A 56821-nucleotide genomic window follows, 5' to 3' on the forward strand; every position below is an offset into this window, starting at 1 on the left:
CCAGGATGACCAGGGTGTCGCCCTCTTGCACGACGTCCCCCTCCTTGGCCACGACCTGATAGACGACCGACACCAGCTCCGCCAGCACTTCCTCAGCCATGACACCCCATTCACTCGGTTGGTTCGGACAGCTCGCTCGCCGGAACGAACGGCCCTGCCGCGCGGCCTGCATCCGCTGGAACTACAGCCAACCACACATGAAACAATGGCCTTCAATCAGAAGGGAGACTACCTATGGGTAAGCGCGGACGTAAGAAGCGTAGTCGCAAGGGCAACGCGGCCAACCACGGCAAGCGGCCCAACGCCTGAGCGTTGTGCTCAACCGAAAACTTAGAGCGGCACGCACTTCCGCAAGGAAGGCGTGCCGCTCTAGTTGTTCCGGCTGTGGTTGTTCGCTAGGAGTCGGCGGCGTCGATCGAGGACTCCACCTTGGTCACCGTGACCGAACGGCGGATCTCGATGGTCAGCCGGTCCCGCAGGCCCTCGGGGGCGCGGTCACCGCCGCATTTGCGGCTCAGCAGACCCTTGATCTTCTCCTCGATGCCGTAGGCCTCGATGCAGGGCGAGCAGTGGTCCATGTGGTGCTGTAACCGGGCACGGGTCTCGTCGTTGCACTCGCCGTCCAGCATCAGCCAGATGTCGGTGAGAACGGCGGTGCAGTCGAGGTCCATGTCGGGGTCCCGCTCAGTCACTGCTTAACCTCCTGGCGTTCCCCCGAACGGTTGAATCCACGCTCGCGCGCCACGTCGGCGAGCAAACCCTTGAGCTGCTTGCGGCCGCGGTGCAGCCGGGACATCACGGTACCGATGGGGGTGCCCATGATGTCGGCGATTTCCTTATATGGGAAGCCCTCGACATCGGCGTAGTACACGGCCATCCGGAATTCCTCCGGCAGCTCCTGCAGCGCGGCCTTGATGTCGTCGTCCGGCAACGCGTCCAGCGCCTCGACCTCGGCCGAACGCAGACCCTGCGACGTGTGCTCGGCGGTCGCCGCCAGCTGCCAGTCGGTGATCTCGTCGGTCGGGTACTGCGCGGGCTGGCGCTGCTTCTTGCGGTAGGAGTTGATGTAGGTGTTGGTCAGGATCCGATACAGCCAAGCACGGAGGTTGGTGCCCTCTTTGAAGGACTTGAACCCCTGGAACGCCTTGACGTAGGTCTCCTGCACCAGGTCCTCGGCATCGGCCGGGTTCCTGGTCATCCGCAGCGCGGCACCGTAGAGCTGGTCGAGCAGCGGGAGCGCGTCGCGCTCGAACCGCTGGGCCAGCTCCGTATCGTCGACCGCGGCGGCACCGACACCGTCGGTCACCACGTCATCGTCGCTCGTCACACCTGTCCCTTCGATCGCCGTACCTGCCAAATCTACCGGCAACGGCAAGGCGACCGGGAATCCGGCATCCATCGGCGACGTCGTCGTCCGCACCGGACGTTCGTCGAGCAGCAGTGGCACCGGCATCTCCTTCACGTCGTTCACGGGGCCTCATCGGCGGACGGTGGGCGCTTCGTCCCAGCCGGGCGCTGTGTATTCGCTTGCAACATGCGCGACACGTCCTCTGTTCCCACCGCGGCCGCCGCGCGCCGGAAAACCGGTGCCGCACGGCCGGGACGCGCCGTTAAGGTGTGCGCCATGGCAGGAGCCTCTACACCGGCGGTGCGTGTGCTGACCAAGGCGCGGGTCGAGCACCGTGTGCACGCCTACACCCACGATCCGCGGGCCGACTCGTTCGGGACCGAGGCGGTGGACGCGCTCGCGGACAGCATCAGGGTGGTCGCGGCGCAGATCTTCAAGACCTTGGTGCTCGAGCTGTCCACGGGAACGCTCGCGGTCGCCGTGCTGCCGGTGCCGAACACGTTGTCGCTCAAGGCCGCGGCGGCTGCGCTGGGGGCGCCGAAGGCGAGCATGGCGGACAAGGTGAAGGCCGAGCGGAGCACCGGCTACGTGCTCGGCGGGATCTCCCCGCTCGGACAGCGCAAGCTGTTGCCGACGGTGATCGACGACTCCGCCCTGTCCTGGGACCGGATCCTGTGCAGCGCCGGACGGCGCGGGCTGGAGATCGAGGTGGCCCCGGCCGAGCTGATCCGGCTGGCCGCGGCGGTGACCGCCACGATACGGACGGTGTAAAACCGGGAATTCGCGACAACCTGTGCGTCAATGGACGAGCCAGATTCGTCCGACTCGAGGATGTGATGCGAAATGTCCGCGCCACTGCGTGTGCGCTCCATGATCGTCGCCCTGCTCGGAACCTTCGCCTTGGCCTGCGGCGTGGCGGCGCCGGGCAGCGCCGTGGCCCAGCCGGCCCCGCCCGCCGCGACCCAGATCGATGACGGCGCCACCCAGAGCCCGGACAAGCAGGCCGACAAGGCCGAGAAACTCGGCGGCACCGTGACCACCAAGGTGATCGACCTGGTCACCGGCATCGTGAAATGCGGGTTGAACATCGCAAGCCCGTCGGTGAAGTGCTCGATCTGACCGAGTCCTTCGGGTGACGAGTCGCAGAGCCGAGCGGATCAGAGCAAGCTGATCTGCTCGGCTTCTTCCTTTTCCGACACCGGCGCGAGCAGTTCGGGCCCGTTGTTCTTCACGCTGTTCACCAGCGACGGGACCGGTCGCGCCACGATGCCCGCGATGACGTCCTCGCTGGGCGTCGCCAGCAGGCTCGCGGGCGCGGGGTGGTCCGGGTCGAGCCAGGCGTCCCAGTGTTGCTGCGGCATCGGCAGCGGCATCCGATCGTGGATGCGGGTCAGGTCGCCGATCGCGTCGGTGGTCAGGATGGCGCACGACAGCAGCGGCTCGCTGTCGGGCAGCGTGCGATCGCGCCAGACCGACCACAGCCCCGCCATGTACAACCGGGAGCCGTCGGCCTGCGCCATGAAGAACGGATGCTTGGCCACCTTGCCCTTGGCGCCCGCCTCGGGTTCGACCACCCATTCGTACCAACCGTCCATCGGCACCAGGCAGCGCCGGTACTTCACGGCGTCGCGGAACGAATTGGTGGTCGCGGCCTTGTCGGCCCGCGCGTTGAACAGCGGCTTGCCCTTCACCGGCACGCCCGGCTCGGCGGCCTTGGTCCACACCGGGATCAGGCCCCAGCGCATCCGGCGCAGGCGCAGTTTCGGCTCGTCGTCCTTGTGACCGTGCTCGTGCCGCTCGACCACGGTGAGGATCTGGGTCGTCGGCGCGACGTTGTAATTGGTGTAGTTGCCCGCGCCCGCGGTGTCGGTCTCATCGATCGCATCCAGCTCGACCGCGAGCCGGCCGGGATCTGTCGTGGTCGCATATCGTCCGCACATATCTCGATACTCCCACCCCGCACCGACAACCTCATGGACAATTGGTCCATAGCTGGTGACCTGTTGAGAGTTTTGACCTAACATTCTCTCAGAGGATGGGGGTTCATCGTGCCCGTCCGCTGACGCATGCGCACCGACCGGCCACCGCCTGGACACCGCGGGCCCCGTCGCCCGAGCATCCACCGGCAAGAGGAGAAGACTCACCGTGACATCCACCGACATCAAACCGGCCGACCACGACACGGCACTCACGTCGGTCAATCCCGCCACGGGCGAGGTCATCGGCACGTACCCGATCGCCGACGAGGCGGCGGTGCAGGCGGCTGTGGCGAAGGCCAGGACCGCCGCCGCCACCTGGGGCGCGCTGAGCTTCGACGAGCGGCGCACCCACCTGCTGCGCTGGTCGAGCCGGCTGGTCGCGGATTCGGACGAGTTCTGCAAGCTGATCCACGCCGAGAACGGCAAGCCGCTCGACGACGCCTTCCTCGAGCTGATGCTCGCGCTCGAGCACATCGCCTGGGCGGCCAAGAACGCCAAGAAGCTGCTCTCGCCGAAGAAGGTCGCACCCGGCGCGTTCATGTCGAACTTCGCCGCCCGGGTCGAGCAGCGCCCGCTCGGGGTCGTCGGCGTGATCGGCCCGTGGAACTATCCCGTCTACACCCCGAACGGATCGATCGGCTACGCGCTGGCCGCGGGCAACACCGTGGTGTTCAAGCCGAGCGAATACTCCACCGGCATCGGCAATTTCCTGGCCGAGGCGTTCGCCAAGGCCAATCCGGAACTGCCCGAAGGCGTGTTCATCACCATCAACGGTTACGGCGCGACCGGGGCGGCGCTGGTCAAGGCCGATATCGACAAGATCGCGTTCACCGGCTCCACCGCGACCGGTAAGCGGATCATGGCGGCGGCCGCCGAGAACCTGACCCCGGTGCTGCTCGAATGCGGCGGCAAGGACGCGGTGATCGTCGCGGGTGACGCCGACGTGAAGGCCGCCGCCGACGCGGTCGCCTGGGGCGCCACCGCCAACAGCGGCCAGACCTGCGCAGGCGTGGAGCGGGTGTACGTCGACCGATCGGTGCGCGAGGAATTCGTCGCCGAGCTCAAGAAGATCCTGGAGAAGGTCGGCCCCGGCGAAGGCGAGGGCGCGGCGTACGGCCCGATGACCATGCCGAGCCAGATCGACATCGTGCGCAAGCACATCGACGACGCGCTGAAGAACGGCGGCACCGCCGTGCTCGGCGGCCCGGAATCGGTGAAGGCGCCGTTCATCGAACCGGTCGTGCTGCTCGACGTGGACGAGAACTCGCAGGCCGTGCAGGAGGAGACCTTCGGCCCGACGGTCACCATCCGCACCGTGAACGGCGTGGACGAGGCGGTCGAGCTGGCGAACAACAACCGGTACGGGCTGTCCTCGGCGGTCTACTCGAAGAAGAACGGGCTCGACATCGCGCGCAGGCTGCACGTCGGGGCCACCTCGGTGAACTCGGTGCTCGCCTTCGCGGCCATCCCCGGCCTGCCGTTCGGTGGCGTCCGCGACTCCGGCATCGGCCGCATCCACGGCGAACCGGGCCTGCGCGAGTTCTCCCGCCCGCACGCGATCGCGGTGCAGCGCTTCGCGATTCCCGGCATGGCGCTGCTCAGCTACTCGCGCACGCAGTCCACCATGAAGCTGCTGCGCAAGCTGGTCCCCTTCATCCACGGACGGCACAAGTAGCGAACACCGCCCGCGTGTCCGTCGGGGCGAGCTGAGAAGATGGAACACGTGAGTTTCTGGCCAGCGCCCCATGTCGATGTCCCTGTGCACGCGACCGTGACCCTGCCCGGGTCGAAATCGATCACGAACCGGGCATTGATCCTGGCTGCCCTGGCGGACGGGCCCTCGACCCTGTCCGGAGCGCTGCGCAGCCGCGACACCAATCTGATGATCGCGGCGCTCAGCGCGCTGGGCGCGGTCGTCGAGGGTGACGGGGACACGCTCACCGTCACCCCGGCCACGCTGCGCGGCGGCACCGTGGACTGCGGGCTCGCGGGCACCGTGATGCGGTTCCTGCCGCCGGTGGCCGCCCTGGCCGCGGGCGAGGTGGCCTTCGACGGCGACGCGCAGGCCCGGGTCCGCCCGCTCAGCACGATCCTGGCCGCGCTGCGCCACCTCGGCGCCGAAATCGACGGGGACGCACTGCCTTTCACGGTGCACGGCAAGGGCGGGCTGCGCGGCGGCACCGTCACCATCGACGCGTCCGGGTCCTCCCAGTTCGTCTCGGGTCTGCTGCTGTCCGCAGCCCGGTTCGACGAGGGCCTGACCGTGCACCACGACGGCAAGGCACTGCCCTCGATGCCGCACATCGAGATGACCGTCGAGATGCTGCGCCGCGCGGACGTGCAGGTGCAGACGCCCGCGGACAGCCGCCAGGCCCAGACCTGGGTCGTCACGCCGGGCCCGATCCGCGCGGTGGAATGGGATGTCGAACCCGACCTGTCCAATGCGACACCGTTTCTCGCGGCCGCCGCGGTCACCGGCGGCGAGGTGCGCATCCCGCATTGGCCGCGGCTGACCACGCAGCCGGGCGACGTGATCCGGGAGATCCTGGTGCGGATGGGCGCCGAGGCGCGCATCTTCGACGGCGTGCTCACCGTGCAGGGACCGGACAGGCTGGCCGGCATCGACATCGACCTGCACGACGTCGGCGAGCTCACGCCCACCGTCGCCGCGCTGGCCGCCCTGGCCGACTCCCCCTCCGTGCTGCGCGGCATCGCACACCTGCGCGGCCACGAAACCGACCGGCTCGCCGCGCTGTCCACCGAGATCAACCGGCTCGGCGGCAAGGTCACCGAGACCGAGGACGGCCTCGAGATCGTGCCCGCCACGCTGCACGGCGGGCGCTGGCACTCCTACGCCGATCACCGGATGGCAACGGCCGGAGCCATTCTCGGCCTGCGCGTGCCCGGCATCGAGATCGAGGACATCGGCACCACCGCCAAGACGCTGCCGAATTTCGTCGCGCTGTGGCAGCAGATGCTCGACTCCACGTCCGCCGATCAGGAGGCGGCGCACTGAGAAAGCGCGAGTACGACGAATCCGACGTCCGGGTGCGCCCGGGCAAGAGTTCGCGACCGCGCACGAAAACCCGTCCGCAGCACAATGATGCCGAACCGGCCATGGTGGTGTCGGTGGACCGGGGCCGCTGGGGCTGTGTGCTCGGCGGAGATCCGGGCAAGCAGATCGTCGCCATGCGGGCCAGGGAACTCGGCCGCACCCCCATCGTGGTCGGCGATCAGGTGGACGTGGTCGGCGACCTGTCCGGCAAACCCGACACGCTGGCCCGCATCGTGCGGGTCACCGATCGCCGAACAGTGTTGCGGCGCACCGCCGATGACACCGATCCGTTCGAACGCATCGTGGTCGGCAACGCCGAACAGCTGTTCATCGTCGTCGCCCTCGCCGACCCGCCGCCGCGCACCGGTTTCGTCGAGCGCTGCATGGTCGCGGCGTTCGCCGGTGGGCTGCGGCCGGTGTTGTGCCTGACCAAGCACGATCTGGACGCCGCATCCGAATTCGCTTCCGCCTTCGAGGATCTCGATCTCACCATCGTCTACGGCGGGATCGAGGATCCGCTGGAACCGGTGCTCGAACTGCTGCACGACCGGCTCACCGCGTTCATCGGGCACTCCGGCGTCGGCAAGTCGACGCTGGTGAATCGTCTTGTGCCGGACGCATATCGGGCCGTCGGCGCGGTGTCCGGGGTCGGCAAGGGCAAGCACACCTCCACCCAGTCGGTGGCGCTGCCGCTGCCCGCGGGCGGCTGGGTGATCGACACCCCCGGCGTGCGTTCCTTCGGCCTGGCCCACATCACCCCCGACGACGTGGTCGCCGCCTTCAGCGACCTCGCCGCCGCCATCGAGGACTGTCCCCGCGGCTGCACCCACCTCGGCCCACCCGCCGACCCGGAGTGCGCCCTGGACCAACTCCCCGGCAAAGAGCGCCGCGTCGCCGCCATCCGCGTCCTGCTCAACGCCCTGAACAGCAACGAAAACTATTAGCCGCCAGGCACTCCCGGCTCTACACTGCCGTCCATGCGTTACGTCGATCTGAATGCGACGGTCGGCGAGCTCACCGGGGTGCTCAGCCCCGCGCCCTACCTCCGGCGGCTGCCCGAGCTGGCCGTCGAGTTACCCACTGGCGCAAGGGTTTTCGCCACCGATCCGGAGCACTACGACTTTTACGGCAAGCGCTGCGTGAAAGACCTGAAGTTCCTGGACGTCCGGGACACCGACACCGGGGTCGAGCTCCGGCTCCGGCACAACTGCTGGAAACACGACGAAGACCTGACCATCCGCTACACCGCGCCGACGGACCGCGTCGTCACGCTCGGCGATCCGGGACGAACCGGATTCCACGAATTGATCCTCGACGAAATCCTGCCGCATCCGGACGGCTGCACCCACGAACTCGTCTTCCACACCGGCACCGTCATGGTCACCTGCGCGGATCTCGCCGCCGACTGGACCGCGGCGGACTGTGCCGACCTGCCGCAGCGCCGGGACCATTGATCAGCTGGGGACCTTCCCCAGTGATCATCTTTCAGCCGGACAACGCGTTCAGCCGGACAACGCGACGCGCGATTGGTCCTGACCGTCGGGCTGGCCGGGCGCGAACGGCCACTCCTCGAACCAGGTGCAGCGGCCCTGGTCGTCGAAGCGCAGTATCCACAGGTCACGCCAGCGGGCCGGTTGATCGGGATAGTCGACCTCGGCCCGGACCACCGCGGTGACACCGTCGACGGCGACCACTTCGGGCTCGATCGTGAACGACTCGTCCGGACCGTCGCGACCGGCCTCCCAGAACTTCGCGAGCTCGGGTAGCCCCGTGAGCGGTTCGGCCCACGGGGAAACGAGATATCCGATGTCAGGGGCGAAGAGGTCGCCGAGGTGCTCGGTACCCGGCTCCCGCCAAGCCCGTTCGTACGCGCCGACCCATGCCTGCACTGTGCTCCGGTCCACGCCGGGCCAAGTTACGCCGCTTCCCGCTCCCGCGTGCGCATTCCGCCGCAAATCCCCCACCCCAACGCACCGACCCGCGGGGCCGCGGTCAGCTTCGGCGCCTGATGCAGGCTGAGCCGGTTGCCGTCCGGGTCGAACCGGCAGAGCTTCGGCTCCGTACCGAGCCACTGACCGAAATCACCGACTGGGCAACGGGTTTGCTCGTGCCGGAGAAATAGAAAACGCCCCGGAGCCGAAGTCCCAGGGCGCTTTTCGTGTTCGAGTGATCTCAGTGCCGGCGGCGCGGCTTGGGGGCGCGCTTGGGCTTGGACTGGGCGCGGGCGGCCTCCCGGCGTTCGCGCCGGGTGGTGTTGCCGGTGTCCTCGTCGCCGTACTCCTCGGCGTCGCTGTGCACCGCGCGGCCGCCGCCCTCGGTGGGGCCGGAGTAGCTGAAGCCCCGGCGGTTGGGGTCGTCGATGCCCTTGGCGCGCAAGGCCGCCGGGGCGGCGCTGCCGTTGCCGGCCGGGGCCTCCTCGGTGGGCAGCGGACGCGGCGCGGACATCGCGCCGACCGGCGAGCGCAGGCCCGCGTCGATCGAGACGCCCTCGGGCTGCGGCTGCTGCACCTCGACCTGCAGGTTGAACAGGAAGCCGACCGACTCCTCCTTCAGGCCCTCGAGCATCGCCGAGAACATGTCGAAGCCCTCACGCTGGTACTCCACCAGGGGGTCGCGCTGCGCCATCGCGCGCAGGCCGATGCCCTCCTTGAGGTAGTCCATCTCGTAGAGGTGCTCGCGCCACTTGCGGTCCAGCACCGAAAGCAGCACCTGCCGTTCGAGATTGCGCATGCTGCCCTGACCGGCCAGCCCGTCGATCTCGGCCTCGCGCCGCTCGTAGGCGTCGTGCGCGTCGTCGAGCAGCGCGTCCAGCAGTTCCTCGCGGGTCAGGTCACCGGCGTCGCCGACGGCGGTCTCCCCGGCCAGATCCTGGTGCCGGATACGCACCGGGTACAGCGTCTTGAGCGCGGTCCACAGCTTGTCCAGATCCCAGTCCTCGACGTACCCCTCGGCGGTGGCGCCGTCGACGTAGGCGGTGATCACGTCGGTGATCATCTCCTGGACCTGGCCCTCCATGTCCTCACCGCGCAGGATCCGGTTGCGCTCGCCGTAGATGACGGTGCGCTGCTGGTTCATCACCTCGTCGTACTTGAGCACGTTCTTGCGGATCTCGAAGTTCTGCTGCTCGACCTGGGTCTGCGCGCTCTTGATCGCCTTGGAGACCATCTTGGCCTCGATCGGCACATCGTCGGGCAGGTTGAGCCGGGTCATGATCGCTTCCAGCGCGGCGCCGTTGAAGCGGCGCATCAGCTCGTCACCCAGCGACAGGTAGAACCGCGACTCGCCCGGGTCACCCTGACGGCCGGAACGACCGCGCAGCTGATTGTCGATACGACGCGACTCGTGCCGCTCGGTGCCGAGCACGTAGAGCCCGCCCGCCTCGCGCACCCGGTCGGCGTCGGCCTTGGTCTGCGACTTGACCTGCTCCAGCGTCGGCAACCAGGCCTGTTGGTAGGCGTCCGGCGTCTCCACCGGGTCCAGGCCCTCCTTGCGCAGGATGAGGTCGGCGATGATGTCCGGGTTGCCGCCGAGCACGACGTCGGTACCGCGGCCGGCCATGTTCGTCGCGACGGTCACCGCGCCCGGACGACCGGCCTCGGCGATGATCGCGGCCTCGTTCTCGTGGAACTTGGCGTTCAGCACGGTGTGCGCGATGCCGCGCTTGGTGAACTGCTTGGACAGGTACTCCGAGCGCTCGACGCTGGTGGTACCGATCAGTACCGGCTGGTCGCGTTCGTGCCGCTCGGTGACGTCGTCGACCACGGCCGCGAACTTGGCCTCTTCGGTCTTGTAGATCAGGTCGGACTGGTCCTGGCGGATCATCGGCTTGTTCGTCGGGATCGGGACCACGCCGAGGTTGTAGATCTGGTGCAGCTCGGCGGCCTCGGTCTCGGCGGTACCGGTCATGCCGGACAGCTTGTCGTAGAGGCGGAAGTAGTTCTGCAGCGTGATCGTCGCGAGGGTCTGGTTCTCCGGCTGGATCTCGACCGCTTCCTTGGCCTCGATCGCCTGGTGCATGCCCTCGTTGTAGCGACGGCCGACCAGGATGCGCCCGGTGAACTCGTCGACGATGATCACTTCGCCGTCGCGGACGATGTAGTCCTTGTCGCGGGTGTAGAGCTCCTTGGCCTTGATGGCGTTGTTCAGGTAGCTCACCAGCGGCGAGTTGGCCGCTTCGTACAGGTTGTCGATGCCGAGCTGATCCTCGACGAACTCGACGCCCGCCTCGTGCACGCCGATGGTGCGCTTCTTGATGTCGACCTCGTAGTGCAGGTCCTTCTTCAACAGCGGTGCGATGCGCGCGAATTCGGCGTACCACTTGCTGGAGGCGTCGGCCGGGCCGGAGATGATCAACGGGGTGCGCGCCTCGTCGATCAGGATGGAGTCGACCTCGTCGACCACGGCGAAGTTGTGCCCGCGCTGCACCAGATCGTCGAGCGAGTGCGTCATGTTGTCGCGCAGGTAGTCGAAGCCGAACTCGTTGTTCGTGCCGTAGGTGATGTCGGCGCCGTAGGACACCCGCCGCTGCGCGGGCGTCATGCCGGACAGGATCACGCCGACCTCGAGCCCGAGGAAGCGGTGCACGCGGCCCATCCACTCGGAGTCGCGCTTGGCGAGATAGTCGTTGGTGGTGACGATGTGTACGCCGTCGCCGCTGATCGCGTTGAGGTAGGCGGGCAGCACCGAGGTGAGCGTCTTGCCCTCACCGGTCTTCATCTCGGCGATGTTGCCGGTGTGCAGCGCCGCGCCGCCCATGATCTGCACCTTGTAGTGCTTCTGGTTCAGCACCCGCCACGAGGCCTCCCGGCCCACCGCGAAGGCCTCGGCCATCAGCGCGCCGAGCGGATCCGAGTGCCCCTCTTCGACCATGTCGGAGTAGCGCTCACGGAACTCGTCGGTCTTGCCGCGCAGCTCGGCGTCGGTGAGCTGTTCGTACTCCGACTCGAGTTCGAGAACCTGGTCGGCGAAGTTGGCGAGCCGCTTGACCATGCGGCCCTCACCAATCCGTAGCAACCTCGTCAGTGTCAGCGCAGGCACGGGTCTCGTCAGTCCTCTGGTCGGTGTGTCAGTCGTGTCGATCGGCGCCGGGCCGAGGGTGGACACCCGGCCGGCGTGCGGGCTCGCGCGCCGGGCGCGGATTCCGCTGCACGGTTCATGGTAATGCGGTGCCGATCGTAGGCGTCGACAAGCAGCGGTGTTCGGTCACACCGCAGGAACGAGCCTGCGTAGTCACCCGGCACCGGGGCACCTGCCGTGTCGTCCGCCCTGGTACTCACAGTACGCGGAACGCGGTCAGCTGCCAGCCCGCCCGATGCAACGCGACCCGCGCGGCGACCGCGAAGACCCGGTGGCCACGTTGGTAGGTGCCGTACACCTCGGCGGTTTTCGGCCCGGCGGGTTCGACGCCGATCTTGGTCAGGTGCGCGGGCCCGAGGGCGGCGGCGCGCGGTGCGGTCCGGGCCAGCGTCTCCAGCGCGGCGAACACCGACGCGGAGGTCAGCGGCCGCACCTGCGCCACCGGCCGCCTGCCGTCGAGCACCTCGAGCACCAGCCGCAGCGAATTCTCCGCGAATCGATGTGCCGCCGAACCTGTTTCGGTCTCGGTCCCGTACGATGTAAGGCGTCCGTCGTGCCGGGCGCGTCGACCCGCGTCCCGTGCGGAAGACCCGCTGTGTGACGGCATGCGACTGTGTGACGGCATGCGACGGCAGGGCAACGCGGCTCGTGGTGACGAAGCAGCAGACCGTGGCTGATCCCCGGCCGCGCGATCACGATCCAGCGGCGGTTCGATGTGTGGCGCGGGCGAAAGCGACGGTCGCCGACTGTGCATCCCATGTCCCCCTGTGATCGAATCGAGTCCCCGAGCTCGAATCAGACAGCCTGCCACGGAAGCCAGGACGGGTAAAGGGGAATGTCGATATCGCCGGATACGCCACAGCGGACGAGCTGAATCGCTGGGGCGACAGCACAATGGGCGTGAGACGGCATCGGAAAAGGAGCACCGGGCAGCGTGATCACGAGACTGACCCCGCAGGACGCGTCCTTCTACCGGCTCGAGTCGAGCAGTAATCCGATCCATATCGGCTCCCTCGCGATCCTGCGACATACCGATGCCGATTCGGCTGCCCCCGCGCTGGACTACGACCGGCTCGTCGATCTGGTCGAGGCCCGCCTCTCGCTGGTGCCCCGCTATCGCCGCAAGGTGCGCGAGATCCCGCTCGCGCTCGGGCGCCCGGTCTGGGTGGAGGACAGCGCCTTCGACATCACCTATCACATCCGCCGCTCCGCGCTGCCCGCGCCGGGCACCGACGCGCAACTACACGAGCTGGTCGCCCGGCTGTCCTCGCGCCCGCTCGACCAGACCCGGCCGCTGTGGGAGATGTACCTGATCGAGGGCCTGTCCGACGGCCGCTGCGCGCTGTTCACCAAGACGCACTCCGCGCTGGTCGACGGCGATACCGCGCTGGAGATCGGGCACGTCGTGCTCGACGCGGGCCCCTCGCCGCGCGAACTCGCCGACGACGCGTGGCGCGCCCCGCGCGAGCCCGACGATATGGAACTGCTGCTCGGCGCGCTGACCCATCTGGCCGCGCAGCCGCGCGAAGCACTCGAGGTGGCCCGGCACGCGGGCGGTCAGGCGTTCGCGGTGATCGGCGCCGCCGGGCGGGCGGTGGACTCGGTGGTCAGCGCGGTGCGCGCGGCGGCGAGCGGCACCCCGGACAGCCCGCTCAACGCGCGCATCTCGCGCAACCGCCGCTTCGATGTGGTGCGAACCGAGCTGGAGGACTACCGCAAGATCCGCAAGCGCTTCGACTGCTCGATCAACGACGTCATCCTCGCGGTGGTCACCGGCGCGTTGCGCAACTGGCTGCTGTCGCGGGGCGAGACGCTCACCGAGCCGACCACGCTGCGGGCCGTGGTGCCGATGTCGGTGTACGTCGACGGGGTGGACGGCGCCCGGCTGAATCCGGCGAGCGAGGTGTCCTCGTTCCTGATCGATCTACCGGTCGGCGAACCCAATCCGGTGATGCGGCTCTCGCACATCGCGCACGCCACCGAGGCCAACGGCAAGCAGCGGCGCGGGGTGCGGGCCCGGACCCTGGTCCATCTCGCCGGGTTCGCTCCGGCGAGCCTGCATGCGATGAGTGTGCGCGCGGCGAGTACGTTCGCAGAGCACACGTTCAATCTGGTGATCACCAACGCGCCGGGTCCGCAGACGCCGATGTACATCGGCGGCGCGCGGATGCTGGAGATGTATCCGGTGTCGCCGCTGCTGCGCAATCAGGCCTCGAGCATCGGGATCACGTCCTACGACGGACGGGTCTTCTACGGACTCAACGCCGACCGCGACGCGATGGCCGACATCGGCGTGCTGGCCGCGTCGGTGCGCGATTCCATGGAGGAGATGCTCGGTGCCTGCGTCTGATCAGGAGAAAATGCGGGTCTACATTCCCGCGACGGTGCCGATGCTGCGCGAGCTCGTCGCGAACCGGGAACTACGCCCGGTCGGCGGGACCGCGTTCGCGGTGACCCCGGCGCTGCGCGAGGCCTACGCCTCGGGCGACGACGAGGAGCTGGCCGAGGTGGCGATGGGCGAGGCCGCGCGGGCCTCGCTGCGCCTGCTCGCCGCCGAACGCGACGATCTCGACGAACCGGCCGACGACGCCGAACCGGTGCCCACCGGCCGGCCGGTCTATCGGCGCGCGGTGATCGCCGCCGACGTGACCGGCGCCAAGCTGCGGCCCGATCTCGACGACGCCGTGGTGAAGCTGCCGGGGCTGCTGACCTACGACCAGATCGGCAGCGTGCACGTCGACCTGGCCCAGGCCGAACCGGAGGTGGCCAAGGCCGTCGACGTGGTGGACGCCGCGGACCTCGGCGACACCGACGCCGAATTCGTGCTCGGCGACGCCGAGGACCACCAGCTCGCCTGGTATGCCGCGCAGGAACTGCCGTTCCTGCTCGAATTACTCTGAGCCGCGCGATCACCGGACCGCGGCCCGAGGCGCTCCCCGGCCGAACCTACGATGCCGTAACCTTGCTGTGGCGTGGGCAGCGCATCCGACGAACAGGAAGACGAACGGCAGCGATGAGCTCGAAAAATGGGGGATTCTCCGTGCGCGGCGTGCGGGAGTGGCTGGAAGCTCCGGCCGCGAGCGTCGCCGAACGCGGCGGCAAGTTGAACGTGCTGCGGGGCGCCGTGGCCCGGGTCACCACCCCGTTGCTGCCGGACGACTACCTGCACCTGGCCAACCCGCTGTGGTCGGCGCGCGAGCTGCGCGGCCGAATCGTGGACGTGCGCAAGGAAACCGCCGACTCGGCCACCCTGGTGATCAAGCCGGGCTGGGGCTTCGACTTCAAATACGAACCCGGTCAGTACATCGGCATCGGCGTGCTCGTCGACGGTCGCTGGCACTGGCGCTCCTACTCGCTGACCTGCCCGCCGAACTGGTCGGATCCGGGTGCAGGCGGTAAGCGGGTCATCTCGATCGCGGTAAAGGCGATGCCGGAGGGCTTCCTGTCCAGCCACCTGGTCAGCGGTGTCCCGGTCGGTACCGTGGTGCGCCTGGCCGCGCCGCAGGGCGGTTTCGTGCTGCCCTATCCGCCGCCGGAGCGGGTGCTGTTCCTCACCGCCGGCAGCGGCATCACCCCGGTCATGGCGATGCTGCGGGCGATGGACCGGCGCGATCTGGTCACCGACGTGGTGCACCTGCACTCCGCGCGCACCGCGCAGGACGTGATGTTCGGTGCCGAGCTGCGCGACCTGCACGACCGGTATGCCCCTACCCACCCCGCCGACTCCGTCGGCGACCGTCCCCCGGCGAGTTTCACCTCCCACCTGCACCTCACCGGCGAGCAGGGCAAGTTCGCACTGGCCGACCTGGACACGAAGTTCCCGGACTGGCGCGAGCGCCAGACCTGGGCCTGCGGCCCGGCCGCGATGCTCGACGAGATCGAGCACCACTGGCGCGACGCCGGCCTGGCCGACCAGCTGCACGTCGAGCGATTCGAGATCGAGCGCTCCGCGGTGGGCGAGGGCGGCACGGTCAGTTTCGGCAAGACCGGGCGTACGGTCGAGGTGGACGGTGCGACCAGCCTGCTGGAAGCGGGCGAGTCGGCCGGCGTGCAGATGCCGTTCGGCTGCCGGATGGGCATCTGCCAAACCTGTGTCGTGACACTGAGTTCCGGCTACGTGCGCGATCTGCGCAACGGCGACGAGCATCGCGAAGGTGACAAGGTGCAGACCTGCATCTCCGCCGCGGCGGGGGATTGCACGCTCGACGTCTAGACGACGCCGCGGCGCGCCGGGCAACGCGGCCCGGCGACGACGGCGCGGCAGCACGGGGCGCCCTTGGGTACCCTCGAAGCAAATCGAGTAGGGAAAGGACCCCCGGTGGCCATCACCGATATTCAGGCGTTCGCCCATCTCACGGCGGCCGACATCGAGACACTGGGGCAGGAACTCGATTCGATCCGGCGTTCGGTGGAGCAGTCACGTGGTGCACGTGACGCGAAGTACATCCGGCGGACCATCGCCGCGCAGCGCGGCCTCGAGGTGGCCGGGCGCGCGGTGCTGTTCGGCAGCCGCAACCGATGGGCCTGGCTCACCGGTACCGCGTTGCTGTCGGTCGCCAAGATCATCGAGAACATGGAGCTCGGGCACAACGTCAGCCACGGGCAATGGGACTGGATGAACGATCCGGAGATCCACTCCAGCTCCTGGGAGTGGGATATGACGGGTCCCTCGTCGCAGTGGCGGCGGGCGCACAACTACTCCCACCACACCTATACCAACGTGCTCGGCAAGGACGAGGACCTCGGCTTCGGCATCCTGCGGATGACCCGCGACGAGCCGTGGAAGCCGATCCACCTGGTGCAGCCGGTGGCGAACCTGGTGCTCGCGGCCACCTTCGAGTGGGGCATCGCGCTGCACGACTGGAGCATCGAGAAGGAACTGGCCGACACTCCGCGCTGGGAAGTGATGTCCCCGCCGAACGTGGAGTTCGGCCGCAAGATCGCCCGCCAGGTGACCAAGGACTTCCTGCTCTACCCGGCGCTCACCGGCCCGGCGTTCAAGTCGACGCTGAAGGCGAACGCGACCGCGAATCTGATCCGCAACCTGTGGGCCTACGCCGTGATCTTCTGCGGCCACTTCCCCGACGGCGCCGAGAAGTTCACCATCGAACAGCTCGAGGGCGAGACCAGCGGCGAGTGGTATCTGCGGCAGATGCTCGGCAGTGCCAATTTCAAGGCGGGCCCCGCCATGGCGTTCATGAGCGGCAACCTCTGCTACCAGATCGAACACCACCTGTTCCCGGATCTGCCGAGCAATCGGTACCCGGAGATTGCGGTGCGGGTGCGCGAACTGTGCGACAAGTACGACCTGCCGTACACCACGGGCTCGCTCGGCAAGCAGTACCTGCTCGCCTTCCGGACCATCCACAAGCTGGCCCTGCCGGACCGCTTCCTGAAGGCCACCTCCGACAACGCGCCCGAGACCTCCTCGGAACGCAAGTTCGCGGGCATCACGCTGCCGTCGCTGCCCAGCGCGGAGACGGCGCACTGGCTCGGCGTCGACCCGGAAACCGGGCAGCGCCGCGGCCTGCGCTCGGCCCTGCGCGAGGCCAAGGTGGTGCTGAAGGAGAAGGCTCAGCAGGAGAAGGAGATGCTGCGCGAGGCCAAGCGCGCACTCAAGGAGAAGGCCGAGCACGAAAAGGTGGTGCTGCGCGAGGCCACCCAGGCCCTGCAGGACCGGGCCCGCCAGGAACAGGCGTCGCTGCGCCGAAAGGCTGTGCGCGAGAAGGCTTTGTGGCGACTGCGGCGCCGCCGCTAGCCGATCCGGAACACCGGTGCCCGCACCCGGGTACCGGTGCGCACTGCGCCTGCCGGGAGACGAAGCACACGGCTTGCGCGGAGCGGGTTCGCGGGTGCAGAATCGAGCGTCCGCGTGACTGGCGGCCGCGGTGGAAGGCTGTGCGGGAGAAGGCTTTACGCCGCACCGCGGATGCGGTTCAACTACCATCTTCCGATCGTGTTCGCAATGGGGGATTTGCCACACCGCGGTGGCGCAGCTCGTAACCTACGGTCACGTAACTTACGGTACTGTAACCGCCATGGCGATCTCGGATGTCAAGGAATACGCACACCTCACCGAGGCCGACGTGGAAGCACTCGGCGCGGAGTTCGACGCGATTCGTCGCGATATCGAGGAATCGCGCGGTGCGCGCGACGCGAACTACATCCGTAACGTCATCCGGCTCCAGCGCGCGCTCGAGATCGGCGGCCGCGGCGTCCTGTTCGCCAGCTTCCTACCGCCCGCCTGGATCGCCGGCGTCGCCATGCTCAGCACCGCCAAGATCATCGAGAACATGGAGATCGGGCACAACACCATGCACGGGCAGTGGGACTGGATGAACGATCCGGAGATCCACTCCAGCTCCTGGGAATGGGACAACGCGGGCGCGGCCAAGCACTGGAAGCATACGCACAACTACCTGCACCACAAGTACACCAACGTGCTCGGCATGGACGACGACATCGGCTACGGCCTGCTGCGCGTCACCCGCGACCAGCGGTGGAAGCCGTTCAACCTGGGCAACCCGATCTACAACCTGGTACTGCAGCTGCTGTTCGAATACGGCGTCTCGATCCAGCACATGGAGCTGGGCAAGCTGGCCGCGGGCCGGTTCAAGCCGGGCACGCCCGAGCGCGCCGAGTTCGACCGCAAGCGCACCGAGGCGCTGACCAAGATGGGCAAGCAGATCCTCAAGGATTACGTGATCTTCCCCGCCCTCACCGGTCCGGCCTTCGTCACCACGCTCACCGCCAACCTGGCCGCCAACGCCATCCGCAACGTGTGGTCCAACGCGGTGATCTTCTGCGGTCACTTTCCCGACGGCGCGGAGAAGTTCACCAAGGCCGATATCGACAACGAGACCAAGGGCCAGTGGTACCTGCGGCAGATGCTCGGCAGCGCCAACATCTCCGGCGGTCCGCTCACCCACTTCATGACGGGCAATCTGAGCCACCAGATCGAACATCACCTGTTCCCCGATCTGCCGAGCAACCGGTACGCCGAGATCGCGGTCCGGGTGCGGGAGCTCGCCGAGAAGTACGACCTGCCCTACACCACCGGCTCGCTGCCGGTGCAGTACTTCAAGGCCTGGCGCACCATCCTCAAGCTCTCGCTGCCGAACAAGTACCTGCGCGACACCACCGACGATGCGCCCGAGACCGCCTCGGAACGCAAGTTCGCGGGCAACACCGTCGCCACCATCGACCCGGTCACCGGCAAGCGGCGCGGCCTGCGCACCGCCCTGGCCGCCGGACGCCGCCGCCTGAACCGCCGCACCCCCGCGTACGCGGGCTGATCGACTCTCCCGCACCCTTTCCGTCCTCTCGCACCCGTTTCCGCAGGGCACAGCGGGTGCGCGAACACGGAAAGGGTGCGTGTTCGTTGCCGGGTCTGCGGCTGGTTGACTGAGCGCGTGGGTGCTGACGGTCTGAGTGTTTACGACGCGATCCGGTTGCGGCGCGACGTGCGGGCGGAGTTCACCGGTGAGGTGCTCGACGACAGCACGCTGTGGCGGCTGCTGGAGGCCGCACACCGGGCGCCCAGCGTCGGGAACTCGCAGCCCTGGGATTTCGTGGTGGTGCGGGACCCGGCCACGCTGCGCGCGTTCGCCGCGCACGTGGCGGACAAGCGCATCGAGTTCCGCGACGCGCTTGCGCCGGACCGGGCCGCGACCTTCGAACCGATCAAGATCGAGGGCATCGTCGAGAGCGGCACCGGGATCGTGGTGACCTACGATCCCGGTCGCGGCGGCCCGCAGGTGCTCGGTCGGGCCACCGTCCCCGAGACCGGCGTCTTCTCCGCGGTGCTCGCGATCCAGAACCTCTGGCTCGCCGCGACCGCCGAGGGCATCGGGGTCGGCTGGGTGTCGTTCTACGCGCCCGAATTCCTCGCCGAACTCGTCGGCCTGCCCGCGGGCGTGCATCCGGTCGCCTGGCTGTGCGCCGGACCGGTGCACAGCTTCCAGCAGATCCCCGATCTGGAACGCTTCGGCTGGCGCACCGGGCGTCCGCTGGCCGAGGCCGTGCATCACGAGGTCTACCGAAAGTAGTTCGCTGTATTGCATTTTGATGCACAATCCGGCGCGTCGTGCGGCGTGTCGCAGTGCATCCGCGCAGAATGTCTGCGTCCCCGCGCCACGACCGGAGGCATGGGGGTCGGGGTCGTGGGGTTCAGCTGCTCATCAATTGGGTACGTCTGTGTACGCACCCATCTCGGATGCAGCGTTCTTCGGCTCAGGAGGTTTGCCATGGCCAATGTCGACGCCGTCCGGCTGTCGAACGAGCTTGGCATCGATCTGGCACACGCAATGCTGCGCCTGCGCAGGGAAGGCCGCCCCGGCGAGTCCAACCACGACACGTGCCTGCGGATCATCGCCGACGAGGTCCGCAAACCGCAGACCCCGAAGCGCGACACCCACGTGTTCCGGACACGCCCCGCAGCAGACGGCACATTGCCGCTGCTGCCACCCACCCGCGCCCGGCACCGCTGACCCGCACCCGGATCGCCCGAAAGCGCACTGCGCCAGCCTGAAACACGGCGTCAGCCTGAAGCACGGCGCCCACCGAAAGCGCGGCGTCAGCCCGAAAACGCTGCGTCAGCCCGAAAACGCTACGCCAACCTGAAAGCGCTGCGCCGACCCGAAACCACTACGCCAACCTGAAAGCGCTGCGCCGACCCGAAACCACTGCGCCAGCCGAAAACGCTGCGCCGACGAAGCACTGCGCCAGCCCGACACGACAGCGCTAACCGAAACGCTGGGCCAGCCTGAAGCACTGCGCCAACCCGACACCACAGCGCCAACCGAAACGCTGCGCCAGCCTGAAGCACTGAACCAGCGACGCACTGCGCCAACGCGAAAGCACAGCGCCAGTCCAAAACCACAGCGCCAGCGACGCACTGCGCCAATCCCACACCACAGCGCCAACCGAAACGCTGCGCCAGCCTGAAGCACTGCGCCAGCGAAGCACTGCGCCAATCCGAAAGCACAGCACCAGCGAAATCCTGCGCCAGCCCGAGAGCACTGCGCCGACCTGAAAGGCATTGCGCCAGGTGTGATCCCTGGGTGGGCGCTCACCAGCGCAGCACGACCTCGTGCTCGTTGTCCAGGATCCGTCCCGTCGGCACGAAACCCAGCGATCGATAGAACCCCTCGGGACTACCCGGTCCGGTCGCGTAGCTGGTGTACAGCTCGCGGGTGCCCCGCGCCGTCAACCGCTGCACGAGCGCGCGCAGCGCCGCCCGGCCGATCCCGCGTCCCTGCGCCGGACCCGCGACCATGAAGCGCCACAGGAACACACCACGCAGGTCGGGGTGGTCCTCGTCCAGCCCGTGATGCACCATCAGGAATCCGGCGGGCGCGTCGTCGGCGTAGACGGCGCGAAACCACAGGCAGTCCGAAAAGTGGGCCTCGGCAATGGAAATGCCGTTGTCGATCACCATAAGACGCTGCTGCGCGCTCAGCGTCTCACTCAAACTGCATACCGCGTAGAGGTTTTCGCGGTCGATACGGCGCAGCTCGATGCGCCGCGGCGCGGCCCCGGTCGATTCGGTCATACGCCTTGGTACTGCGCCGACCGGGGCCCGCTCAACCGGTTTTCGGTCAGACCCGTTCCAGCACGGCCGAGGCGCCGATGCCGCCCGCGGCGCAGATGCCGAGCAGCGCGGCGTTCTTGCCGGTGCGGGCCAGTTCGTTCGCCATGGTGGTCACCATCCGCGCGCCGGTGGCACCGAACGGGTGACCGAGCGACACCGAACCGCCGTGCACGTTGAGCTTGTCGATATCGACCTCGCCGACGGCGGTGTCCCGGTCGAGCCGCGTCTTGGCCCACTCGGTGCTGGCCAGCGCCGACAGCACCGACAGCGTCTGCGCCGCGAAGGCCTCGTGGATATCGACGAAATCGATGTCGCCCAGCGACATCCCGGCCTTGTCCAGCGCGCGCGGCATGGAGATCGCCGGGCCGATCAGCACCTGGTCGGTGGGATCGACGCTGACGTAGCTCCAGGAGCGGAAGGCGGCAAGCGGCCGGTAACCGAGCGCGGCGGCCTTCTCCTCGCTCATCAGCAGCACCGCGGACGCGCCGTCGGTGAGCGGGCTGGCGTTGCCCGCGGTCACCGTGCCGTTTTCGGCGAAAACCGGCTTCAGTTTCGACAGTTTTTCGATGCTGGTGTTGCCGCGGACCAGTCCGTCGCGGTCGATCTCGACGCCCTCGGGCGTGCGGACCCGCAGCACCTCGTCGTCGAACCGGCCCGATTCGATCGCGGCGGCGGCCCGATGATGCGAGCGGGCGGCGAACTCGTCCTGGTCGGCCCGGCTGATGCCGTGGATGCGGGCCATCTTCTCGGCCGACTCCCCCATCACCTCGCCGGTGGTGCGTTCGGCGATCTTCGGCCGGCTCGGCAGGATATCGGTGAACGGCGCGAGCTGACGGATCGCGGTGAGGTAGTCCTTCGGCTTCGGCTTGCCGAGCGCCAGCGGCGCGGCCGCGTGCACCACCGACTGCGGCAGCTTCACCTCGGCGTTGGAGGTGGAATCGCTGCCGCCGGCGATCATGATGTCGTATTCGCCGCGCTCGATCGCGGCCACGGCGGAGGTGACCGCCTGCAGGCCGGACGCGCAGGCCCTGGTCACCGTGTGGCCCTCACAGCCGGGGTCGAGCGCGAGGTCCAGAGCGATCTCGCGGGCGATGTTCGGCGCCGCGCTGGGCAGGATGACGCCGCCCCAGACGATCGCCTCTACCTGGGCGCCGGGCAGCCCGGTGCGCTCCAGCAGGCCCCGGACCGCGGCATCGGCGAGCGCGATGGAATCCATCCGGGTGTATCCGGTGAACGCACGCACGAACGGCGTGCGCGCACCGGACACGATAACGGCACGGCGAGCAGCCTTGGTGGCCATGCGATTTCCTTTCGAGAGATCTATGGCCACCAAACTTACTCCTAAGTAAGTTCACCGTCGACCCCCTTCGCCGACGGTGACCCGTGCACAGCAGCGGCGATCCCCTCCACCGTCGCTGAAATCCGGCCTGCCACGCGCCGTTGCGCAACAGACCGGAGGCGCCCGTTCCGACGAACGCCCCTGCTCGTCCCGGAACACTCCGCAAGACCGATGTCGGCTGAAACTTCGGCGCGTCAGAACAGTAGCAATATTTCCACTGATTTTTCAAACCTTTTCTATTGGTTTGCTTTCTGACGTGGTCGGGCTCTACTCTGAAGCTCACTATGCATAGCCCTTCGGAGCTGTCGCGGCGCCAGAAGCGATTCGGCCGAATCATCAAGGAGCGCCGGGACGAGCTCGGCCTCACGCAGTTACAGATCGGCGACCTCGGGGGACCTTCGGCACCGACGATTCGCAAGATCGAAGACGGCGACGCCGCGATCAGCACGACCACGCTGAACAAACTCGATGCGCCGCTGCGCTGGCTCCCGGGGAGCGCCGCGCGCACCTACGCGGGCGGCACCCCGGCCGCCGACGAGCCCGCACTCGCCGCGCGACAGCCCGGCGAGTCCGTCGTGGCCGGGCCCGACTCGATCCGCTTCGAACTCGCCGACCTCACCGGGCTGCTCGCGGCCGCGGGCCGGCTCAACGACGCGGTCGAGCACGGCCGGACCACCCACCCGCAGGTGGTCGCCGCGATCAGCGAACTCAACCAGGTGGTCTCCAAGCTGTCGGCGCGCTACGCGACCGCCATGCTGGAACGCAACGGCGGCCCGGGCAGGCAGCTGCACCCGCTCGTCGAGATGGCCTTCGCGCATCTGCTCGAGGTGCCCGCGGAGGCCAGCGACACCACCGAACTCCACGAACGGCGATACCGGCGCTGGCTGGCCGGACGATCAGAGGACGTCGATGCTGCGACAGAAGCACAGTTCCGGGCACGCTGGCTGGCGGCCAACGTGGACACGACCGCGAGTCGAAACGGCGGGTACTGAGGTGACGGAGAAGACCGACGACGCGCCGAGCGGCGCGACTCTCACGCTGAGTCACAAGATCAATCGGCTGTTCGCCGTCGTGCACCCCCGCTCGGCCCCCGAGCGCAGCACCGCGACCGTCGCCGAACAAGCCGGCGGGTACCTCAGCCGGGTCATCACGCCGAGCTACCTGGAACGCCTGCGCGGCGGTGAGTTCGACGGCGAGATTCCCGGCACGACAGTCGAACTCGACGTGCTCGCGGCGATCGCGCAGAGTTTCGGCGTCGCGGCCGACTACCTGACCACCTCGGGTCCGGCGGCCAGCGCGATCGATCGGGAACTGGAACTGCTCGCCACCATGCGCGACGCCAACGTCTCGAGCATCGCCCTGCGCGGTTCGAATGTGGACCAAGCGATCCTGGCCCGGATCATCGAGAGCACGGACCGTACCTGACCGACGAGTCAGTCGGTAACATCGTGACCTACATGGGGGCACTGAGCTTGCTGTAGGAGTGAAATCGCATGGCCATGCAGGCCCGGTTCCGGAACCTGACCCGGGATGTCCCGATACCGCACCCGTGGAATCTGTCGAACTATCTCGACGATGTCGCCGCCTATCGCGGCCGGCCCATCAGCCTGGTGCCGATCGACACCGCGCTGCTCGCGGGCACCGGCTGCGGCACCGGCAGCGGTCTGTGGATCGCCAAGCACGACAGCGACGTGATCGTCTACGGCGCCGACACCACCGAGTGGCATGCCGAGCACATCATCGTGCACGAACTCGGCCATATGCTGCTCGGGCACGGCCCGGAACAGCCCACCGGGGGCGGGCCGGAGCCGACCGCCCCCACTGTCGCCGCGGTCGCGGAACTGCTGCCCTCCATCTCCCCCGAATCCATCGCGCATGTGCTCGGCCGCACCGACTACGGCACCAGCCGGGAACGCGACGCGGAAACCTTCGCCGACATGGTCATGCTGCACGCCATGCGCCCGCCGCGTCGCGATTCCCTGCTGCACCGGACGTTCTTCCGCGACCGGCGCCGGTGAGCGCACCGCGGCGCGACGAGCGGATTGTCGTGCGGGAAACGGAGATACCGATCAGGTCAGCGTCTCCGGGTATCCAACGAACACGTTGAACACCCGGAGCGGCGGACGGAAACGAACCTGCTACGCGAGCCGGATAAGGCCGTAGTCGAAGGCGTGCCTGCGATAGACCACCGACGGTCGGTCGGTCTCGCGGTCTTGGAAGAGGAAGAAGTCGTGGCCGACGAGTTCCATCTGGTAGAGGGCGTCGTCGACGGACATCGGAGTCGCGGTGTGCACCTTGGTGCGGACGATATGGCCGGGTCCCGCCGCGTAATCGGGGTTCTCCGGTGTGCCCTCGGGGCGGTGGTGGTTGCCGCCGTCGGGGTGATCGTGCGCCGCGGCGGACCCGTTCGGCATCGCGAACAGGGAATCGTCCACCAGATCGGCGGTGGCCTGGGCGACGGAGACCGGGGTCTTGTCGCCGTAGTGCACCCGGCGCCGGTCCTTGGTGCGGCGCAGCCTGCTCTCCAGCTTCGCGGTCACCGATTCGAGTGCGGCATAGAAGCTGTCGGCGCACGCCTCGGCGCGCACGATGGGGCCCTTACCGCGCGCGGTGATCTCGACGCGCTGACAACTCTTGCGCTGCCTGCGATTTCGCTCGTGGAAGAGTTCGACGTCGAAAATGAAGATCGACGGGTCGAAGCGTTCGAGCCTGGAGAGTTTCTCCGCGACATAGATTCGGAAGTGATCCGGAACCTCGACATTGCGACCTTTGACCACGACGTCCGCACGGGGCGTCCTGGCTCGATCCGCAATGGGTTGCTCGGTCACGTCCAAGGTGCGATCGTCCAGCACCGAAGGATCAGCATCTTGCACTGAAGGTCGTGAAGAAGTCGTCACGCGTACCTCCCGGATATGGCCGCACAGGCGAACTGCGTGCGGCGGGATGAGCCGTGCCGATCGAGAATCTCTCGGCACATGATGTCCGAGGCGCCACCTCCAAACTCCCGGTTCGGGTGTGTGATCGCGACGCTAGTACGACATTCGGGAGTGCGCCAGTGTTCACGCAAATTTCCCGGAGTCAAGCAGCACAGGTAACCAATACGGCGCGTGCCGGTACCCCGATCCGGGCCAGCGCGCGCACCGACTCGCGCACCGTCGCCCCCGTTGTCAGCACGTCGTCCACCACCACTACCTCGGCGTTTTCCGCGATCCGGCACAGCGCCGCGGAACCGGGTACGGTGGTCACCCTGTCCTGCAGATTGTGTGCGCGCTCACGGGGTGTCAAGCCCACCGAATCCTGCACACCCCACCACACCCGCAGCACGGATACCATCCGGCTATCGGGCAGCCAACTCACGGCTATCTCCGCTGCGGCCACCACCGGATCACCGCCGCGCCGGCGCGCGGCGACCCCTCGGCTCGGTGCGGGCACGAGCACCAGCGGCCGATCGGCGCGCAGCCGCGCCAGCGCACCGGCCAGTGCCCGGCCGATCGGCGCCGCCAGATCGGTGCGCCCACTCTCCTTGGCCGCCAACACCGCTCGCCGGGCCGGGCCGCGGTACGGGCCGAGCGCCCAGCACGGCACCCCGGGGTCCAGCCGCGGCCGCACCCGGATCGGCGGGCCGGTCAGCGTGGCCGCGCAGGCGGCGCACCAGCCCACGCCGGGTTGCCCGCAGCCGGCACACGCGCTGGGCAGGATCAGATCGAGGAGGGTGCGCACCGCACGAGTGTGCGCGCACCCACCGACACGACCCGGCGATCAGCCGGGCAGTACCGGGACGGCGTTCGCGCCGAGGCCCGGCACCTCCCGCCAATACGGTTCGCGCTCGTCCGGATTCGTCGTCAACTCCAGGACCGCCCGGGAATCGGCGGCGTACTGATGCTCCGGCGAGGCACTGACCTGCCGCACCGGCGTCGTCAGGTTCCGGCTCGTGTAAGGCTGCGACCCCGATCCGTCGATCGACACCGCACCGATCGGATCGACGTTGCCTTCCCTGGCGATGATCAACCGATCGCTGCCGTACCACGACACCGAGACCGCGGCCGTGCTCGAGTCGACGCCGACCGGCAGCGGTGAGGTCAACGCGTAACCACCACCCGGCTTCGGCACCACCACCGCGACATACACCTTGCCGTCCGCGATCAACGCGGCGCGCACCCCGGTGCGGGAGACCCGTAGCTCGGTGATCGGTAGCCGGAAGGCCGATCCGGCCCCGCCGGTGAGCGCCGAGATGTCGACGTCCTGCACCGAAACGGTGCCGGTGGTCCGGTCGTTCACCGCGCGGACCACCCGCTCCCCGTCGATCACCGCCCAGGCGGCGGTGCCGTCGATATTCCAGGACGGCCGGGTGATGGTGCCGCCCTCGGCGACCGGAATCGCGTTGCCGCCGTAGGTGCCGATCATCAGGGTGCGCGGTTGTTCGGGTGCGGGCCGGCCCGCGTCGGCCACGCCCGCGACCAGTTGACCGTCCGGCGAGACGGCCGCCGACACCAGGTTGTTCACCGCGCCGAAGTAGCCCGGCGCGGCCGTGACGGCGCCGGTGTTCGCCACCTGCACCAGCGTGCCGCCGCGCAACGCGTGCAACCCGATCTGGTTGCGCCCGTTCATCGCCGCGCTGAACTGCTGCACGTCGGCCACGGCCCAGCCGCTCGCCGAGAAGCGGTCGTCGAGCGGTTTGCCGTCGGCCAGCAGCACATACGGCCCGATGATGTCCGCGCCCGCGAGGGTGAGCACCACCTGCGCGGCCAGTAGCTCGCGATCGCGCGGTGCGAGCGCCGAGGCGCCCGCGAAATCTATTCGCACCCCGCCGACGCCCACTCCGACGCCGTCCGGATCGCCGTTGGCCTTGGTGACCGGGCCGCGCAGGGCGATCGGCTGGGCCAGTTCGTTGCGCAGCACCGGCGTCAGCGCGGGCTGGGTGCCCTCGCCGAGCATGCTGAGCAGCCGCTGGGTCAGCTGCACCTTGGGCACCGAGATCCAGCGCAGATCCGGCACGACCGAACTGCTGGTCGGATCCACGAAGTAGAGCACGTAGCGCCGGTAGGACTTGCCGAAGGCGACGGAGTCCATCACCACGCCGTCGGGCAGTTCGTCGATGCGCCACTCGTTGTTGACCCGGATCATCTCGATCTTGTTCTCGAGCGGATCGGCGGTCGCCTGATACGAGCCGTCGGCCTTGAGCTCGCCGACCTTGCGCGCCCGCACCCGATAGGTCGCCTTGTCCCCGGAACGCGACTCGCGCAACGTGTCCGGCTTCTCCACGATGGTGATGCCCGCGGCGTCGTCCCACTGGGCCGCGGCCGACGGGGTCATGAACTGCCGGGCGGCCAGGTGCCGGTTGGTCGGGTCGGCGGTGGCCGAGAGGAAATCGCGCAGCAGCAGGTCGGGGTCGCGGCCCTGCTGCGGCTGCGGCGGGCCCTCGGAGGTGGGTTCCCGGTTGATCGTGCCGAGGGCCTGCGGCGCGGAGGATTCCGGCAGGCTCGCGCAGCCGGAGAGCACGACGAGCGCGGCCACCGCGGCCGCGCCGAACGCGAACAGCCGCTGCTTGCGCGCGGAACCGACTCGCATGCTCATAACGGTACGTCCCCGGATCCGCGCGCCGGGTCCGCACCCGGCGGTGTCGATTCCTCGTCCGGTCCGCCCGCTCGGGCGACCGGTGTGGCCGAATCAGCGCTGGGCGCACTCGACTCGGCGTCCGCTCCGGTCACGACGTGCGATGGCACCGGCGCCACTGCCGTCGAACCGTTGCCCGACGCGAAGACCGCGGTGCCGCCGGACGGGAACGACACGGTCTCCCCCGGCGCGGCCTCCGGTTCCGGTTCGGTCGTGCTCGGCACGATCTCCAGTTCGGCCTGCCGGGCCGCCGCCTGCTTGCGCACGGGTTCCAGCGGCAGCGGGCTCGCGCCGAGCTTCTTGCCCCGCACCAGCGGCAGCGTCAGCCGGAAGCTCGCGCCGACGCCGACCTCGCCCCAGGCCTCCAGCCTGCCCTCGTGCAGGTTCGCGTCCTCGACGCTGATCGACAGGCCGAGCCCGGTGCCGCCGGAGCGGCGCATCCGGGACGGGTCCGAGCGCCAGAACCGGTTGAAGACCAGCTTCTCCTCGCCGGGGCGCAGCCCGACGCCCTGATCGCGCACCACCACCGAGACCGCGTTGGCGTCCAGATCGCCGCGCATCCGGATCAGCACCGGCTTGCCCTCGCTGTGGTCGATGGCGTTGGCCAGTAGATTGCGCAGCACCCGCTCCACCCGGCGCGGGTCGACCTCGGCGACCAAGGGCTCCTCCGGCATATCGATCACGACCTCGACGCCGGCGTCCTTGGCCAGGTGCCGCACCGTCGAGATGGCCGCCCGCGCACACATCCGCACGTCCAGCGATTCCACCTGCAGCTCCGCCACACCCGCGTCGTGGCGGCTGATCTCGAGCAGGTCGTTGAGCAGTCCCTCGAACCGGTCCAGCTCGTTGACCAGCAGTTCGGCACTGCGCGCCAGCGCGGGATCGAGATCGTCGCTGCTGCCGTGGATCAGATCCGCCGCCATCCGCACCGTGGTCAGCGGGGTACGCAGTTCGTGGCTGACATCGGAGGTGAACCGGCGCTGCAGATTGCCGAACTCCTCGAGCTGGGTGATCTGGTTGGACAGACTCTCGGCCATCTCGTTGAACGCCTGCGCCAGCCGGGCCATATCGTCCTCGCCGCGCACCAGCATGCGTTCTTTGAGCCTGCCGTCGGCGAAGCGACCCGCGATCCGGGCGGCCGACCGGATCGGCAGCACCACCTGCCTGGTGACCAGCGCGGTGATCGCGGCGAGCAGGACCAGCAGCACGATGCCGCCGATCATCATGGTGCCGCGCATCAGCGACAGGCTGCGCGCCTCGCTGGCCAGCGGGAAGATGAGATAGATCTCCAGCGTCGGCACGTCGACGCTCGGGCTGCCGATGATCAGCGCCGGGCCGTGGTACCAGCTGGAGTCGGAGATGGTGGTGAACTGCCTGCTCACCTGGCCGCGACGGACGAAGTTGCGCAGCTCGACGGGCACGTCCTGAATCGGGCCCGCGGTGAGTTCCTGCTGGCTGCCGTCCACCATCACCAGCGCGAGGTCGTAGCTGCCCGCGACACCGGTCTGCGGGCTACCGCCGCTGGACAGCGTGTTGCGGGCCTCGATCAGCCGGGTCTGGGTGTTGGCGTCCTGGATGCTGGACAGCTGGCCGTGCACCGCGTTGCGGGCACGCGACATCTCCTCGACCGCGGCATTGATCTTGGTGTCCAGCATGCGGCTGGTGATCTGATCGGTCAGCACCACACCGAGGATCGTGATCACGATCAGCGAGAGGGTGATCGTGGAGACCGCGACGCGCAGCTGCAACGATCGCTGCCACAGGTGGCCCAGCAGGACACCCAGCTCGGCGAACCGGGCACCCGCTGCCGCCAGCGCCCGCTCCAGTTGGTTTCTGGAGCGACGGATCACGGCCGCGCCTCGACGGCGACCGGCGCCGTCGTCCGGGCGAACGCGGCGGCCACGACCCGTGTAACGCGTGTGCTCACGGTGGTCCAGCTTTGTAGCCGACACCGCGAACGGTCAAGACGATCTCCGGATTCTCGGGATCCTTCTCGACCTTGGCGCGCAACCGCTGGACGTGCACGTTGACCAGTCGGGTATCGGCGGCGTGCCGGTAACCCCACACCTGTTCGAGCAGCACCTCGCGGGTGAACACCTGACGCGGCTTGCGGGCCAGCGCCACCAGCAGATCGAACTCCAAGGGCGTCAGCGAGATCTGCTGTCCGCCGCGGGTCACCTTGTGCGCGGGCACGTCGATGACGATATCGGCGATCGAGAGCATCTCAGCGGGCTCGTCCTCGGTGCGGCGCAGCCTGGCGCGCACCCGGGCGACCAATTCCTTGGGCTTGAACGGCTTGACGATGTAATCGTCGGCGCCCGACTCCAAACCGAGCACGACGTCGACGGTGTCCGTCTTCGCCGTCAGCATCACGATGGGCACGCCCGAATCCGCGCGCAGCACCCGGCACACGTCGATGCCGTTCATGCCGGGCAGCATCAGGTCCAGCAGCACCAGATCGGGGCGGATCTCCCGAACCGCCGCGAGGGCCTGTGTGCCGTCGCCGACCACATGCGGGTCGAACCCTTCCCCGCGCAAGACGATCGTGAGCATCTCAGCGAGCGCCATATCGTCGTCGACGACCAGAATCTTCGGCTTCATAATTACTATGTTGTCATCTCCCAGGCCAGGATCGGGTCGCCACGCCAACACTGGTACGAACCCGCCGCACATCTAACCCTATCGGGTAATCAAATCGGCGAATCGCGCGGCCAGCGTGGCTGGATCGTCACCGGATCGGAATATCCACCACGGGCCGTACCAGTTCTGTTGGGCCAGCTCACGGTACACCGCGAGGGTGCGCTGCTGTAGTCGCGCGTCCCGCTCGTAGGCGTCGAGCGCCCGGCTGCTGTCGAGTTCGCCTCGGCGCCGGGCTCGTTCGGCCGCGAGCTCCGGCGAGACGTCGAGCAGCACCTGTACCGCGGGCGCGGGCAACGCGAACCGTTCGTACTCCAATTCGCCTATCCAGCCCACGATTGCGCCCGCCGCGGACTGTTCGAGCCGGGCCGCGTTGTAGGCGGCGTTGGACGCGACGTACCGATCGAGCAGCACGATGTCGTTGTCCGCCAACAGTTTCGCCAGTTCGTCGCGCGCGTCCGCCCGATCCAGCGCGAACAGCAGCGCCATCGCGTTCACCGACGCCGCCAGGTCGCCGTGCGCGCCGTGCAGCGCCTCGGCCGCCAGATCGGCGTGCACCGAGCGGCCGTAGCGCGGAAAGGCCAACGAGGCGACCCGTACTCCGTCGGCGCGCAGCCGCGCGGTGACGGCGTCGGTCAACGTCCGCTTGCCGGCCCCGTCGAGCCCCTCGACGACAATCAACGCTCCCATGGCTGGCAGGGTACTCAGCGCCCGGCCGCCGCGGCCCGTCGGTGCGCCGCGGCGGCCCGGATCGTTGCCTGCGGGCCTATGCGCAGCGACCGTTGCATTCGTAGCGCCAGAGGGTGCCGCAGCCGCCCTTCTTGTTGCAGCCGTTGACGAGTCCGACGCAGCGGGCGTCGCCGCAGTGGCTGCTCGCCGCGCTGCACTCGCAGTCGGGCAGTTTTGCCAGCAGCGTGCGCTCGCCCGCCTCGGTATCCGGTCCGAGCACGCCGACGATGCGGCGGGCCTGCGCGCGACCGAACTCGGCCTCGACGCGGGCGGCCGCCGCGTCGAGCCGGACGGTGAGTTCGTCGGTGCGCTCGCCGCGGAAGGTCGCCGGGTCCGCGGCTAGCTCCTCGATCCGCCGAAGTGCCGCATCCTGTTCCGTGGACAACCGCTCGCGCGCGGCCCGGGCCCGCGCCAAATGCTCGGTCCACAAACGGCTTTGCACCTCGGCGGGCAACTGGACGATCGCGGCACGACGGTATGTCATGGGGTACTTGGCGATACCGTCGAGGTCCTGCGGCAGCGAGCCCAGGTTCTCCTGCACCCAGCGGTGCGCCGACGACGCCTCCGCGACACCGGCCCCGCGACCGAGCACCAACCAGCCGGCCAGGACCGCGCCCGACCCGGCCAGGAGCACGCCGCGCCGCGAGGGGCCCTGCGCCACGATCGCGGCCACAGCGTCCGGTGACCGCTGTGCGGCGGACTCGGCCGCGGCGAACTCACCCAGCACGCGCAAGACCCGCACCGTCGCGCGCGGACCGAGCACGCGCGCCATCGGCACCGCTAGCGCCGGACCGGTCCAACTCTTGGCCCTCCCACCGGTGACCCGGATCAGCGTCGGCTGCCAGGGCGCGGCCGGGCCGAGACTGTCATGGCGCCAACGGATCACGTCCGCATCCGTCAGCGGCCTGGTGTCGAGCCGATCCCCCGCGACCGCCGCGACGAGATCGGAGATCCGCGTGCACTTCGCGCACGAGCCGTCGAATGCCAGAATCCAGCGCGAGTCCTTCATGGTGCATACCCCCCGGGAGCGATGCCGACCGGCGATCTGCTTTCGCCGGACGCTAGGTATCGCCATTGTCGGAAGGCCCCGCTCGCGCCCGCAATGGAATCGCCCGCGAAACACCTTGCCTGGCAGCAGAGGTGGCAGCACTGCCAGCTTGCGCGAAAAGCACGCGGCCGCCGGACCCGAGTGGTCCGGCGGCCGCGTGCGTCAGTCGCTCAGTAGCGGTAGTGCTCCGGCTTGAACGGGCCGTCGACGTCGACGCCGATGTACTCGGCCTGATCCTTGGTGAGCTTGGTCAGGGTGCCGCCGAGCGCTTCGACGTGGATCTTGGCGACCTTCTCGTCGAGGTGCTTGGGCAGGCGATAGACCTCGTTGTCGTATTCGTCCGGCTTGGTCCACAGTTCGATCTGCGCGATCACCTGGTTGGAGAAGCTGTTCGACATCACGAACGACGGGTGGCCGGTGGCGTTGCCCAGGTTCAGCAGGCGGCCCTCGGACAGCACGATGATCGCCTTGCCGGACTCCTTGAACGTCCACAGGTCGACCTGCGGCTTGATGTTCAAACGCGTTGCGCCCGAACGCTCCAGCGCGGCCATATCGATCTCGTTGTCGAAGTGACCGATGTTGCCGAGGATGGCCTGGTCCTTCATCGCCTTCATGTGATCGAGGGTGATGATGTCCTTGTTGCCGGTCGAGGTGATCACGATATCGGCGTTGCCGATCGCCTGCTCGACGGTGACGACGTCGTAGCCGTCCATCAGCGCCTGCAGTGCGTTGATCGGGTCGATCTCGGTGACCTGCACCCGGGCGCCCTGTCCCGCAAGCGATTCCGCGCAGCCCTTGCCGACATCGCCGTAGCCGCAGATCAGCACCTTCTTGCCGCCGATGAGCACGTCGGTGCCGCGGTTGATGCCGTCGATCAGCGAGTGGCGGGTGCCGTACTTGTTGTCGAACTTGGACTTGGTCACCGAGTCGTTGACGTTGATCGCCGGGAACACCAGCTCACCCGCCGCCGCGAACTGGTACAGCCGCAGCACGCCGGTGGTGGTCTCCTCGGTGACGCCCTGCACCGATTCGGCGATGGCGCTCCACTTGCCCTTGTCGGACTCGAAACGCTCGCGCAGCAGGTTCAGGAAGACCTTGTACTCGGCCGAGTGGTTCTCGTCCTCGGGCGGGACGACGCCCGCCTTCTCGAACTGCGCGCCGCGCAGCACCAGCATGGTGGCGTCACCGCCGTCGTCGAGGATCATGTTGGCCGGCTCGGCCGGCCAGGTCAGCATCTGCTCGGCGGCCCACCAGTACTCCTCCAGGGTCTCGCCCTTCCAGGCGAAGACCGGGGTGCCCTTGGGCTCGTCCACGGTGCCGTTCGGGCCGACCACGACGGCGGCCGCGGCGTGATCCTGGGTGGAGAAGATGTTGCAGGAGGCCCAGCGCACCTGCGCACCGAGCGCCACCAGGGTCTCGATCAGCACGGCGGTCTGCACGGTCATGTGCAGCGAACCGGAGATCCGCGCCCCCTGCAGCGGCAGGACCTCGGCGTACTCGCGCCGCAGCGCCATCAGCCCGGGCATCTCGTGTTCGGCCAGGCGGATCTCCTTGCGGCCGAATTCGGCAAGCGCGAGATCGGCCACCTTGAAGTCGATGCCGTTGCGGACGTCCGCGGTGAGTGAAGTTCGCGCGGGAAGTTCTGAGGTCGTCATAGCCTCTGTCTGCCTCTCCTGGAAGTCGGTACCAACACGCAAGGCTAGTCGCTGGCGCGGCGGCTGGGTACACCGTACTCACCCTTGCTAGCTTGGCGCGATGCCGAACCTGCGCGCTATCGCCACGACCGCTGTCGTCGGGCTGTCCGTCCTGGGTCTCAGCACCGCCTGCGACAGCGGATCGGACGCCGCACCCGCAACTGCGTCGCGAACCGTCGACCTGCAGGCGCACCGCGGCGGGCGCGGCCTGACCGTCGAGGAATCGCTGCCCGGCTTCGCCAAGGCGCTCGAGCTCGGCGTCACGACGCTCGAGCTCGATATCGTGCTCACCGCCGACCGGATGCCGCTGATCTGGCACGACCCGACCGTGCTCGCCACCAAATGCGCCGACACCGCGCCCGCGACCGTGGACGACCCGGAGTTCCCGTACGTGGGCAAGCTGGTGCACGAGCTGACCTACACCCAGATCCGGACCCTGGACTGCGGGCGGGCCCTGGCCGACTTCCCCGGCCAGCAAGCCCTGCCGGGCAACAAGATAGCGACGCTGCCCGAGCTGTTCGATCTGGTGAAGTCCTATCGCGGCGCGCACCCGCGGTACAACATCGAGACCAAAGTGGAAGCCGAACATCCCGAACAGTCCGCCACGCCACAGGAATTCGTGGACGTCATCCTCGGCACCGTGACCGCGGCCGGCGAGACCGGCAACGTCGAGATCCAGAGCTTCGACTGGCGGTCGCTGCCGCTGGTGCGCAAGGCCGATCCGACCATCCCGCTGGTGGCGCTCTACGACGACACCACCTTCGTCGCAGGCTCGAAGTGGCTCGGGCCGATCCGGTTCGAGGACTACCCGGACGATCCGCTCGGCGCGGTGAAAGCGCTGGGCGCCAACGTCGCTTCGCCCGGCTACTCGGTGCCCTACGGCCGCAAAGCGGGTGAACCGGGCTTCGCCCTGGTGGCGGACAAGACCTACGTCGACCGGGCGCACGAACTCGACCTGCGCGTCATCCCGTGGACCGTGAACGACAAGGCCACGATCGCCGCCCAACTCGAAACCGGCGTAGACGGCGTGATCACCGACTACCCCGACCGGATGCGAGAGGTGCTGCAGGAGAAGGGACTCCCCCTCCCGCCCGCCTACCACCGCTGAACCCGGCAGCTCCGGCAGAGGTCGGGCGCGCACCCCGCGGCCGACCCGACCAAGCCACTGCCAGAGTCCGACCACCCACACCGCTCGAAAACCGGGACCACGCACGCACCCCCACGCCCGGCTCCCCGGTCGGTCACCACCGAACGGGGAGCCGCGCACGCACACCGCGCACGGCTCCCGTCGGTCGCCACCGAACAGGCGGGCCTGGTTCTCAGATCGCGCCCGACTCCGCCACCGTCGCTTCCCTGCGCTGCGCCGATCCGTTGCGCTGCACCACAGCGTTGCGCTGCACGGCACCGTTACATGGGCTGCCCGCATTGCTTACTGGCACACCGGTTTCCGAGGTGACACCACTGCCCGAGGCGACACCCTCCGCCGCGACGGCGGCACTACTCGGGCTCCCGTCGCTGCCCTGCAACGCACTATCCGCCTGCAACACACCATCGGCCTGCGCGCCACGATTCGGCTGCGCCGCACCAGCACCCGACACCGCGCCGTTCGATCGCGCCACACCACTGGCCTGCGCCGCACCACCAGCCTGCGCCGCGCCCTTCGTTTGCGCCGCCGTATTGGAGGGCACCGCACCGTCACCGCCCCGCACCACACCGTTCGAGTGCGCGGCACCGTTGGCCGACCGCGCACCCCCAGCTCGCGCCGCACCGTCCGCCGGCGCCGCACCGCTGGCCTGCACCGCGCCGGCCGCTTGCGCCGCCTCGTTCACTTGCGCCGCACCATTCGCTTGCGGCGCGGTATTTGCCTGTGCCGCTGCATTTTCCGGGGTCTGGGTGGCCCAGCCGCGGTAGCGTTCCAGGAGCTGGCGGCGTTTGCGGGGGTGGATGTTCGCGCGGGTGACGTCGCCGTCGTAGTGCTCGAGCACGCGATGGTCCATCACCGCCCGCCACAGCGGCGGAACGACCGCGAACAGAATCATCGTGGCGTATCCGGCCGGCAGCTGCGGCGCCTGCATGGAACTGCGCAGCGTCTGATACCGGCGGCCCGGATTGGCGTGATGATCGCTGTGCCGCTGTAGATGGAACAGGAAGATATTGGTGACGAGCCGGTCGCTGTTCCAGCTGTCGCGCGGCGAGCAGCGCGCGTAATTGCCGTTCGGCCGCTTGCCCCGCAGCAGCCCGTAGTGCTCGATGTAATTCACCGTCTCCAGCAGCGCGGCGCCGATCACAGCCTGCAGGATCAGCCACGGCAGGATGCCGATGCCGAACAGCGCCATCAGCGTGCCGAACAGCACCACGCTCATCGACCAGGCCTGCAGGATGTGGTTGTGCACGCTGAACCAGCGCCGGTTCTTGCGCGCCAGGCGCACCCGCTCCAGTTCGATGGCCGAGCGGAAGCTGCCGAACACGCTGCGCGGCAGGAACTCCCAGAGGGTCTCGCCGAGCCGGCCGCTGGCCGGGTCTTCCGGCGTGGCGACCCGCACGTGATGCCCGCGATTGTGCTCGACGAAGAAGTGGCCGTAGAACGACTGCGCCAGCGCCACTTTGGCCAGCCAGCGTTCGGCGTTCTCGACCCGGTGACCCAGTTCGTGCGCCGCGTTGATCCCGATGCCGCTGACGAATCCGAGCGTCGCGGCGAGGCCGAGCTTGTCGACGATGCTCAGCTCGTGACCCGCCCACATGGCGCAGGCGATGAGCAGGCCGATCAGCTGCACAGGCAGGAACAGATAGGTGCACCACCGGTAGTACCGGTCATTGGACAGCAACTCGTAGTCTTCATCGCGCGGATTGGTGCCGTCCTCGCCGACAACCCAGTCCAGGACCGGGATGACGATCAGCACGATGATCGGACCGATCCACCAGAACACCTTTGCCCCGGTCTGCAACACGAGTTGCGAGGGCAACAGGGCGCTCAGTGGAGCGATCAGGCCGAAAACCCATAAGTGTCGTTTGGGATCAGTTGATACCGGCGGTTTGCCAACCGTTTGCACGTTTCTCCCGCTAAATAGGAACCCTAACTCCGATGTACGAGAATAGTTCCAGACTGTACGGCCGTTTCGCAGACCTTGACGGATGAAACGTGACGAGGATTACAACCCTGGCAGTTGGTTTTTAAGTCCACTCATATGTTAGTGAAGCGTGGCTTACTTTCCGCAAACATATGCGGCGGCGAACGAGTTCACTACTGCTCGATTCGGGCCGCGAGAATCGCCTCGACATAGGGGCTCAGCAACGCGCTCAAATCCTCCGGAGCGTCGCGCCCGGGGCCGGGCGGGGTCGGGATGTAGCTCAGCGCGATGCGCACCAGCGCGTGCGCGATGACATCCGATTCGGCCGCGGTCGCCGCCACCCAGCTGTGCTGGAACGCCAGCGAGAGCCGGGCGGTCGCCTGCTCGAGCAACGGCCCGGCATCGAGGGTGATCAGCCGCAGCAGGTCCAGCTTCACCTCACCGGCCAGCAGCGAGCGGACCAGCGGATCGGCCGCGGCGTCGAGGAAGAAGTTGCGCATCCCCTCCCGGAACGCGGCGCGGGCATCACCGACATTGCCGGTGATGGCCGCGTCCACGTGGTCGACCAGATCGTCGGCCAGGCGCAGCGCGTACGCCTGCGCGAGACCGCTGCGGGAACCGAACTCGTTGTAGAGGGTCTGCCTGCTGACGCCCGCCCTGGCGGCCACATCACCGAGGGTGATCTTGGACCAATCCCGTTCGGTGAGCAGTTCCCGCATGGCATCGAGGACCGACGCGCGCAGCAACTCCCGCGCGGCCTCCTGATAGGGAATGCGAGTTCCGGTGCGCGCCATACCCGCGACACTGTCACGGGCGGTTCCCGCAGTCAAAACATCACGACCGCTCTATTTCGACCATGTAGAAGTCCGCCTTGGCGGCGCCGCAGTCCGGACACGTCCAGTCGTCGGGAATATCGTCCCAGCGCGTGCCGGGCGCGATACCGTCCTCCGGCCACCCCTTCGCCTCGTCGTATTCGAAACCACACTGAATGCACTGAAAAAGTTTGTAATCGTTCATTTGACCGCTCCCACCTGTTCGAAATCGATTTTCTCCCGCACCCCACAGTCCGGGCAGCACCAGTCGTCCGGGATCACGTCCCACCGGGTGCCCGCGGGAAATCCTTCGTGCGGATCGCCTTTCGCCTCGTCGTATACGTATTCGCACACAGGACAACGGAACAGATTCATCACGCCACCCCGTCGGCCCGCAACTCGGTACCGTAACGGGCAATCACCTTGTCTCGCTTGCCCGGTTGGATATTCGCGCGGGTGATGTCGCCGTCATAGTGCGCGAGCACGCGCTTGTCCATCACGCGCCGCCACAGCGGCGGGAAGTAGGCGAGCAGGATCATGCTCGCGTACCCGCTGGGCAGATTCGGGGCGCCGTCCCAGCTGCGCAGGGTCTGATAGCGCCGGGTCGGATAGGCGTGATGATCACTGTGGCGCTGCAGGTGGTACAGGAAGATGTTGGTCACGATGTGGTCGCTGTTCCAGCTGTGCACCGGCGCGGGCCGCTCGTATCGTCCCGACGCGGTCCGCTGCCGGACCAGGCCGTAGTGCTCGAGATAGTTGACCGCCTCCAGCAGGCTGAACCCGACCACCGCCTGCAACACCAGATACGGCAGCAGTTCGACGCCGAACACCGCGACGAGCACGAGGTAGAGCGCCGCCGACATCAGCCACGCGCTGAGCACCTCGTTCTTCAGGCTCCACGGCTTCTTCTCCAGTCGCTGCAGCCGGGTCTTCTCCAACCGCCACGCCGAGGTCAGGCTGCCCCACACGGTGCGCGGCCAGAAAGCCCAGAATGTTTCGCCCACACGAGAACTCGCCGGATCCTCGGGGGTTGCGACGCGCACATGATGACCGCGGTTGTGCTCGATATAGAAGTGACCGTAGAACGATTGCGCCAGTGCGATTCTCGACAGCCAGCGCTCCAGATGCACCTTCTTGTGGCCCAATTCGTGCGCGGTGTTGATGCCGATGCCACCGATCATGCCGACCGTGATCGCGAGGCCGATCTTGTCGACCACGTGCAGGCCACCGTCGAAACCGAGCCAGCTCACCTCGTCCGCGGTGATCAGGTAGCAGGCCATGAGCAGCGTCGCGTATTGGCACGGCAGATACAGGTAGGTGAGGTAGCGGTAGTACTTGTCGTGCTCCAGATACTCCATCACCTCGTCCGGCGGATTATCGCCGTCAGGCCCGAAGAATATGTCCGCCAACGGAATCAGCACATACACCAGGATCGGGCCGAGCCAGAACGGCACCTGTGCCAGCCGATGCCAGCCGAGTGCGTTGAGGGCGAGGATCACCGGGATCCCGATGGTGAACAGGCCGGTGGGCGCGAACAAACCCCACAGCCACATATAGCGCTTGCGGTCGCGCCAGTCCGGCGTCGCCGTCGGCTGCGCGGACGTGTCGGCTGCTGTCGACATCGTTGTCTCCAATCCAAAAGCGGCACGCCACGTGTGACGTGCGTTACCTCTGCCATGGACACTAGAGATCGATTTGTCGCCTGTCTATACAAATCAGCGAATTTGTAAAGCCGAGACGGCCCGCACAACGAGAACGCCCCGGTCAGGCGAGGCCTGACCGGGGCATCGGCACGTCGAGGGGTGTTACCGCAACAGCACGTCGGCGTTGTCCGGGAGTGCGTCCACCGGCCACCAGCGCAGGTCCGTGGACTCCGCGCTGCGCACCGGCACCGCGCCCGCCGGGGCGGTGATCCGGAACAGCAGGTCCAGGTGCCGCGTCGGCCGGCCGAGCGAACAGGTGATCGGATGCGCCTGCGCGCCGTACAGCTGCGGCGCCATCCGCAGCCCGGCGATGCCGGATTCCTCGGTGGCCTCGCGCAGCGCCGCGTCCGCGACGGTCTCGTCCGACTCCTCGCAGTGCCCGCCGAGCTGGATCCAGCTGCCCACCCGCGGATGCAGGGTCAGCAGCACCTCGCGCTCGTCGTGGGAGAACACCACCGCCGAGGCGGTGATGTGGCCCGGCGCGTGCTCGCGCAGGCACCCGCGCGGCGCGGCGCCGAGGAAGGCGAGCATCGCCTCGCGCAGCGACTGGTCGGAACCGGCGGCGGGCGACCAGGATTCGAGCAGCGCGGTCGCGGAGGCATGCAGCGAGCCGGCGGTCATCGGCGCACCCGCCTCACAGCTCGACCAGCCCGAAATCGTTGCCCCGCACCGGACGTGGCGTCAGCTCGTCGAGCGGGTGACCGACAGCGATGGCGCCCAACGGATTCCAGTCGTCCGCCAGCCCGAGCACCTCCCGGGTGACCTCCGGGGCGAAGATCGTCGAGCCGATCCAGCAGCTGCCGAGCCCCTCGGTCGCCAACGCGACGAGCAGGCCCTGCACCGCGGCGCCGACCGCGACCGTGAACATGGTGCGCTCGTTGGCCCGGCGCCGTTCGTCCGGATAGTCGTGCGCGCCGTCGGGCACGCAGAACGGAATGATCACCTCGGGCGCACCGCGCAGAATGTCGCCGCGCGCGATCCGGCGCTCCACCCGGTCCGGCGCCAGCCCGTCGCCGGTGAGGTCGGTCCGCCACTTGTCCGCCATCGCGTCGAGCAGCCGCGCCCGCAGCTGCGCATCGCGCAGCCAGACGAACCGCACCGGCCGGGTGTGGTGTGGGGCGGGCGCGGTGAGCGCGACGGACACCGCGGCGCGTACCCGGTCCGGATCGACCGGCGCATCGGCGAACTGCCGCACCGAGCGGCGCAGCAGCACCGCCTCGCGGCGACCCTGCTCGATCGCCTCGGCGGTACCGAGCCAGAACAGGTCGTCGGTGCCGCCGCGCAGCAGGTCGGCGGCGGTCGAACCGTCGTCGGTGATCGGCAACCCGCGCACCACCGCCACCGGCACTCCGCCGAGCTTGCCCTTCACCAGGTCGGCCGCGGCGGCCAGTTCGTCGGCGACGGCCACCTGGGTCACCTGGAGTTCGTTGCCCTGCCCGTCGACGGCGCCCGCGTAGTCGTGCAGCACCCGCAACCCGGCGGAACCGATCGCGGTATCGATCTGGCCGCTGCGCCAGGCCCGGCCCATGGTGTCGGTGATGACCACGGCCACCTGCACACCCAGCCGCTGCGCCAGCTCGGCGCGCAGCACCCGCGCGCTCGCGTCGGGATCGGCGGGCAGCAGAACCAATTCGCCCTGTTCGACATTGGAGCCGTCGATACCGGAGGCGGCCTGCACGATGCCCAGCTTGTTCTCGGTGATCAGGGTGCGGCCCTTGCGCGCGAGCACCCGCACCGCCTCCTGTTCGACCAGCGCGCGGCGCGCGGCGTCGCGCTCCTCCGGATCGAGCGGCGCCTCGACGATGCGGCCCTCGACCTTGGCGACGATCTTGCTGGTGACCACCAGCACGTCGCCGTCGGCCAGCCACGACGCGCGGGCGGCGATGTGCTCGGCCAGATCGTCGCCGGGCCGGAACTCGGGCAGCCCGGTGATCGGCAGGATGCGCAGCTCCCCGGCCGCGTGGTCGGTCACGGTGTTCGCCTCGGTCACGGTTTCACTCCCGCCAGGTCGAGCGCCTCGCGCACCATCTCCGCGGTGGTGGGCGGATCGGTCATCAGCAGCGGCACGCTACGCACCTCGACACCGGGCACCTCGGCGGTATCGGTGGAGTGGATCAGCCAGCCGTCCAGGATGCCGGTGGCCGAGCGGGCGCCGTAGTAACGGCCGATCGCTTCGGCGGTGGTCTCCACCCCGATCACGGACAGGCATTCATCCGCCATCCCGCGCAACGGCTTCCCGTCGATCACGCCGGACACGCCGATCACCTTGGCGGTGGTGGTGCGCAGCGCGCCGCGAATTCCGGGCACCGCGAGGATGGCGCCGATGCTCACCACCGGGTTCGACGGAGCGAGCAAGACCACATCCGCGGACTCTATGATCTCGGTCACACTCGGCGCCGGTTTGGACTCTTCGGCCCCGATTGTGGCGAATCCATGGGTCTCGATGTTCGCGCGGTACCGAACCCACCACTCCTGGAAATGGATCGCGCGACGTTCGCCAGGGTTGTCCGGGTCACTGACAACCACGTGCGTTTCACACCGATCGTCGGTCGCCGGGACCAGTTTCACGCCCGGCTGCCACCGGTTGCAGAGCGCCTCGGTGACCGCGGAGAGCGGGTACCCCGCGCGCAGCATCTCGGTGCGCACCAGGTGGGTGGCGATATCGCGATCCCCGAGCCCGAACCAGTCCGGCTGCGCATGGTATTTCGCCAGCTCTTCCTTGGCGTGCCAGGTTTCGCCGACCCGCCCCCAGCCGCGGTCGGTATCGATGCCGCCACCCAGGGTGTACATGCAGGTATCGAGGTCGGGGCAGATCCGGAGGCCGTGCATCCAGACGTCGTCACCGACATTCACGATCGCGGAGACATCGGCCTCGGGCAGCAGTTCCCGGACCCCCTGGAGGAAACGCGCACCACCGACACCACCGACGAGAACGGCAATCCGTGGCCCGGTTACGGGCTCGGCATCCGCTTGATGAACAGTCACATCCGCACAGCCTATGCGTTGCCGGAGCGGGCGATGTTCATCGGATATTTGCTGGTCATTTGCCCTACTCCGCCTCAAGATCATCTTGGAAGGCGTTCGCGGATAGTAACGGAATAGCGACGGCCGCTTGACCATCGACACGTCCGGCGTGTCTAATCACAGTCATGTCATTTCGGGTTCGCGCGAGAGTTCAAGGCGCGAACGGCTTTTCGAACAGATGTTCGCATCGGGATGACGAGCTCGGGGACGTCCGCGGGACAACGTCGCGGGGTATGGCCGTCGGTAGGCGTGTTGGTCCGACGGAACGAATCATTCTGCGCTAACACACAGTGAGGAGGCGGAGCGATGGCCAACGAGATGGTCTCGCCGACCGATTCCACAGCAGGCGCAGCACGTGGCGTCTGCGCAGAAAACGGCTGGAAGGATCACGAGGGGGGTGACGAAGTCTCGACGCCGCGGCTCGACTCGGGCGACGAAGTCTCGCCGCCCCGGCTCAGCCTGGTCGTCACGGGCTTCGACGAGATGTTCGAATCCATCGAAGAGCAGTGGCAAGAGCGCGCCCTGTGCGCACAGACCGATCCGGAGGCGTTCTTCCCAGAGAAGGGCGGCTCGACTCGCGAGGCGAAGCGGATCTGCATGGGCTGCGAGGTACGTGACGAGTGCCTGGAATACGCACTCGCCCACGATGAGCGTTTCGGCATCTGGGGTGGCCTCTCCGAGCGGGAGCGCCGCCGCCTGAAGCGCGGCATCGGCTAGTTCGCCCCTCGGGATGACCCCCGAGTTATCCGAACGCGAGAACTCGCCACGGCGACAACGGAACTCGCTTCGACACGGGTAGCTCCGGGGGTAGCCCCGAACCGCAGCGGCAGGCCGCCCGAGACCCCGGCGGCACGCACCGCGACCTGCGCGGACCGCACTGGGTGCACGGGCACCGAGCGAGCTGGCTAGTTTTATCCCATGGCACGTTCCCGGAATCGTCGTCCGCCGACCGCACGGTCGGTCATCCGCCGTGGTCGCGGGGTACGCGGACCGATGCTGCCGCCCACCGTGCCCGCCTGGCGCACCCGGGGCCAGAAATTCGACCGGCTGGTGCTCGAGGCGTTCGCGCCGCTGGACACGCGCTGGCACGACCGGCTCACCAAGCTCGATATCGCCGTCGACGACGTGCCGAAAATCCGTCCGCTGCACCCTGATTCGGTCACCTGGCCGGACGAGGTGGTCGCCGACGGACCGGTGCCGCTGTCCCGGCTCATCCCGGCCGGCGTCGACCGGCACGGCGCGGCCACTCGCGCGCGGGTGGTGCTGTTCCGCAAACCGCTCGAACTGCGCGCCAGCGACCCCGACGACCTGGTCGACCTCCTGCGCGAGGTGCTGGTCCAGCAGATCGCCACCTATCTCGGCGTGGACCCGGATGTGATCGATCCCGAACCCGAGTAGGAACGCACCCAGCCGGCGCCGCCACGGCAACGAATGTCGTTGCGCGACACTCCCCTGCGTGGGCCAGTATTTGCCCGATTCCTGAGCGTGTCTGTCCACATCGGGCCGCCAGGAGGGTTACTCTCATCGGCGTGATCCCCATGCGTCGTTGCTGCCGTCCAGGTTGCAAGAATCCGGCCGTCGCGACGCTCACCTATGTGTACTCGGACTCGACGGCCGTGGTCGGACCGCTCGCCACCGTCGCCGAACCGCACTCCTGGGATCTCTGCGAAACCCACGGCTCCCGGATCACCGCCCCCAAAGGCTGGGAGATGGTCCGGCACGAGGGCGGATTCTCCTCCAGCACACCGGATGACGACGATCTGACCGCGCTCGCCGAAGCCGTTCGCGAAGCCGGCCTGCGCCGCCGCCCGCCGGAACCGGATCAGCGCGGCTACCGCGACTACGCGCCGCCGCCGCAGCGCACCACCCGCACCGGTCGCCGGGGCCACCTCCGGGTACTGCCCGACCCGCCGTCCTGAACAAACCAGGACCGGGTCAAGCCGTCGCCACGGGGGCACTAGGGTGAAGGGCATGACTGTCGCCCGCTCTGCCGAGTTCGTCAACGCGGTGATCAAGGCATACGACGTTCGCGGTGTGGTCGGCGAACAGATCGATGCCGAATTCGTCAGGGACATCGGCGCTTCGTTCGCCCGGCTGATGCGCGCGGAAGGTGCGCAACGGGCCGTGATCGGCCATGACATGCGCGAATCCTCCCCCGCGCTGTCGCAGGCCTTCGCCGACGGCGTGCTCGCCCAGGGCCTCGATGTGGTGCACATCGGGCTGGCCTCCACCGATCAGCTGTACTTCGCCTCCGGCCGGCTGGACTGCCCCGGCGCCATGTTCACCGCAAGCCACAACCCGGCCCGCTACAACGGCATCAAGATGTGCCGCGCCAAAGCCCTTCCGGTAGGCCAGGACACGGGCCTGGCCACGATCAAGGACGAGGTCGCCACGGGCGTGCCCGCCTACGAGGGCCCGCACGGCACCGAAACCACAGTGGACCTGCTCGACGACTACGCGGCGTTCCTGCGCGGCCTGGTCGATCTCGGCGCGGTCCGCCCGCTCACCATCGCGGTGGACGCGGGCAACGGCATGGGCGGGCACACGGTGCCCGCGGTGTTCCGCACGCTGCCGCAGGTGACGATCGTTCCGCTGTACTTCGAACTGGACGGGTCCTTCCCGAACCACGAGGCCAATCCGCTCGATCCCAAGAACCTGGTCGATCTGCAGGATCTGGTGGTCAAGTCGGGCGCCGACATCGGCCTCGCCTTCGACGGCGACGCGGACCGCTGCTTCGTGGTGGACGAGCAGGGCGACCCGGTCTCGCCGTCCGCGATCACCGCGCTGGTCGCCGAGCGCGAACTGGCCAAGGAGCCGGGCGGGGTCATCATCCACAACCTGATCACCTCGCGCGCGGTGCCCGAACTGGTCACCGAACTCGGCGGCACCCCGGTGCGCACCCGGGTCGGCCACTCGTTCATCAAGCAGCAGATGGCCTCGACCGGCGCGGTGTTCGGCGGTGAACATTCCGCGCACTACTACTTCCGCGACTTCTGGGGCGCCGACTCCGGCATGCTCGCCGCGCTGCATGTGCTGGCCGCGCTCGGCGAACAGGACCGGCCGGTGTCGGAACTGATGGCGGCCTACGAAACGTATGCGGCCTCCGGAGAGATCAACTCCACAGTGGCGGACGCGCAGGAGCGGACCTTGGCGGTGGTGGCGGCTTTCGCGAGCCGGACGGTCTCGGTGGACCGGCTCGACGGGGTCACCGTGCAACTCGCCGACGACGCCTGGTTCAATCTGCGCGCGTCCAACACCGAGCCGCTGCTGCGGCTCAACGTCGAGGCCAGATCGCCGGAGGAAGTAGACGTACTCGTGACCGAGATCCTGAGCATCGTCCGGTCCTGACTGGAATAGTGGAATCAGGGCGGATGAAATCACAAGCTCAGGATTCAGCGATCGGGAGAGCCGGCGGCTCGGCCCGGGACCGGGAACCCGAGCATCGACCGCTCCCGACTGGAATAGTGGAATCACAGGCCCTGGATTCGCCCGACTCGGGCCCGGCGTGGCAGCTGACCCGGGTGGGAGCAAGGGCGGAAACGACTCAGCGCGATGAGGGGAGGTGGGACGCCCGATGATCGCTGGAACACCGGTGCTCGACCTCGACGATGCCGCTTCACTCGAGGCAGCCGATACCGCGGGCGCCCTGCGTTCGGCGGCCTCCGGCGGTGCTCAGGTCCGAGCCACGGCAGCTGCCGTCGCCGAGGACGCCCTGGCCCGCCTCGCCGGTCTGCGACCACGCAGCGTGGTGCTCGTCTCCGGCGCCGGCCGGGCCGCGCGGGCCGCGAGCCTGCTGGTCGCCGCGCTCGGTGACCGCGCGGGTCTGCCCGTGGTGCCGGTCGCCGCGCTGCCGCCCTGGGTCGGTCCGCTCGACGTCGTCCTGGTCTCCGGCGACGACGCCGGCGACCCCCGCCTGACCGACGCGGTGGACCGCGCGCTGCGCCGCGGCGCCGAGGTGGTCGTCGCGACCCCGATCGAAGGCCCGATGCGCGCCGTCGCGGCCGGCCGGGCCGCCGTGCTCGCACCCCGGGTGCCGGTGCTGGACCACAACCGGCTGCTGCGTTTCGTCGCGGCGGGCATCGCCGTCTTGCAGATCGTCGACCCCGGCCGCAGCGCGACGCTCGTGCCCGACCTCACCGCGCTCGCCGATATTCTCGACGCGGAGGCGCTGCGCGACGGTCCGGCCAACGAGGTCTTCCGCAATCCGGCCAAAACCCTCGCCGCCCGCATGCATCAGCGCGGCGTGGTGCTGACCGGCGACTCCCCCGCCGCGGCCCAACTGGCCGAGCACGGCGCGGAGGTGCTGCTGCAGTCGGCGGGCCGGGTCGCCACCGCGGTGGATCTGGCCGAGGCCGTTGCCGCCAGAGCCCGGATGACCGAGGTGGCAGGCGAATCCGCGCCCGGCTACGATCCGCTCTTCCACGACGAAGAACTCGACGGCCCCGTCCAGGTGGAACGGATGCGGGTGTTCGTGCTCAGCACCGATGCCGACCAATCCGCCGCGCGCCGCCGGATCGCGGTGTTCGGCGGCGGCGAGGCGAGCCTGGTCGACGCCGATCTGGTGAACGCCGACGTCGATCTGCTGCACACCGGCCTCACCGATCCGTCCGTGCCCGCACCGCCGCGCACCGAGGAACCCGCGTCCGGCGCAGGCGGCGAGGTGGAACAGCTCGCCGTGCTCGCGTTGCGACTGGACATGGCCGCCGCATACCTACGGCTGATCGGAACTCGCGGCACCGCGACCGAGAGCCAAGGGCAGTTCGGGGGCAGCTACTAGTGCACGAACTCGTTGGTGCGCTGCGCTCGTACGCCTGGGGCTCGCGCACCGCGCTCGCTCAGTTGTGCGGCCGACCGGTACCGTCCGCCCACCCCGAAGCCGAACTCTGGTTCGGCGCGCATCCCGCCGATCCCGCGCACGTCCGGATCGCGGATCACACCACCTCGCTGCTGGACTTCGTCGCGGCCGACCCGATCCGCGAACTCGGCCCGGCCGCCGCGGAATTCGGCGGCAAGCTGCCGTTCCTGCTCAAGATCCTGGCCGCCGAGGAGCCGCTCTCGCTGCAGGCGCATCCGAGTGCGGCGCAGGCGCGCGCGGGCTTCGAGCGGGAGAACCGGACCAACGTGGCGTTGGACTCACCGATGCGCAACTACCGCGACGACAACCACAAGCCCGAACTGGTGGTGGCGCTGGACCGGTTCGAGGCGCTGGCCGGTTTCCGCGACCCGCACCGCACCGTGGAGCTGCTGCGCGCGCTGCAGGTGCCCGGCCTGGAGTCGTATGCGAACCTGCTTGCCGCGCAGCCGGACTCGGACGGTCTGCGCACCCTGTTCACCACCTGGATCACGCTGCCGCAGCCGGTGCTGGCCACCCTGCTGCCCGCGGTGCTGGACGGCTGTGTGCAGTACCTGTCCGGAAAAGGCAAGCGCGAGTTCACCGCCGAGGCCCGCACCGCGCTGGAGCTGGCCGAGGCCTATCCCGGGGACGCCGGCGTGCTCGCGGCGCTGCTGTTGAACCGGCTGACCCTGGAACCGGGGCAGGGCCTGTTCCTCGCGGCCGGCAACCTGCACGCCTACCTGCGCGGGCTCGGCGTGGAGATCATGGCCAACTCCGACAACGTGTTGCGCGGCGGGCTCACCCCCAAGCACGTCGACGTGCCGGAACTGTTGCGGGTGCTGGACTTCGAGCCGATCGATCTACCGGTCGTGCTGCCCGAGCCCGCCGGTGATGGCTCGGTGCGCTACACGACGCCGGCGCCGGAATTCGCGCTGCGCCGCTTCGATCTCGTCGCCGGTTCCGGTCAGGTGCCGCTCACCGCGGCCGGGCCCGGCATCGTGCTGTGCACCGCGGGTTCGGTCCGCTTGCTGCAGGGCAGCACCGAATTGGCGTTGCCGCGCGGTGCCGCGGCGTGGATCTCGGCCACCGACACCGACATTCGCGCCCAGGCGCCCGACGGCGACGCGCAGCTGTTCTGCGCGTGCGTCGGCGGGGTGGGCGCCGCGGGTCTGCCCGCCACCCTGACCGGGACCGATCAGCACCGCGGATAAACCCGGGCATCGGCTGTCCGACGGCCGCGACACGCTAAGTTAGCCAGGTTCGGGCAATTCGAGAAAGGGCGTCCAGGGCATGTCGGCTGGTGGTGGCAAGAAGGCGATCCTCGCCGCGTTGACGGCGAACGCGGGCATCGCCGTCGCGAAGTTCATCGGTGCGGCGATCACCGGTTCCGCGTCGATGCTCGCCGAGGCGGTGCACTCGGTGGCCGACACCTCCAACCAGGGTCTGCTGCTGCTCGGCCAGCGCCGTGCCGAGCAGGAAGCCGACGCGCTGCATCCGTTCGGTTACGGACGCAACCGCTACTTCTACTCGTTCATCGTGGCGCTGGTGCTGTTCACCATCGGCTCCATCTACGCCGTCTACGAGGGCATCCACAAGATCCAGCATCCGGAGGATCTGACCTCGCCGATCGTCGCGATCGTCATCCTGCTGATCGCCATCGGCCTGGAGACCTACAGCTTCACGACCGCGATCCGGGAATCCAAGCCGCTCAAGGGCGGTGCGAGCTGGTGGCGGTTCATCCGCACCTCGCGCAGCCCGGAACTGCCGGTGGTGCTGCTGGAGGACACCGGCGCGCTGGTGGGCCTGATCTTCGCCTTCATCGGTGTCGGGCTGACGATGGTCACCGGCAACCCCGTCTGGGATGGCGTAGGCACGCTGGCCATCGGTCTGCTGCTCGGCGTCATCGCCGTCATCCTGATCATCGAGATGCAGAGCCTGCTCATCGGCGAGGGGGCCACGCCGGAGGAGGATCGGCTGATCCGGGAGAACCTGGTCGACGGCACCCGCATCGACCGCGTGATCCACCTCAAGTCCCAATACCTCGGTCCCGAAGAGCTTTTGGTCGCCGCCAAGATCGGCGCGGCGCCCGGCCTCGATGTCGCCCAGCTCGCCGCGGCCATCGACGACGCGGAGGCCCGCGTCCGCGCCGCGGTGCCCGCCGCCCGCGTCATGTACCTCGAACCGGACCTGTACCGCACGTAGGCACTTCCCGCACCGATTCTGCCGCCACGCACCCGCTACGGCGGGTCGTACCGGGTGCGGCAACGCAGAACTGGTGCGGGAACGCAAGCCCGGTGCGACAGCGCAAACCGTTGTGACGGAGCAGAACTGGTGCGGCGGCTCAGGCCGGCTACGCGCGGAGTAGGTCCAGTGGGTCGGTGGTGATGCCGAAGCGCCGGCGCAGCGCGTGCCGGGCGGCGTGCACGCCGGACATGCCGTGCACGCCGGGGCCGGGTGGGGTCGACCCGGAACACAGGTAGACGCCGGGAAGTGGTGTCGCGTACGGGTTCCAGCCGGCGATCGGACGGAAGGCGAACTGGCGCAGCGTCATCGCGCCCGCCGAGATATCGCCGCCGACGTAATTCGCGTTGTGCGAAGGCATCTCGGCCGCCGTGTAGACGTGCTTGGCCAGGATCAGGTCGCGGAAGCCGGGCGCGAAGCGTTCGACCTGCGCGATCACCGTTTCGCTGACGTCCCGCGTGGAGCCGTTCGGCACGTGTGCGTAGGTGTAGAAGGTGTGCTGCCCGGCGGGGGCGCGCGACGGATCGACCACGCCGGGCTGGATGGACAGCACGTAGGGCCGTGCCGCGTGCTGCCCGGCGGCCACCGCGCGTTCGGCGGCCATCGCCTCGGCCCGCGTGCCGATCAGGTGCGCGGTGCCCGCCTGCGCCATCCCCTCCGCCTGCCAGGGCACCGGCCCGGCGAGCGCGAAGTCGACCTTGCAGGCGGCGCCACCGTAGCGAAACTTGTTCAGCCGCTGCACATAGCGGTCCGGCAGCCGATGCCCGGCCAGCCGGATCAGCTCGGCGGGCGCGAGGTCGAGCAGCACGGCGCGGGCGCTGTCGAACTCGCCGAGCGAGTCGATCCGGGTCTTGGTGTGCACCCGGCCGCCGAGGCGTTCGAGTTCGGCGCTGAGCGCATCGGGAATCGCCTGGCTGCCGCCGCGCGGGATCGCCCAGCCACCGGCGTGCGCCAGCGTGCCGAGCATCAGCCCGGCGCCCGCGGCGGGGATGGCACGCGGCGGCGTGATCGCGTGCGTGGCCACGCCGGTCAGCAGCGCGGCGGCGGTCTCCTCGTGAAACCTGATGTTCCACAACGGCGTTCCCTGTTCCAGGGTGCGCAGGCCGAAACGCGTGGCGGTCAGCAGATCCTTCGGCAGCCGGCGCAGGTCCGACATCGCCAGGTCGACGACCGAGTCCCAGTTCTCGACCAACGGACCGAACAGTTTTCGCCAGGTCGAGCCGTCCCGGCCCAGGCCCGCGGCGGTGCGGTCGAGATCGCGCCATGCGATGCCCGCCGTGCCGCCGTCCATGGGATGCGCGTAGGACGCCTCCGGGATCAGCAGCTCGACGCCGTGCGCCGCGAGGTCGAACGCGCGAAAGAACGGTGACGCCAAGGCCATCGGATGCGCACCGGCGCAGATGTCGTGCCAGAAGCCGGGCAGGGTCAGTTCCGCCGTGCGCGATCCGCCGCCCGCGGCGTCCTCCGCCTCGTACACCTCCACCGCGAGCCCGGCTTTCGCCAGGATCACCGCGGCGGCGAGTCCGTTGGGTCCGGAGCCGACTACCACAACATCAGGCATGCCTCCCACGCTACCGGCCCGGGAATCGGACGCACGGAATCGTGTTTCGGCACACCGTCGCACTCGGCGCGGCGGCTACGCCGAATCGGCGCCCACCGCGCTCAGCCATTCGGCGACGAGAATCTCGAGCCGCTGATCGCGCAGCTCCGGCCGCAGCCGATGGCCGCGATCCAGGGTCGCCAAACCGTGGATCGCGCTCCAGGCCACCTCCGTGCGGGCGCCGAGTTCGGCGTCGTCGACGAATGGCCGGAACATCGCCTCCAGTTCGGCGAACGCGTCCTTGAGCGGCTGCGGGGCGTCCAGGCCGAAGACCAGATCGATGTTCATCGAGAACATGGCGTCGTAGCGGGCCGGGTGGGCGGCCGCGAAATCCAGGTACGCGCGGGCCACCCGGGCCATCGCGTCGGCGGGGCCCGCGGCGGCGGCGTGGGCCCGGCGCATCTCGCCGGTGAGGTCGATGATGCCCTGCTCGGCGACCGCGGCCACGATCGCCGATTTGCCCGCGAAGTGGCTGTACAGCACGGGCTGGCTGTATTCGATGCGTTCGGCCAGTTTGCGCACCGTCACCGCCTCCCAGCCCTGCGTTTCCGCCAGTTCCCGCGCGGTGTCGATGATCCGCTGGTGGCGTTCGGCTCGTTCACGTTCCTTGCGCGTCTGGGGGCTCACGAAGAGAAATCCTAGCAGCGCTAGACAAGCTCGGCCCGGATGCCCTATCGTCGCTCTTGAACCTAGCGCCGCTAGAATTCAGAGCATCATCGAGGAGCCTCCCGCCATGACCATCTCCCGCATCGCCACCGCATTCTCGCTCGCCGGCGCGGCGTTCATCCTCTACATCGGGATCAGCTACCTGTTCACGCCCGAGGTCATCGCCCCCGGCTTCGGCCTGCCCGCCTGGCCAGACGGCGAGGAGGCCGCGTTCCTGAACCTGAAAGGCGTGCGCGACACCGTGTTCGGCGTGCTCATCCTGGTGCTGCTCGCCATGCGGCAGCGCTACGCGCTCGGCATCGTCACGCTCGTCGTCGCCCTGGTGCCGGTCGGCGACATGCTCACCGTGCTCAGCCGGCACGGTTCCACGGCCGCGGCCTTCGGCATCCACGGTCTCACCGCCGCCTTCGTCGCGGGCACCGGCGCGCTGCTGCTGCGGGAGCACCAGCTCGCGCGCCGCTCGGCCCCGGCGCGTCAACTCGTCAACGCCTGACCCCGCGCACAACAGCCCGGTACCGCGCGGTACCGGGCTGTTGTGCTCGCGTAGAACAGCATTCGCGGCACTGGTGACCCGCACCACACTCCGCGGCCCGGCGATGAATTCCGCAGATCTCCCCCGTCCATACCTTCGAACACCGCCCGAGCCCAGGAGAGACCATGGCAACCAAGCCGCACGGCCCCGCGTCCTACTTCCCCTCGATCGAAGCCAAGTACGGCCGCACCATCGACGAGTGGCTGAGCACCCTGCGCGATTCCGGCATCACCGCGCACAAGGCCCTGGTCGAATGGCTGAAGTCGGAGCACGCCATGGGGCACGGGCACGCCACCGCGCTCGCCCAGTACCACCTCAACCCGGCGAAGTGGGCCTCCTGAACCCACCCCTGCACGCGCGAAGGGCCCGCAGATCCTGCGGGCCCTTCGTGTTTCACAGTGCAGCTATGCGCGAACCAGGTCCGTGGTGTCGGGCTCCTGCTGCGGCTGCGCGCCGTGGTCGTGATCGACCATGGTCTGTTCATCGAACGGCAGCTTGCGGTCGAGTACCTCGCGCACGCGGTCGTTGTCGATGGTCTTGGTCCAGGTACCGATGAGCACGGTGGCCACGGCATTACCGGAGAAATTGGTGAGGGCCCGGGCCTCGGACATGAAGCGGTCGATGCCGACGATCAAGCCGACGCCGTCCAGCAGTTCGGGCCGATGGCTCTGCAACCCGCCGGCCAGCGTCGCCAGCCCCGCGCCGGTGACCCCCGCGGCGCCCTTCGAGGCGATGATCATGAACAGCAGCAGGCCGATCTGCTCGCCGATGCTGAGCGGTTTGCCCATCGCGTCGGCGATGAAAATAGAGGCCATGGTCAGGTAGATTGCAGTGCCATCCAAATTGAACGAATACCCGGTCGGCACAACCACACCCACGGTCGTCCGCTCGACGCCCATGTGCTCCATTTTCGCGATCAGCCGAGGCAGCGCGGATTCGGAGGACGACGTCGCGACGATCAGCAGGTACTCACGCGCCAAGTAGCGGACCAGTTTCAGCACCGACACCCGCGACACCGACCACAGCACGACGCCGAGCACACCGAAGACGAACACCAAACAGGTCAGGTAGAACGCGATCATCAACGTGCCCAACTTCACCACGGCGTCGAGCCCGGTCTTGCCGACCACGTTGGCGATCGCACCGAACGCGCCGATCGGCGCCAGCCACAGGATCATCACCAGGATGCGGAACACCAGCTTCTGCAGCAGGCCGATGCCGCGCAGGATCGGCTCGCCGGTCTTGCCCATGGCCTGCAGGGCGAAACCCGACAGCACCGCGATGAAAAGGGCCTGCAGGACGCTGCCCGAGGTGAGCGAGGAGAACAGCGTCGTCGGGACGATGTCGCTGATGAATTTCCAGGTGTCGCCTGCTTTTTCGGCCGTGGTGGCGAGATCGTGGCCCGCCTTGGTGGTCGAGGCGATGTTCAACCCGGTGCCCGGCTGCAGCAGATTGCCGACGACCAGCCCGATGCCGAGCGCGAAGGTCGACATCACCAGGAAGTACCCGATGGCCAGGCCGCCGACCTTGCCGACCGTGGCCGCGGTCCGGATGGAACCGATGCCGAGCACGATCGTGCAGAAGATGACCGGCGCGATCATCATCTTGATCAGGTTCACGAAGATGGTGCCGAGCGGAGCAACAGCCACCCCGAAGCCGGGTGCACGCCAACCGACGAGAATGCCCGCGACGACCGCCACGATGACGGCCAGGTACAGCCAGTGGGTCCGGTCGCGCTTCTTCGGTGCTGCTTGTGGTGTTGCTTCGGTCATGCGATTGGTGTCCTCCGAGGTGGTGCCGACGTGAGGTGCCTCACGACCCCCAGGCAGAATGATGGCCGTGCAGGTGACACCGGTCACGGTTTGGTGCATTACGTTCAGCGGCGGAAGGCAGTAATTGAGACGCGGTCGGCTATCCCTGGCCGGTCAGGCCTTCGCGCTGCAGCTGATCGTGTTGACCCTGATGGTCATCGTCGGCGCGGTGCTCGCGGTCGTCGACGCGCGCCATCACAGCGACGTGACCACCACCCGCGAGGTGAGGGATGTCGCGGTGAGCATCGCTGAGGCACCGTCCACCCTCTCGGCCGTCTACTCGACCGACCCGACCCGGCTGCTGCAACCGGTCACCGAGCGGGTCCGGTTGTCGACCGGCATGGATTTCCTGGTGGTCATGGCGCCGGACCGGACCCGGTACACCCACACCAACCCGGACATGATCGGCAAGCCGTTCAGCGGGAACATCGATCGCGCGCTGGCCGGGGAGACCTTCACCGAGACGTTCACCGGCACCCTGGGCCCCTCGATCCGCGCGGTGGCGCCGGTCTACGACGGCAACCGGGTGGTCGCGCTGGTGTCGGCCGGGGTGACCCGGGCCAAGATCGGCGATCAGGTCGCCACGCAGCTGCCGCTGATCCTCGGCGTCGCCGCGGCGGGCCTGATCGTCGCGGGCAGCGGCTCGTTTCTGCTGAGCCGCAGGCTGCGCAGGCAGACCCACGGACTCGCACCCGCCGAACTGCGCGCACTCTACGAACAGCACGACGCCGTACTGCACTCGATCCACGAGGGCCTGGTGGTGTTCGGCATGGCGGGCGAGCGCGCGGAGGTGGTGAACGACCAGGCCCGCGAGCTGCTCGGGCTGCCCGCGGGCGAGGTGCGCCGCGGCGACCTGCCGGTCTCCATGCAGCAGATGAGCTGGGGCGTGGTGCGCGACGAGATGCACGTGACCGGGGACCGCATCCTGCTCATCAACCAGGACATCGTCACCTGGGAGGGCAGACCGATCGGCACCGTGATGACGATCCGCGATCACACCGAATTGCGGGAGGTGATGGGCGAACTCGATTCGGTGCGCAGCTTCGCCGAATCGCTGCACGCGCAGGCGCACGAATCCGCCAACCGGCTGCACACCGTGGTCACCATGGTGGAGCTCGGCCGCTACCGCGAGGCCGTCGCGTTCGCCACCTCGGAACTCGAACTCTCCCAGACCCTCATCGACCGGCTGTTCGCCGCGGTGGGCGCGCCCGCGCTGGCCGCACTGCTGCTCGGCAAGGTGAACCAGGCCAACGAGCGCAGCGTCGAATTGACCGTCACCGAGGAGACCGCGCTCGACTCGATCGAGCCGCTCTCGCCGCAGGAGATGGTCACCCTGGTCGGCAACCTGACCGACAACGCCATCGACGCCGCCGCGGAGAGCCCGAACGGCTGGGTGGAAGTGACACTGCGGCAACAAGATTCGGCACTGTACCTGCGGGTCGCGGACAGCGGCCCCGGCATGTCCGAGGAGATATTCGACCGCGCGTCCCAGCGCGGCTATTCGACCAAGGCCGACCATCACGGACTCGGCCTCGCGCTGGTGCACCGCCTGGTGGCCCGGCACGGGGGGACCATTCGTACCGACCTAGATCCGGAAAGCGCGGTTACCGTGACGATTCCGCGAAAGGACGCACAGTGATCCGAGTGCTGATCGTCGAGGACGAACCCCTCATCGCCGAGGCGCACCGCGCCTACGTGGACCGCATCGAGGGCTTCGTCCCCGTCGGCGTGGCGCACACCGGCCGGGAGGCGATGCGCGCCGCCGCCGACAACGCGGCCGAGGGCACCCCGATCGACCTGGTGCTCATGGACATCGGCCTACCCGACGCGAGCGGGCTCGATGTCGCGGCGGCGCTGACCGGCCTCGCGCCGCGTCCGGACGTCATCGCCATCACCTCCGCTCGCGACCTCGCGATGGTGCGCACCGCGGTCTCGCACGGCGTGGTGCTGTATCTGCTGAAGCCGTTCACCTTCGCGGCCTTTCGCGACAAGCTGGACCGCTACCGGGAATTCCGCACCGCGCTGCCCGCCGGCGAGACCGCGGTGTCCCAGCACGACATCGACCGTGCCCTCAGCGCGCTGCGCACCCCGGACCAGCGCGCCACCACCCCCAAAGGCGTTGCGCCGCAAACACTCGACGAGATCTCCCGGACCGTGCGCGCGGCACCGGAGGGCATCACCGCCGCGGACACCGCGACCACCATCGGCGTCTCCCGCATCACCGCGTGGCGCTACCTGGAGAAGCTCGCCGACGACGGCCTGGTGACCCGCCGCTCCGACTACGGCCGCGCGGGCCGCCCCAAGACCCGCTACGTCTGGAAATCCAAGACCTGAACGGGGTTTCGCCGACGAGACCGGCGCGACGGGCCTGCTCGATCGACCTCAGACCGTCGCGGGTTCCGTGGCGGAGACGCTGCGGC

The 56821-nt window shown here is 68.5% G+C and carries 57 protein-coding genes and 1 pseudogene (2 of these 58 only partly in view); 29 read left to right on the forward strand and 29 right to left on the reverse strand.

Features of this window, described 5'->3' with window-relative positions; genetic code table 11:
• A protein-coding gene (locus tag NVU01S_RS21575) for a biotin/lipoyl-binding carrier protein (protein WP_043673322.1) crosses the window boundary here: on the reverse strand, positions 1-100 show its 5' end (the start). The gene continues 116 nt to the left of window position 1, outside the view; 100 of the gene's 216 nt are visible here — the first part of the coding sequence; the start codon lies at positions 98-100; the stop codon falls past the left edge of the window.
• A 134-nt stretch (positions 101-234) separates the two neighbouring features.
• On the opposite strand from NVU01S_RS21575, the gene NVU01S_RS45470 reads away from it, so the two are divergent.
• Complete coding sequence (locus tag NVU01S_RS45470) at positions 235-309, forward strand: 50S ribosomal protein bL37 (protein ID WP_022597109.1); 75 nt, start codon at positions 235-237, stop codon at positions 307-309.
• 86 nt (positions 310-395) lie between these two features.
• Here NVU01S_RS45470 and rsrA read toward each other — a convergent pair whose 3' ends face one another.
• Positions 396-692 (reverse strand): mycothiol system anti-sigma-R factor, encoded by a 297-nt coding sequence (rsrA, locus tag NVU01S_RS21580; protein ID WP_014987788.1) that lies wholly within the window; start codon positions 690-692, stop codon positions 396-398.
• Positions 689-1399 carry a sigma-70 family RNA polymerase sigma factor gene (locus NVU01S_RS21585; RefSeq protein ID WP_280443126.1) on the reverse strand — a complete coding sequence of 237 codons (711 nt, stop codon included), beginning with the start codon at positions 1397-1399 and terminating at the stop codon, positions 689-691. Before NVU01S_RS21585 ends, rsrA begins: the two co-directional genes overlap by 4 nt.
• Before the next feature lie 225 nt (positions 1400-1624).
• Between NVU01S_RS21585 and ybaK the strand changes: the two genes are divergently transcribed.
• Both ybaK and NVU01S_RS21595 read left to right on the forward strand, forming a co-directional pair.
• Positions 1625-2119 (forward strand): Cys-tRNA(Pro) deacylase, encoded by a 495-nt coding sequence (gene ybaK / locus NVU01S_RS21590; protein WP_043673319.1) that lies wholly within the window; start codon positions 1625-1627, stop codon positions 2117-2119.
• A 72-nt stretch (positions 2120-2191) separates the two neighbouring features.
• On the forward strand, positions 2192-2467 hold the full coding sequence (locus NVU01S_RS21595) for a hypothetical protein (RefSeq protein WP_043673315.1): 276 nt from the start codon (positions 2192-2194) through the stop codon (positions 2465-2467).
• 38 nt (positions 2468-2505) lie between these two features.
• Here the strand turns inward: NVU01S_RS21595 and NVU01S_RS21600 are convergent, their stop codons facing one another.
• Entirely contained in the window at positions 2506-3288 is a 783-nt protein-coding gene (locus NVU01S_RS21600; RefSeq protein ID WP_043673313.1) for an SOS response-associated peptidase, read from the reverse strand.
• A gap of 205 nt (positions 3289-3493) precedes the next feature.
• Here NVU01S_RS21600 and NVU01S_RS21605 point away from each other — a divergent pair, with 205 nt between their 5' ends.
• From NVU01S_RS21605 to NVU01S_RS21620, 4 genes are read left to right on the forward strand one after another with little or no spacing between them, the layout of a single operon-like run.
• Positions 3494-5002: an aldehyde dehydrogenase family protein gene (locus NVU01S_RS21605; protein WP_052280779.1), complete on the forward strand. Its 1509-nt coding sequence runs from the start codon at positions 3494-3496 to the stop codon at positions 5000-5002.
• A 39-nt stretch (positions 5003-5041) separates the two neighbouring features.
• Positions 5042-6343 (forward strand): 3-phosphoshikimate 1-carboxyvinyltransferase, encoded by a 1302-nt coding sequence (aroA, locus tag NVU01S_RS44935; RefSeq protein ID WP_043673310.1) that lies wholly within the window; start codon positions 5042-5044, stop codon positions 6341-6343.
• Positions 6340-7326, forward strand: coding sequence for a ribosome small subunit-dependent GTPase A (gene rsgA / locus NVU01S_RS44940; protein WP_043673424.1), 987 nt, complete (start codon positions 6340-6342; stop codon positions 7324-7326). Before aroA ends, rsgA begins: the two co-directional genes overlap by 4 nt.
• Positions 7327-7359: 33 nt before the next feature.
• The gene (locus NVU01S_RS21620; protein ID WP_043673307.1) at positions 7360-7836 is read left to right on the forward strand and encodes a hypothetical protein; all 477 of its coding nucleotides are present in this window, start codon (positions 7360-7362) and stop codon (positions 7834-7836) included.
• A gap of 48 nt (positions 7837-7884) precedes the next feature.
• On the opposite strand, the gene NVU01S_RS21625 is transcribed toward NVU01S_RS21620, so the two are convergent.
• The 3 genes from NVU01S_RS21625 to NVU01S_RS45360 form a co-directional block, all read right to left on the reverse strand.
• On the reverse strand, positions 7885-8286 hold the full coding sequence (locus tag NVU01S_RS21625) for a nuclear transport factor 2 family protein (protein WP_052280778.1): 402 nt from the start codon (positions 8284-8286) through the stop codon (positions 7885-7887).
• A gap of 268 nt (positions 8287-8554) precedes the next feature.
• The gene (gene secA, locus NVU01S_RS21630; protein ID WP_043673302.1) at positions 8555-11419 is read right to left on the reverse strand and encodes a preprotein translocase subunit SecA; all 2865 of its coding nucleotides are present in this window, start codon (positions 11417-11419) and stop codon (positions 8555-8557) included.
• 235 nt (positions 11420-11654) lie between these two features.
• On the reverse strand, positions 11655-12488 hold the full coding sequence (locus tag NVU01S_RS45360) for an Rv3235 family protein (protein WP_307683037.1): 834 nt from the start codon (positions 12486-12488) through the stop codon (positions 11655-11657).
• Here NVU01S_RS45360 and NVU01S_RS21640 point away from each other — a divergent pair.
• The 7 genes from NVU01S_RS21640 to NVU01S_RS21670 all read left to right on the forward strand — a co-directional run bounded on the left by NVU01S_RS21640 (position 12393) and on the right by NVU01S_RS21670 (position 19947).
• Positions 12393-13808: a WS/DGAT/MGAT family O-acyltransferase gene (locus NVU01S_RS21640; protein ID WP_043673299.1), complete on the forward strand. Its 1416-nt coding sequence runs from the start codon at positions 12393-12395 to the stop codon at positions 13806-13808. The genes NVU01S_RS45360 and NVU01S_RS21640 overlap by 96 nt on opposite strands.
• Before the next feature lie 10 nt (positions 13809-13818).
• Positions 13819-14358 carry a DUF6912 family protein gene (locus NVU01S_RS21645; protein WP_014987801.1) on the forward strand — a complete coding sequence of 180 codons (540 nt, stop codon included), beginning with the start codon at positions 13819-13821 and terminating at the stop codon, positions 14356-14358.
• A 113-nt stretch (positions 14359-14471) separates the two neighbouring features.
• Positions 14472-15671 (forward strand): ferredoxin reductase, encoded by a 1200-nt coding sequence (locus NVU01S_RS21650; protein WP_043673295.1) that lies wholly within the window; start codon positions 14472-14474, stop codon positions 15669-15671.
• A gap of 105 nt (positions 15672-15776) precedes the next feature.
• Entirely contained in the window at positions 15777-17216 is a 1440-nt protein-coding gene (locus NVU01S_RS21655; protein ID WP_043673293.1) for a fatty acid desaturase family protein, read from the forward strand.
• Positions 17217-17496: 280 nt separating this feature from the next.
• On the forward strand, positions 17497-18753 hold the full coding sequence (locus NVU01S_RS21660) for a fatty acid desaturase family protein (RefSeq protein WP_043673290.1): 1257 nt from the start codon (positions 17497-17499) through the stop codon (positions 18751-18753).
• A 132-nt stretch (positions 18754-18885) separates the two neighbouring features.
• Positions 18886-19506 carry a 5,6-dimethylbenzimidazole synthase gene (gene bluB / locus NVU01S_RS21665; protein ID WP_043673420.1) on the forward strand — a complete coding sequence of 207 codons (621 nt, stop codon included), beginning with the start codon at positions 18886-18888 and terminating at the stop codon, positions 19504-19506.
• A gap of 198 nt (positions 19507-19704) precedes the next feature.
• Complete coding sequence (locus NVU01S_RS21670; RefSeq protein ID WP_042258147.1) at positions 19705-19947, forward strand: hypothetical protein; 243 nt, start codon at positions 19705-19707, stop codon at positions 19945-19947.
• A 581-nt stretch (positions 19948-20528) separates the two neighbouring features.
• On the opposite strand, the gene NVU01S_RS21675 is transcribed toward NVU01S_RS21670, so the two are convergent.
• Positions 20529-21011, reverse strand: coding sequence for a GNAT family N-acetyltransferase (locus NVU01S_RS21675; protein WP_043673287.1), 483 nt, complete (start codon positions 21009-21011; stop codon positions 20529-20531).
• 46 nt (positions 21012-21057) lie between these two features.
• Positions 21058-22350: an acetyl-CoA C-acyltransferase gene (locus tag NVU01S_RS21680; protein WP_043673285.1), complete on the reverse strand. Its 1293-nt coding sequence runs from the start codon at positions 22348-22350 to the stop codon at positions 21058-21060.
• A 323-nt stretch (positions 22351-22673) separates the two neighbouring features.
• Between NVU01S_RS21680 and NVU01S_RS21685 the strand changes: the two genes are divergently transcribed.
• From NVU01S_RS21685 to NVU01S_RS21695, 3 genes are all read left to right on the forward strand, one after another.
• On the forward strand, positions 22674-23381 hold the full coding sequence (locus tag NVU01S_RS21685; RefSeq protein WP_043673282.1) for a helix-turn-helix domain-containing protein: 708 nt from the start codon (positions 22674-22676) through the stop codon (positions 23379-23381).
• Position 23382: 1 nt separating this feature from the next.
• Positions 23383-23814 (forward strand): hypothetical protein, encoded by a 432-nt coding sequence (locus NVU01S_RS21690; protein WP_043673280.1) that lies wholly within the window; start codon positions 23383-23385, stop codon positions 23812-23814.
• Between the two features lie 68 nt (positions 23815-23882).
• On the forward strand, positions 23883-24407 hold the full coding sequence (locus NVU01S_RS21695) for a hypothetical protein (RefSeq protein ID WP_043673277.1): 525 nt from the start codon (positions 23883-23885) through the stop codon (positions 24405-24407).
• Positions 24408-24527: 120 nt separating this feature from the next.
• Here NVU01S_RS21695 and hpf read toward each other — a convergent pair whose 3' ends face one another.
• The 8 genes from hpf to ahcY all read right to left on the reverse strand — a co-directional run bounded on the left by hpf (position 24528) and on the right by ahcY (position 34071).
• Positions 24528-25286 (reverse strand): ribosome hibernation-promoting factor, HPF/YfiA family, encoded by a 759-nt coding sequence (gene hpf / locus NVU01S_RS21700; RefSeq protein WP_043673274.1) that lies wholly within the window; start codon positions 25284-25286, stop codon positions 24528-24530.
• A 181-nt stretch (positions 25287-25467) separates the two neighbouring features.
• Complete coding sequence (locus NVU01S_RS21705) at positions 25468-26109, reverse strand: ComF family protein (protein WP_043673271.1); 642 nt, start codon at positions 26107-26109, stop codon at positions 25468-25470.
• A gap of 39 nt (positions 26110-26148) precedes the next feature.
• A complete protein-coding gene (gene lpqB, locus NVU01S_RS21710; protein ID WP_373864208.1) occupies positions 26149-27957 on the reverse strand; it encodes an MtrAB system accessory lipoprotein LpqB in 1809 nt (602 codons plus the stop codon).
• Between the two features lie 2 nt (positions 27958-27959).
• Positions 27960-29852 (reverse strand): MtrAB system histidine kinase MtrB, encoded by a 1893-nt coding sequence (gene mtrB / locus NVU01S_RS21715; RefSeq protein WP_052280775.1) that lies wholly within the window; start codon positions 29850-29852, stop codon positions 27960-27962.
• A gap of 73 nt (positions 29853-29925) precedes the next feature.
• Positions 29926-30603, reverse strand: a complete 678-nt coding sequence (mtrA, locus tag NVU01S_RS21720) for an MtrAB system response regulator MtrA (protein ID WP_014987817.1) — start codon at positions 30601-30603, stop codon at positions 29926-29928.
• Positions 30604-30681: 78 nt separating this feature from the next.
• Positions 30682-31329, reverse strand: a complete 648-nt coding sequence (locus tag NVU01S_RS21725) for a dTMP kinase (RefSeq protein WP_042258151.1) — start codon at positions 31327-31329, stop codon at positions 30682-30684.
• Between the two features lie 76 nt (positions 31330-31405).
• The gene (locus NVU01S_RS21730; protein WP_043673266.1) at positions 31406-32377 is read right to left on the reverse strand and encodes a bacteriocin fulvocin C-related protein; all 972 of its coding nucleotides are present in this window, start codon (positions 32375-32377) and stop codon (positions 31406-31408) included.
• 209 nt (positions 32378-32586) lie between these two features.
• On the reverse strand, positions 32587-34071 hold the full coding sequence (gene ahcY, locus NVU01S_RS21735; protein ID WP_043673264.1) for an adenosylhomocysteinase: 1485 nt from the start codon (positions 34069-34071) through the stop codon (positions 32587-32589).
• A gap of 100 nt (positions 34072-34171) precedes the next feature.
• Between ahcY and NVU01S_RS21740 the strand changes: the two genes are divergently transcribed.
• Positions 34172-35218, forward strand: a complete 1047-nt coding sequence (locus NVU01S_RS21740) for a glycerophosphodiester phosphodiesterase (RefSeq protein WP_043673262.1) — start codon at positions 34172-34174, stop codon at positions 35216-35218.
• 799 nt (positions 35219-36017) lie between these two features.
• Here NVU01S_RS21740 and NVU01S_RS21745 read toward each other — a convergent pair.
• From NVU01S_RS21745 to cofD, 8 genes and pseudogenes are all read right to left on the reverse strand, one after another.
• Positions 36018-37160 (reverse strand): annotated as a pseudogene (locus NVU01S_RS21745) (alkane 1-monooxygenase); the annotation flags it as partial.
• A 191-nt stretch (positions 37161-37351) separates the two neighbouring features.
• Positions 37352-37972 (reverse strand): TetR/AcrR family transcriptional regulator, encoded by a 621-nt coding sequence (locus NVU01S_RS21750; protein ID WP_043673259.1) that lies wholly within the window; start codon positions 37970-37972, stop codon positions 37352-37354.
• Between the two features lie 40 nt (positions 37973-38012).
• The gene (locus NVU01S_RS21755; RefSeq protein ID WP_014987824.1) at positions 38013-38195 is read right to left on the reverse strand and encodes a rubredoxin; all 183 of its coding nucleotides are present in this window, start codon (positions 38193-38195) and stop codon (positions 38013-38015) included.
• Positions 38192-38365 (reverse strand): rubredoxin, encoded by a 174-nt coding sequence (locus NVU01S_RS21760; RefSeq protein ID WP_043673257.1) that lies wholly within the window; start codon positions 38363-38365, stop codon positions 38192-38194. Before NVU01S_RS21760 ends, NVU01S_RS21755 begins: the two co-directional genes overlap by 4 nt.
• A complete protein-coding gene (locus NVU01S_RS21765; RefSeq protein ID WP_043673255.1) occupies positions 38365-39612 on the reverse strand; it encodes an alkane 1-monooxygenase in 1248 nt (415 codons plus the stop codon). Before NVU01S_RS21765 ends, NVU01S_RS21760 begins: the two co-directional genes overlap by 1 nt.
• Before the next feature lie 183 nt (positions 39613-39795).
• On the reverse strand, positions 39796-40314 hold the full coding sequence (locus NVU01S_RS21770) for an NUDIX hydrolase (protein WP_043673252.1): 519 nt from the start codon (positions 40312-40314) through the stop codon (positions 39796-39798).
• Between the two features lie 13 nt (positions 40315-40327).
• Positions 40328-41683, reverse strand: a complete 1356-nt coding sequence (locus tag NVU01S_RS21775; RefSeq protein WP_043673250.1) for a coenzyme F420-0:L-glutamate ligase — start codon at positions 41681-41683, stop codon at positions 40328-40330.
• Positions 41680-42678, reverse strand: a complete 999-nt coding sequence (cofD, locus tag NVU01S_RS21780; RefSeq protein WP_082032120.1) for a 2-phospho-L-lactate transferase — start codon at positions 42676-42678, stop codon at positions 41680-41682. The genes NVU01S_RS21775 and cofD overlap by 4 nt, the downstream gene beginning before the upstream one ends.
• A gap of 522 nt (positions 42679-43200) precedes the next feature.
• On the opposite strand from cofD, the gene NVU01S_RS21790 reads away from it, so the two are divergent.
• From NVU01S_RS21790 to NVU01S_RS21820, 7 genes are all read left to right on the forward strand, one after another.
• Positions 43201-43434 (forward strand): WhiB family transcriptional regulator, encoded by a 234-nt coding sequence (locus NVU01S_RS21790; protein WP_029901515.1) that lies wholly within the window; start codon positions 43201-43203, stop codon positions 43432-43434.
• A 201-nt stretch (positions 43435-43635) separates the two neighbouring features.
• The gene (locus NVU01S_RS21795; protein ID WP_162836687.1) at positions 43636-44115 is read left to right on the forward strand and encodes a metallopeptidase family protein; all 480 of its coding nucleotides are present in this window, start codon (positions 43636-43638) and stop codon (positions 44113-44115) included.
• A 140-nt stretch (positions 44116-44255) separates the two neighbouring features.
• Positions 44256-44636, forward strand: coding sequence for a DUF3499 domain-containing protein (locus NVU01S_RS21800; protein ID WP_041563073.1), 381 nt, complete (start codon positions 44256-44258; stop codon positions 44634-44636).
• Between the two features lie 52 nt (positions 44637-44688).
• Positions 44689-46065 carry a phosphomannomutase/phosphoglucomutase gene (locus tag NVU01S_RS21805; RefSeq protein ID WP_043673412.1) on the forward strand — a complete coding sequence of 459 codons (1377 nt, stop codon included), beginning with the start codon at positions 44689-44691 and terminating at the stop codon, positions 46063-46065.
• A gap of 226 nt (positions 46066-46291) precedes the next feature.
• Positions 46292-47494: a hypothetical protein gene (locus tag NVU01S_RS21810; RefSeq protein WP_043673248.1), complete on the forward strand. Its 1203-nt coding sequence runs from the start codon at positions 46292-46294 to the stop codon at positions 47492-47494.
• On the forward strand, positions 47494-48762 hold the full coding sequence (gene manA / locus NVU01S_RS21815) for a mannose-6-phosphate isomerase, class I (protein ID WP_043673245.1): 1269 nt from the start codon (positions 47494-47496) through the stop codon (positions 48760-48762). The genes NVU01S_RS21810 and manA overlap by 1 nt, the downstream gene beginning before the upstream one ends.
• 79 nt (positions 48763-48841) lie before the next feature.
• Positions 48842-49753, forward strand: coding sequence for a cation diffusion facilitator family transporter (locus NVU01S_RS21820; protein WP_043673242.1), 912 nt, complete (start codon positions 48842-48844; stop codon positions 49751-49753).
• A 148-nt stretch (positions 49754-49901) separates the two neighbouring features.
• Here the strand turns inward: NVU01S_RS21820 and NVU01S_RS21825 are convergent, their stop codons facing one another.
• Together NVU01S_RS21825 and NVU01S_RS21830 are read right to left on the reverse strand one after the other, a co-directional pair.
• Positions 49902-51353, reverse strand: a complete 1452-nt coding sequence (locus NVU01S_RS21825; protein ID WP_043673241.1) for a phytoene desaturase family protein — start codon at positions 51351-51353, stop codon at positions 49902-49904.
• 75 nt (positions 51354-51428) lie between these two features.
• Complete coding sequence (locus tag NVU01S_RS21830; RefSeq protein ID WP_043673238.1) at positions 51429-52019, reverse strand: TetR/AcrR family transcriptional regulator; 591 nt, start codon at positions 52017-52019, stop codon at positions 51429-51431.
• Positions 52020-52125: 106 nt separating this feature from the next.
• Between NVU01S_RS21830 and NVU01S_RS21835 the strand changes: the two genes are divergently transcribed.
• Both NVU01S_RS21835 and NVU01S_RS21840 read left to right on the forward strand, forming a co-directional pair.
• Positions 52126-52551 carry a DUF4267 domain-containing protein gene (locus NVU01S_RS21835; RefSeq protein WP_043673235.1) on the forward strand — a complete coding sequence of 142 codons (426 nt, stop codon included), beginning with the start codon at positions 52126-52128 and terminating at the stop codon, positions 52549-52551.
• Positions 52552-52715: 164 nt separating this feature from the next.
• Complete coding sequence (locus NVU01S_RS21840; RefSeq protein ID WP_043673234.1) at positions 52716-52931, forward strand: DUF4287 domain-containing protein; 216 nt, start codon at positions 52716-52718, stop codon at positions 52929-52931.
• Between the two features lie 63 nt (positions 52932-52994).
• Here the strand turns inward: NVU01S_RS21840 and NVU01S_RS21845 are convergent, their stop codons facing one another.
• Positions 52995-54362 (reverse strand): cation:dicarboxylate symporter family transporter, encoded by a 1368-nt coding sequence (locus NVU01S_RS21845; protein WP_043673409.1) that lies wholly within the window; start codon positions 54360-54362, stop codon positions 52995-52997.
• A gap of 190 nt (positions 54363-54552) precedes the next feature.
• Here NVU01S_RS21845 and NVU01S_RS21850 point away from each other — a divergent pair, with 190 nt between their 5' ends.
• Both NVU01S_RS21850 and NVU01S_RS21855 read left to right on the forward strand, forming a co-directional pair.
• Entirely contained in the window at positions 54553-56040 is a 1488-nt protein-coding gene (locus NVU01S_RS21850; protein ID WP_052280783.1) for a sensor histidine kinase, read from the forward strand.
• Positions 56037-56735, forward strand: coding sequence for a response regulator (locus tag NVU01S_RS21855; RefSeq protein WP_014987843.1), 699 nt, complete (start codon positions 56037-56039; stop codon positions 56733-56735). Before NVU01S_RS21850 ends, NVU01S_RS21855 begins: the two co-directional genes overlap by 4 nt.
• Before the next feature lie 48 nt (positions 56736-56783).
• Here the strand turns inward: NVU01S_RS21855 and NVU01S_RS21860 are convergent, their stop codons facing one another.
• Positions 56784-56821 carry the final stretch of a cytochrome P450 gene (locus tag NVU01S_RS21860; RefSeq protein ID WP_043673228.1) on the reverse strand. The gene runs 1270 nt beyond the window's last position, so the window shows 38 of its 1308 coding nt (coding positions 1271-1308); its start codon lies off the right edge, out of view — the gene reads right to left on this strand; the stop codon is at positions 56784-56786.

The sequence above is a fragment of the Nocardia vulneris genome (genome assembly GCF_001613425.1).
In the GTDB taxonomy this organism is placed as follows: domain Bacteria; phylum Actinomycetota; class Actinomycetes; order Mycobacteriales; family Mycobacteriaceae; genus Nocardia; species Nocardia vulneris.

Coding starts and splice junctions, on each gene's coding strand:
- NVU01S_RS21585 (WP_280443126.1), bottom strand. CDS start 1,399: ATGGATGCCGGATTCCCGGTCGCCTTGCCGTTGCCGGTAGATTTGGCA.
- ybaK (WP_043673319.1), top strand. CDS start 1,625: ATGGCAGGAGCCTCTACACCGGCGGTGCGTGTGCTGACCAAGGCGCGG.
- NVU01S_RS21595 (WP_043673315.1), top strand. CDS start 2,192: ATGTCCGCGCCACTGCGTGTGCGCTCCATGATCGTCGCCCTGCTCGGA.
- NVU01S_RS21600 (WP_043673313.1), bottom strand. CDS start 3,288: ATGTGCGGACGATATGCGACCACGACAGATCCCGGCCGGCTCGCGGTC.
- aroA (WP_043673310.1), top strand. CDS start 5,042: ATGGAACACGTGAGTTTCTGGCCAGCGCCCCATGTCGATGTCCCTGTG.
- NVU01S_RS21620 (WP_043673307.1), top strand. CDS start 7,360: ATGCGTTACGTCGATCTGAATGCGACGGTCGGCGAGCTCACCGGGGTG.
- NVU01S_RS45360 (WP_307683037.1), bottom strand. CDS start 12,488: ATGTCGCAGGATCGCGAGGGAGCCGATATGGATCGGATTACTGCTCGA.
- NVU01S_RS21645 (WP_014987801.1), top strand. CDS start 13,819: ATGCGGGTCTACATTCCCGCGACGGTGCCGATGCTGCGCGAGCTCGTC.
- NVU01S_RS21650 (WP_043673295.1), top strand. CDS start 14,472: ATGAGCTCGAAAAATGGGGGATTCTCCGTGCGCGGCGTGCGGGAGTGG.
- NVU01S_RS21660 (WP_043673290.1), top strand. CDS start 17,497: ATGGCGATCTCGGATGTCAAGGAATACGCACACCTCACCGAGGCCGAC.
- NVU01S_RS21670 (WP_042258147.1), top strand. CDS start 19,705: ATGGCCAATGTCGACGCCGTCCGGCTGTCGAACGAGCTTGGCATCGAT.
- NVU01S_RS21675 (WP_043673287.1), bottom strand. CDS start 21,011: ATGACCGAATCGACCGGGGCCGCGCCGCGGCGCATCGAGCTGCGCCGT.
- NVU01S_RS21680 (WP_043673285.1), bottom strand. CDS start 22,350: ATGGCCACCAAGGCTGCTCGCCGTGCCGTTATCGTGTCCGGTGCGCGC.
- NVU01S_RS21685 (WP_043673282.1), top strand. CDS start 22,674: ATGCATAGCCCTTCGGAGCTGTCGCGGCGCCAGAAGCGATTCGGCCGA.
- NVU01S_RS21695 (WP_043673277.1), top strand. CDS start 23,883: ATGGCCATGCAGGCCCGGTTCCGGAACCTGACCCGGGATGTCCCGATA.
- lpqB (WP_373864208.1), bottom strand. CDS start 27,957: ATGCGAGTCGGTTCCGCGCGCAAGCAGCGGCTGTTCGCGTTCGGCGCG.
- mtrA (WP_014987817.1), bottom strand. CDS start 30,603: ATGAAGCCGAAGATTCTGGTCGTCGACGACGATATGGCGCTCGCTGAG.
- NVU01S_RS21725 (WP_042258151.1), bottom strand. CDS start 31,329: ATGGGAGCGTTGATTGTCGTCGAGGGGCTCGACGGGGCCGGCAAGCGG.
- NVU01S_RS21730 (WP_043673266.1), bottom strand. CDS start 32,377: ATGAAGGACTCGCGCTGGATTCTGGCATTCGACGGCTCGTGCGCGAAG.
- ahcY (WP_043673264.1), bottom strand. CDS start 34,071: ATGACGACCTCAGAACTTCCCGCGCGAACTTCACTCACCGCGGACGTC.
- NVU01S_RS21740 (WP_043673262.1), top strand. CDS start 34,172: ATGCCGAACCTGCGCGCTATCGCCACGACCGCTGTCGTCGGGCTGTCC.
- NVU01S_RS21750 (WP_043673259.1), bottom strand. CDS start 37,972: ATGGCGCGCACCGGAACTCGCATTCCCTATCAGGAGGCCGCGCGGGAG.
- NVU01S_RS21755 (WP_014987824.1), bottom strand. CDS start 38,195: ATGAACGATTACAAACTTTTTCAGTGCATTCAGTGTGGTTTCGAATAC.
- NVU01S_RS21760 (WP_043673257.1), bottom strand. CDS start 38,365: ATGAATCTGTTCCGTTGTCCTGTGTGCGAATACGTATACGACGAGGCG.
- NVU01S_RS21765 (WP_043673255.1), bottom strand. CDS start 39,612: ATGTCGACAGCAGCCGACACGTCCGCGCAGCCGACGGCGACGCCGGAC.
- NVU01S_RS21770 (WP_043673252.1), bottom strand. CDS start 40,314: ATGACCGCCGGCTCGCTGCATGCCTCCGCGACCGCGCTGCTCGAATCC.
- NVU01S_RS21790 (WP_029901515.1), top strand. CDS start 43,201: ATGTTCGAATCCATCGAAGAGCAGTGGCAAGAGCGCGCCCTGTGCGCA.
- NVU01S_RS21795 (WP_162836687.1), top strand. CDS start 43,636: ATGGCACGTTCCCGGAATCGTCGTCCGCCGACCGCACGGTCGGTCATC.
- NVU01S_RS21800 (WP_041563073.1), top strand. CDS start 44,256: ATGCGTCGTTGCTGCCGTCCAGGTTGCAAGAATCCGGCCGTCGCGACG.
- NVU01S_RS21805 (WP_043673412.1), top strand. CDS start 44,689: ATGACTGTCGCCCGCTCTGCCGAGTTCGTCAACGCGGTGATCAAGGCA.
- NVU01S_RS21810 (WP_043673248.1), top strand. CDS start 46,292: ATGATCGCTGGAACACCGGTGCTCGACCTCGACGATGCCGCTTCACTC.
- NVU01S_RS21820 (WP_043673242.1), top strand. CDS start 48,842: ATGTCGGCTGGTGGTGGCAAGAAGGCGATCCTCGCCGCGTTGACGGCG.
- NVU01S_RS21825 (WP_043673241.1), bottom strand. CDS start 51,353: ATGCCTGATGTTGTGGTAGTCGGCTCCGGACCCAACGGACTCGCCGCC.
- NVU01S_RS21835 (WP_043673235.1), top strand. CDS start 52,126: ATGACCATCTCCCGCATCGCCACCGCATTCTCGCTCGCCGGCGCGGCG.
- NVU01S_RS21840 (WP_043673234.1), top strand. CDS start 52,716: ATGGCAACCAAGCCGCACGGCCCCGCGTCCTACTTCCCCTCGATCGAA.
- NVU01S_RS21845 (WP_043673409.1), bottom strand. CDS start 54,362: ATGACCGAAGCAACACCACAAGCAGCACCGAAGAAGCGCGACCGGACC.
- NVU01S_RS21850 (WP_052280783.1), top strand. CDS start 54,553: ATGGTCATCGTCGGCGCGGTGCTCGCGGTCGTCGACGCGCGCCATCAC.